The organism is Streptomyces sp. CB02400 (genome assembly GCF_001905725.1).
In the GTDB taxonomy this organism is placed as follows: domain Bacteria; phylum Actinomycetota; class Actinomycetes; order Streptomycetales; family Streptomycetaceae; genus Streptomyces; species Streptomyces atrovirens.
In genome coordinates this window covers 1-55,979 of the sequence record NZ_LIWB01000008.1, presented here as the reverse complement: position 1 = coordinate 55,979, position 55,979 = coordinate 1, and the positions used below count along the sequence as shown (strand labels likewise).

Below are 55,979 nucleotides of genomic sequence, written 5' to 3'. Positions count from 1 at the left end.
AGGCGGCCGAAGGACGCGGCCGAGGTGACCATGCGGGGCTTGCCCGCCGGGTCGGGGATGGTGCACACGTAGGCGTTGTGGGTGTGGCCGGTGACCAGCGCGTCCACCTGGGGCGTGATGTTCTTCGCGATGTCCGCGATCGGGCCGGAGATGCCGTCGCCGGCGCCCGGGGAGTCGCAGTCGTAGTTGTAGGAGGACGAGGCCGGGAAGCCGCCCTCGTGGATGAGCGCGACGATCGACTTCACGCCCTGGCGCTGGAGCACCTTGGCGTACTTGTTGATCGTCTCGACCTCGTCCTTGAAGGCGAGGCCCTTGACGCCCTCCGCCGAGACGATGTCCGGGGTGCCCTCCAGGGTCACGCCGATGAAGCCGACCTTGACGCCCCGCTGCTTCCACACCCAGTACGGCCTGAGGAGGGGCTTGCCGGTCTTCTCGTCCAGGACGTTCGCCGCCAGGTACGGGAAGTCGGCGCCCTTGAACTCCTTGTCGGTGTAACAGCCCTCGTCCGGGTGGCAGCCGCCGTTCTGGAGGCGGGCCAGCTCGGCCGCGCCCTCGTCGAACTCGTGGTTGCCGACGCTCGTCACGTCCAGATCGAGCTTGTTCAGCGCCTCGACGGTGGGCTCGTCGTGGAAGAGGCCCGAGATGAGCGGGGACGCGCCGACCATGTCGCCGCCGGCGGCGGTGATGGAGTAGCGGTTGCCCTTGCGCGCCTCGCGCAGATGGGTGGCGAGGTACTCCACACCGCCCGCGTCGACGGTCTTCGTCGTGCCGTCGGGCTGGAGTTCGGTGACCCGGCCCGAGGAGCCGGACGGCGGCTCCAGGTTGCCGTGCAGGTCGTTGAAGGACAGCAGCTGCACGTCCTGGTAGCGGCCGTGGTGGCCGTACGACGTGCCCTTGTCGCCGTGGCTGCCGTGGTTCTCGCCCGCGGTCGCCGACCCGGGCAGGGCGGCGGCGGCCAGCGCTCCGGCGGTGAGCACACCGGCGGCGGTCGCGAGGAGACGGTTGGTACGGCGTCTGCGGCGCTGGTGGTGCGCCGGGGATGTGGCTGGCATGCGCCCCCCTGAGGGTCCGAGTGGGTACCGGCGCAGCCTAGAGTCAACGCGCGTAGCGCGACAGGGTATTCAAGGTTACGGCCTGGTTTAGCTTTCGCCGACACCGTTGCCGTCCGTTTTGCGGCCGCCTCCCTTTAACCTCGTACGCATGACCAGCGACGACTTCGCACGGCCCGGCCGCCCCCGCTCGCTCCAGACGTATGCCGCGCTCGGCCCCGAACAGACCGAGACGGTGCTCGCCCTGCTCGCCGAGGCCGCCCGGACCGACGGACAGCAGGCGGTGTCCGAGCAGGGGCGGTTGCAGCTGCGCGGCGGGGAGCGGGACGGGGTCTCGCACCTGCTGCTCTCCGTCGACGACGAACTCGTCGGATACGCCCAGCTGGAGGACACCGATCCGGTGGAACCGCCCGCCGCCGAGCTGGTCGTGCACCCCTCCTACCGGGGCCACGGACACGGGCGGGCGCTCGGTTCGGCGCTGCTCGCCGCCTCCGGGAAGCGGCTGCGGGTGTGGGCGCACGGCGGCCACTCCGCCGCCCGGCACCTCGCGCAGGTCCTCGGGCTGACGCTGTTCCGGGAACTGCGGCAGATGCGGCGGCCGTTGGCCGGCCTCGACCTGCCCGACCCGGTGCTGCCGGAAGGCGTGACCGTGCGCACCTTCGTGCCGGGCCGGGACGACGCCGCCTGGCTCGCGGTGAACGCCGCCGCGTTCGCCCACCACCCCGAGCAGGGCGCCCTCACCCAGCGCGACCTCGACGACCGCAAGGCCGAGGCGTGGTTCGACCCCGAGGGGTTCTTCCTGGCGGAGAAGGACAGCCGGCTCGTCGGCTTCCACTGGACCAAGGTGCACGCGGCGGAGCGCCTCGGGGAGGTGTACGTCCTCGGGGTGAGCCCCGACGCCCAGGGCGGCGGCCTCGGCAAGTCCCTGACCACGATCGGGTTGCGGCACCTGGCGGCCCAAGGCCTGCCGACGGCCATGCTCTACGTCGACGCCGACAACAAGGCTGCGGTCTCCGTCTACGAGCGGCTGGGCTTCGTCACGCACGAGACGGACCTGATGTACCGGACGGAGACCTGAGCCCGCGGAGCCCGGCGCGCCGGGCCCGCTCCGTCGCGCACACCGCTCCCACGGCCAGCACCGCGCACAGCAGCAGCGTCCAGCGGTCGTGGGAGAGCGCCCACTTCGGGTCGTCGGGCGTCACGAACAGCGCCCAGCTCCCCGGACTGAACAGGGGCGCCAGGATCGCGGAGGCGAGCAGGAACCCGGCGACCGCCTGACCCGGCCGGGTGCCGTCCCCCCAACGGATCGCGAACGCCGACCCCGTCAGGGCGAGGGCGAGGACCGTGGCCGCCTCGACGGTGACGTCGGCGGCCGGGGGGCGCAGGGACCCGGGGACGAGGAGCAGGGCCGCCGTCCACCACAGGGCGGCGACCGGGGCGACGAGGGCGAGGCGCAGTCCGTGGCGGACTGCGCGCCGGGTGGGGACGACGGCCGTGGTGTGCCGGGCGGGGTCGTCCAGCAGGAAGGCCGCGCCCAGCGCGAAGGCCACCGCGGACGCCCTCAGGGCGGTCAGCGCGAGCCAGTCGGTCGCGCCGTCGCCCCACATCCTCGGGCCGGCGGCGAGCAGCAGGCCCAGGCCGCCCCCGACCGCGATCGTCCGCCAGGGCACGGTCCGTGCCACCGGCCGGACCAGCACCGCGCTCACCGCTCCCCCGCTCACAGGCACTCGTCCTCCCCCTCCGGGGCCTCCAGGCCCAGCACCCGGGCGACACGGTCCGTCGTCACCTTCGGGGCCGTCAGCTCGACCCAGTTGGCCCGCACCTTCGCGGCAGCCTCGTCCCGGGGCCGCTGGAGCAGCTCGCGCACCAGTTCCGTGTGTGCGGCGGTCATCCGGAGCGGCTCGGTCTGCGAGACGACGATCGCCGAGCCGGTGTCGCTGTCGTCGAGGCGGACACCCCGCAGGTCGGCCATCGGATCGGGGCGGTCGGCGAGGGCCAGCCACATCACGGTGACCATCCGGCCGTCGCACATGGCGCCGACCGTCTCCTCCTTCCCCGTGACCAGCACACCGGCCACGGCGGCGGCGAACTCCGGGACCCGGTTGCCGCCCCAGGACGTGCCGACGGTCACCTCGCCCGGGCGGGCGGAGGGGGCGAGCGCAGCGTCGCCGTCCAGACCGTAGCGCGCGTCGATCCGCTGCCGTACGACCAGCTGCCGGTCCTGCACGGCGGCGCCCACGAGGGACCGTACGTCGTCCACGACCTCGGCCCAGTCGTCGGTGCGCGGGCCCCATTCCGGGAAGGCGCAGTACGTCGTGCCGTCCCGTTCGGCGCACCGCTGCTCCTTCTCCGGGGTGACCGAGACCCGCGTACGCGCCTCGGTCGTCTCCTCCGGCACGCCCCGGGACTGGCCCACCACGCCCACCAGCGTCAGTGCCACCGCGCCGGCGACACCCACCCGGACGGTCCACAGCCGGGCGCCGCCGGAGAGCAGCACCGCCAACAGCGCCACGCTCAGCGCGAGGCCCGCGAGGTACAGGGCGTGCCAGGCGGCGGGGCGGCCGAGCAGGTCGGAGGGCAGGGTGAGGGAGCTGTTCTCACCGACCGACGGCATCAGCCACCGGGTCCAGCCGTCGCCTCCGGCCCCGGTGCTGAACATGGAGAAGAGAAGCAGGAAGACGATCAGCAGCGGGGCCGCGAGGGGCCCGGACACCAGCCGGGCCAGCAACACGCCGAACGCCCCGAGCAGCAGCACGGACATCGGCCCGACGAGGAGTTCGCCCGGCGATCCGTGCCCGACGGCGCCCGGCTTGAGCGCCTCCCAGGTGAACTGGCCGGCCACGCACACCGCAGCGAGGAGCGTCACCGGCACGACGGACAGCAGATGCGCGACCGTACGGCGCCAGGGCTGGACCACCAGCACGGCGAAGTGGCGGTCCGTATCGTGCCGGCGCGAACGCAGCACCGCGTGGTTGGCGCACAGCAGCACCGCGAGCCCGACGAGCAGCGGCCCGCCCTGGGTGGCCCGGTCGGCGTCCTGGAGCGCGGGGAAGCCGTCGAACGAGTCACGGGTGCGCCACACGATCCAGGCGAGGTACACCGCGAAGGCGATGAGGACGGGCACCCGCAGCAGCAGTCTGCGCGCCTCGAAACCGGCGAGGGCGAACACCGCCGACCGGGCCGCGCGGGGTGCGGCCGTCACGGCGGACGGGGCCGATGTCGTTCCGGTCATCGTGGTCATGCCGTCACCTCCGCGCCGGCGCCGTCGAGGGTGAGCAGGTAGCCGTCCTCCAGGGTGGGTTCGAGGAGGTCCGCGCCGGCGGGCGGGTCGCCCACGTTGCGGAAGGTGCCGAGTCCGGTGCGCCAGCCGGCCTTCGCGCCCGGGTCGCGTCCGTCGCTGCTCCACACCCGGCCGGCGGCCCGCGCGGTCAGCTCGGCGGGGGTGCCGTCGAAGCGGACGGTGCCGTCGGCCAGGACGACGACCCGGTGGCAGAGCATCGCCACGTCCTCGGTCTGGTGCGTGGACAGCAGCACCGTGCGGCCCTCACCGGCCCGTGCGATCAGCTCCCGGAACCGCATGCGCTGTTCCGGGTCGAGTCCGACGGTGGGCTCGTCGAGGACGAGGAACGCGGGATCGCCGACGAGCGCCGCCGCCAGCGCCACCCGCTGCCGCATCCCGCCGGACAGCTTGCGGATCCGCTTGCCGCGTACGTCGCCGAGGCCGGCCTCGTCGAGCACCCCGCGCACCTCGCGGTGGCGGGCGGCGCGGTCGGTGAGCTCCTTGAGGATCGCCACGTAGTCGACGAACTCGAAGGCGGTGAAGTCGGGGTGGAAGCCGGGCGTCTGCGGCAGATAGCCGAGCCGGCGCCGGACCTCCTGACGGCCGCGCGAGGTGCCCGGGTCGTGGCCGAGCACCGTGAAGGAGCCCCGGTCGGCCGGTACGGCGGTGGCGAGCACCCGCAGCAGCGTGGTCTTGCCCGCGCCGTTGGGCCCGAGCAGCCCGGTGACACCGGCGGACAACCGCAGCGACACGTCGTCGAGGGCGCGCGTACCGCCGTGACGGAGGCTCAGCCCGGAGGCGGAGACGGTGGGGGTCATACGTAACTCCCGTACAGGTGGAGGCGGTGGAGAGAGCCGGGGCGATCAAGCCGAACCCCCGGCAGAGAAGGCGCCGGAATGATCAGCCCGCCCTCCCGGCGGGGGAAGGGGAGCCGGGGTCGGCAGGCCCTGTTCGCCCCTTTCGGCGGAGAGCCGGGCGGCCGTCAGGGCGTGCTTCGGCTGTTGAGGTCGAAGCGGTCGCGGAGCAGGACGAGCAGGGCGGCGGCGAGTGCGGTGACCGCCGCCGACACGCCCTGCCCGGCCGCGGTGAACGGGGCGAGCGGGTCCTCCTCGCCTGCCCGGGCGGCGTCCGCCGTGAGCAGCAGCGCGATCCAGCCGCCGCCGACGAGGGACGGGGCGAGCACCGGGCCGAGTCTGGCGGTCAGCGCGAGGGCGGTCGCGGTGAGCGCGAGGGCGGGCAGCAGCCAGGTCAGGGCGCGCAGCCCGTACCCGGGCAGGGCGAGCGTGGCCAGCCCGTTGAGGCCGAGCCCGGCGCCGAGCGCCGCCACCGTGCGGATCATCAGCAGCCGGAAGCCGTGCGTCGGGGCGACGACCGCCATCTCGTACGTCGGGTCCAGCGCGGGCCCGTACGACAGGGCGACCCCGGCGAGCGGCAGCAGCGGTGCGAGGGCGAGGAAGAGGGTGGGCGAGCCGCCGGTGCCGTAGCCGGCGGTGACGGCCACCGTGAGCAGGAGGACGGCGGTGACCGCGCCCAGCCAGGAGCGGCGCAGCGCCGGGGTGGCGGCGAGCAGCCGCGCGGTGTGGTCGGCGATGCCGAGCCGCAGCAGCAGCGACTCCAGGAATCCGGGCCGGGGCGCGTCGAGTTCGGCGTCGAGCCGTTCCCATCCGCCGTCGAGGGCGACGGGGTCGCTCACGTCGGCGAGGACGGCCCGGCAGTGCGCGCAGGCGGTGAGGTGGGTGTCGGCCGACCACAGCAGGGGCGCCGGGAGGCCGCCGCGCGCGTAGGCCCGCAGGTCCTCCTCGGACACGTGCCAGCCGGTGCCGCCCCCGGACGTACCGCCCGTCGTTCCGTACGTCATGCCAGTGCCTCCCGGAGTTGCCTGCGGGCCCGCATCGCCCGCGTCTTGACCGTGCCCGGCGGGATGCCGAGCAGGACGGCGGCCTCACGGGTGGTCAGCCCGTCGACGACCGTCGCCTGGAGCACCGCGCGCAGTTCCGGCGACAGCCGGACCAGCGCACCGGCGAGGTCCCCGTGCTCCACCCCCGCGAGCACGCGGTCCTCCGCCGACGCCTCGTCCCGGTGCCGCAGCCGCGCCAGCGTCTGCCGCAGCCGGCCGCGCGCACCGGCGCCGCGCAGGGCGTCGACCAGCCGGCGGGAGGCGATCCGCCACAGCCAGCCGGCCGCGTCCCCGTCCTCCCGGTACCGCGCGCTCCCCCGCCACACCGCCAGGAACGTCTCCTGTACGACGTCGTCCACGATCCCCGCGTCGGCGCACCGGCCGCGCATCCGGGCGGTCAGCCACGGCGCGTACCGCCGGTACAGCTCCTCGAAGGCGCGCCGGTCCCCGTCCGCCGCGACGGCGCGCAGCAGCTCCCCGTCGCTTCTCGTTTCGCTCACGCCCCCTCATCGGACGACCCCCGCCGATCGGTTCACGGGATCGCGGTCGTCTTTCCCGGTTCTCCGGGGCCCTTCCGCGGCGGCGGACGCCGCGAGGCGGTGGGGTGCCCATGCACCCCACCGCCTCTTCGGGCCACCCCCCGACTCATGTGTTCAGGTTCATATCACCCCCCACAGGGCCGGGACGTTCGGCGGTTCCCAGCCCGGATAGGCGGTGTGGCCCTGGATGCACCGGTAGCGGACGCCGTCGTAGGTCACGATGTCGCCGGCCGCGTAGGTGGCGCCCAGTCGCCAGGTCGTCTCGCCGCCGCCGTCGCCGCTCACGGTGAGGGTGTAGGTGGTGGTGTGGGTGACCGAGCCCGTGCCCGTGAGGGTCAGGGTGTAGGTGCCGCTCACCGTGCCCGGCGCGACCTCGACGGTGGCGGTCGAGGACTGGCCCGAGGTCACCGAGCCCGGCGAGAAGGACACGCTCACCCCGGCCGGCGCGCCCGACGCCGACAGGCGCACGTTCTGCGGGTCGCCGCTGGTGGTGGCGGTGCGCACGGTGACCGTGGCGGAGGAGCCCGGGTCGACGGTGCCCGAGGCCGGGTCGGCGGAGATCGAGAAGTCGTCCGTCGGGGCGGGCGTGTCGCCGACGGCGGTCTTCCAGAGGGTGTACGCGACGCCGTCCGCGCTGCGGTTCAGGGCCGTGGCGCTGATGTTGGAGGTGGTGTCGCAGGCGGAGTGGTAGCACGGGTCGTAGGAAGCGCCCGCGGTGCCGCCCCACTTGGCGGCCTCGGCGGCGGACTTCCGCGCGGAGGCGCCGGTGGCGTAGCCGGAGGTGGGGATGCCGACCTGCTGGAAGGAGTAGTCGTCGGAGCGGCCCTGGCCCTCGACGTTCTCCTGGGGGGCGAGTCCGAGGGAGTCCCAGTACTCCTTCATCGGCCCGGAGGCCGCGGAGCCGAGGTTGTTGATGAAGTAGCCGCCGTTGACGGAGGCCACCATGTCGAAGTTGTAGTAGGCCTTGACGCGGGAGCGTTCGGTGGCGGAGAGCGTCCTGGCGTAGAAGTCGGAGCCGTTCAGGCCCTGCTCCTCGTCGGTCCACCAGGCGAAGCGGACCCGGTTCTTCATGGTGGGGTTCTGCTCGGCCAGGGTGAGCGCCGCCTCCAGGAGTACGGCGGATCCCGATCCGTTGTCGTTGATGCCGGGGCCCGCGGAGACGCCGTCGAGGTGGGCGCCGAACATGTAGACGCTGTTCGCGTCGCCCTCCGGCCACTCGGCGATCAGGTTGTCGCCCGCGCCGGCGGAGCAGCCGGAGGTGCAGGTCTGCTCGGTGACCGTGTAGCCGGCCGCCTGGAGCCTGCTCTTGACGTAGGCGAGGGAGGCGTCGTAACCGGTCCCGGTGGCGCGGCGGTTGCCGCCGTTCTGCGCGGCGATGCCCTGGAACTGCGTCAGGTGCGCCTGGACCCGGGCCACGTCCACGTCGGGCGGGGTGCCCGGTGTGGTGCCGCCGTCGACGGTGAGGACGTACTGGACGGTGTGGGACTTGCCGCCCGCGGTGCCCCGCACGGTGAGCGGGTAGGTTCCGGCGGCCGTGCCGGCCGTGGTGGAGACCCGCATGGTGGAGCTGTTGCCCGAGGTGACGGTGGCCGGGCTGAAGGTGACGTTCACACCCGGCGGGGCGCCGGTGGCGGTCAGCGAGATCTGCTGGGGGTCGCCGGAGACGGTGGTGGTGCCGACCGTGGCGGTGGCGGTGGCGCCGGCGTCGACGCTGCCGCTCGCCGGGCTGAGTGCCAGGGAGAAGTCGGTCTGCCGCGCGGTGCAGGTCGGGTCACCGCTCTGGGCGGGGACGTCGATGGCGGTCCAGGCGGCCTTCGTCGCGTCGAACAGGTCGCAGGACGCGTCCAGGTTCTTCGCCGCGGTGAGGGTTGCGGTGCGGTACCGCTTGTAGGTCATGCCGCTGGTCTTGAGCAGCATGCCGCCGTAGAAGATCCTTCCGGCGTTCTGGATGCCGATGCCGGTCACCTGGCTGCCGTCGCAGGTGGGGCTGGAGGGCTTGCCGCCACCGGGGCTGGAGCCCTCGGCCAGGAGGTAGAACCAGTGGTTCATGGGTCCGGCGGCCGCGTGCTCCTCGGTGTTGGGGATGGCGGCCGAGTAGCAGTCGGGGTCGTTGTTGACCAGCCGGGGGTTGTACATGTTGCGGATCGGGCCGCGGCCCTGGAGGTCGATCTCCTCACCGACGGTGTAGTCGGGGGTGTCGTACGGGGCCGGCTGGTTCGTGTACGCCTCGGTCAGGGCGCCCATGATGTCGCCGGTCGCCTCGCCGAGGCCGCTCTCGTGGCGGGCGCCGCCGGGGGTGTTGGAGTCCAGTCCGTGGCCGAACTCGTGGGCCACCACGTCCATTCCGGCGATCCACTTGCCGGCGCTGTTGTGGCCGATGGTGACAGTGGAGCCGTCCCAGTAGGCGTTGAGCTGGTTGAGGCCCACGCGCACCGGCCAGCTTCCGCCGTTGCCGTTGTGGCCGTTGCGGCCGAGCCAGTCGTCGAGCATGTTCCACTGCTGCTGCGCCGCGAACATGACGTCGACGCAGCCGGTCTCCTTGCTGGAGGCGTTGCCGGTGCCCCAGTCGTCGTCCGTGCCGGTGAAGAGGCCGCCGCTGTAGTCCGAGCACTGGAGTCCGGGGCGGGTGGCGTCACGCAGCGCGTAGCCGCTGCCCGAGCGGGAGGTGTCGATGGTCAGCGGATCGGGGCCGTTCCACTCGCTGTGGCCGGTGCCCGCCCGTACGTCGTCGTAGCTGTCGACGACCTTGCCGGTGCGGGCGTCCACGAAGACGTGGAGCCGGCTGGGCTCCTCGTCCTCGGTGGTGCCGAGGAGCACGGTCTCCCAGGCGAGGGTCTGGACGTCGTCCTTGACGTGGACCACGAGCCGTCGCGAGTCGGTCTTCTCGACCGAGGCGAGTTCGGCGCGGCTGGTCCGCTCCGCCTTCTCCGCCTTGATCCGGGCCTCGGTGGGGACCGCGATGGCGGTCTCGGTGGCGGACTGGACGGCGCGGACCCGGCCCTCGCCGTCGGCGAGGACGACGGCGTCGCCGCCCACCACCGGCAGCCCGTGGTAAGTGCGTTCGTAGGCGACGGAGTACAGGTCCTTGCCGCCCCACGGGGTGACCTGCCGGCGGTCGTACTGCTCTTCCTCGCCGCCGCTGGTCAGGGCGTCGAGGCCGCTGCGCACGGCCCGGTCGGCGGCGGCGACGGCCTTCTCGACGGGGGTGGGTTCGTCGGGGGCGGCGGCGGGTGCGGTTCCCGGCGCGGCGGACGCGAGGGAGGCCGGTACCGACACCCCCCCGATGGCCAGGGCCAGGGACACCCCGGCCATCGCGGTTCTTCTGAGCATCGTGGCTCCTTGTGAGAGGTGGGGAGGCTCACTGGGCCGCCCCGTCCCCTGGCACGCCTGTACGGGCGGCCCCGGGACGTGGCGGCACACCCGCTCGACCGGCTGACGCTTACATGTCATGTCGCGGGCTGGCGGAACCCTCACACCGCTCCGTGCCGGAATCAACGGCCGTACGGAGGTGGTCCAGACCTGTCAAAATCCGTCAAGTGGCGGCGGGGCGGGCCGCTTTACTTCCGCGCGGCCACTTCTGCCACCCCCGCGCGGCCACTTCTGCCACTTCCGCGCGGCCACTCCCGCCACCCCGCACGGTCACTCCCGCACGTCCAGCAGCCGCTCCCGGTACTCCCTGACCTCCGGAAGGTCGCGCCACCGCCCGTCGAGGCGGCTGTGCAGCCCGCGCAGCTCCGCGCCGACCATCGACTCCCGGGAACGCACGGCCTCCTCCAGCACCTCACCGGCCAGGTCGACGGCCGCCGCGGGGTCGCCGGCGCAGGCCCAGCAGTCCGCCAGGCGCAGGGTGAGCAGCAGGCGGGTGGCCCGCATCTGCGGCGGCACCTGGGCGCACGACCGCGCGGTGGCGGCGACCGCCCGCCGGGCCGCCGCGCGGTCACCGGTGGCCACGGCGAGGTCGCGCAGGGCCCCGCCGATCGCGGAGTCGACCCGCATCTCGCCCTCGGTCCCGGCCAGCCAGGGCGCTTCGAGGAGGTCCCGTCCGTCGAGGCGGGCGAACTTCCGCCGGGCCGACGCGACATGGCGGCGGCACTCCGCGGCGTCGCCGGCGAGGGCATGAGCGCGGGCCTGGTAGAGGCCGGACAGGGTGGCCGTCCACCGCCGCCGGGCGTCCACCGCGCCGATGCCCGCCGCGTACGCGAGCATCGACCCGGCGTCCCCGTCGAGCCGGACCAGGGTGCACATGTCGCTGAGCAGGGTGGCCCGGGCCGGGACGTCCCGGACGGCGTCCGCCCAGCGCAGTCCGTGACCGAACCAGGCCATGGCGACGCCGCTCTGCCCGCGCTCCATCCGCAGCCGCCCGGCGACCTGCGCGTACTGCGCGGCCAGCCGCAACTGCCCGTAGGGCAGCCGGCCGGCGGCGCCGATCTCGGCGGCCCACCGCGCCACGACCCGCGCCAGCCCCTCGACGGCGGCCACCCGGCCGCCGGTGGCCCGCTGGAACGCCTCCCTGATCAGGCAGGCCAGCACGGCGGTGAGCCCGTGCAGCAGCTCCGGCTCCGCGTACGCCGTGCCGGTGTGCGGCACCGCGCTGTCCAGCAGCGCCGGTAACTCACCCCGGTCGGGCACCGCGCACCCCGCGTTGCCGTGCAGCGGGCACGCGAGCCCCTCGGCTGGCAGCCGCGACGGCCACAGCCCGGGGTCCGGCGCCTCAGGACCGGCCGTGAGGTCCGCGCCGGGCAGCGGGGCGAACAGCGTGGGGTCCGCCGGGAAGCCCGGCCGGTACGGCACCGCGCGCGGCGCCGCGACGGCGGCGGCCAGTTCGCCGTCGGTCTCCAGGACGGCGTCGAGCCGGCGCACCAGCCCGACGGGCGGCTCGCGCAGACCGGCCTCCAACTTGCTGACGAGGGAATGGTGGTAGCCCACCCGCAGACCGAGCTGGAGCTGGGTCAGCCCGGCCGCCCTGCGCAGGGAGCGCAACAGCCGCCCGAACTCCGCCCACCGCGCTTCGTCCGCTCCGCCCGTCATGACCTCTCCCCCAGTCGCGGCTTCCGCCTCCCGACAGGACAGAGGGGGACGGCGCGCCGCGTCAATGAAGTGGCGCGTTTGACTTTTCCGGATCACTTGCACCACCCTTTCACTACTCAATTAGTGAAAGGGTGGTTGTCGAGTGGTCGACTACCGGATCGACCGGCGCAGCGGCGTGGCCACCTACGTCCAGATCGTGCAGCAGACCAAACAGGCCCTGCGCCTGGGCCTGCTGGAGCCCGGCGACAAGCTGCCCACGGCCCGCGAGGTCGTCGAGGCCACCGCCGTGAACCCCAACACCGTGCTGAAGGCCTACCGCGAGCTGGAACGCGAGGGCCTGGTGGAGGCCCGGCGCGGCCTCGGCACCTTCGTACGGCGCTCCCTGGGCGCCGCCCCCGCCGACTCCCCGCTGCGCGCGGAGCTGGAGGACTGGGCGGCGCGGGCCCGTGCGGCCGGCCTGGAGCGGGAGGACGTGGCCGCGCTCTTCACCGCAGTACTCGAAACCCACTACCCGGCGCGAACGCCGGACCCCGCACATCCGAAGACCTCTCAGGGAGACCCGTCATGACCGTCCCGGCCATCGAGGCGGACGCGCTCGGCAAGCGCTTCGGCCGGCGTGCCGCGTGGGCGCTGCGCGACTGTTCCTTCCGGCTGCCCACCGGCCGCGTCTGCGCCGTCGTCGGCCCCAACGGCGCGGGCAAGTCCACGCTGCTCGCGATCGCCGCCGGGCTGCTCGCCCCCACCGACGGCACGATCACCGTCCTCGGCACCGACCCGGCGTCGGCCCGCCCCCGGGTGGGCTTCGTCGACCAGGACAAGCCGCTGTACCCGCAGCTCACGGTCGACGAGACGCTGCGCATGGGCGCCGATCTGAACCCCGGCCGCTGGGACGCGGACACCGCGCGGCGGATCGTGGCCGGCGGCGACCTGGACCCGGGCAAGCGGATCCGCGCCCTCTCCGGTGGCCAGCGCACCCGCGTGGCCCTCGCGCTCGCCCTCGCCAAGCGGCCCGAACTGCTGCTCCTGGACGAGCCGATGGCCGACCTCGACCCGCTGGCCCGGCACGAGCTGATGGGCGTACTGATGGGGCAGGCCGCCGCGCACGGCACGACGATCGTGATGTCCTCGCACGTCGTCGCCGAGCTGGAGGACTCCTGTGACCACCTGCTGCTGGTCGGCGGCGGCCGGGTCCGCCTGGCCGGCGAGATCGACGACCTGCTGGCCGCCCACACCCGCGTCTCCGCCCCGGCGGCGACCGACCTGGCCCCGCACGACGTCGTGGAGTCCCGCACCACCGGCCGCCAGGTCAGCGCGCTGATCCGCCCGTCCGGCCCGCTGCCCGGCGACTGGAGCACCGGTGCGCCGTCCCTGGAGGAGCTCGTCCTGTCCTACCTGCGCAACCCCGAGGCCCTCACCCCGGCCGACACCCTGGAGGCCGCCGTATGACCGCCACCCTGACCGCCCCGGCCACCACCGACCGCCCCGCACCCTCGCCCCGGCAGCTGCGCTGGCTGTACCGGTTGCACCGCCCGGCCCTCCTCACCGGCGCGGCGATCACGCTGCTGCTCGGCGCGGCCCTGCTGTGGCTCGGCGGCCCGCTCACCGACGCCTCGGCGGCGGCCTGGAAGGAGTACAACGCCTGCGGCTTCAGCCCGACCTGCGCCTACGACCAGAGCTCGATCCTGCTCTACAAGGACGTCTACAACTACACGACCTTCGCCGTGCTCGCCGTGCCGTTCCTGGTCGCCGCCTGGGCCGGCGGCTCGCTGACCGGCCGTGAGATGGAGTCCGGCACGGCCCGCCTCGCCTGGACCCAGAGTGTCTCCCCGGCCCGCTGGCTGGCCTCCCGGCTCGCCTTCCCGGCCGTGCTGACCGCCGCCGCGACCGGTCTGCTGGTCTGGCTGCACCGCCTGGCCTGGACGGCGGCCGACGGCCGCGTCGACACCGCCCTGTCGTGGGACCACTTCCCCACGTTCTACGCCAACGGCACCGTCCCGGTGGCCCTGGCCCTTGCCGGACTGGCCGTGGGCGTCCTCACGGGGCTGCTGCTGCGCCGTGCGATGGCCGCGCTCGCCACGGCCGCCGTCGTGCTCGGGGCGCTGTGGGCGGCCGTCCACGCCGCCCTGCCGCATCTGTGGCCCGCGGTCACCGAGGTCAGCAGGCTGGGGGAGGGCCCGCTCGGGTCGGGCATCTGGGTCGGCGAGGGCATCCTGACCGCCGACGGCGACCGGCTGGCCGCTCCCTGCCTCAGCGGCGGGATACCCGGGTGCGGCTCGACCCTGGCCGACCTGGGCGCCGTCAGCTTCTACCGCGACTTCCACCCCGCCGCCCACTACTGGCCGCTCCAGCTGGTCGCCTCCGGCGCCCTGCTCCTCGTCGCCGTCCTGGCGGCCCTGACCGCCTTCCGGCTGCTGCGCCACCGCACCGGAAAGACCACCGGATGAACGGCACGCCCACGCCGGCCCGACCCCGGCCGGCACCGCACGCACACCGCACGGTGCCGCACACACACCGCACGGCCTGACCCGCACGCCCGTACGTCCCTCCCGGTGAAGGACGCCGCCGGCGAATCCGTCAGACCGCTCCCGGACGCGGGCCCCGAGGCCACACCGGAAGCGAACCCGCTGGCGGCGGGCCGCTCCGACTGGCCGCTCCGGCAGGCCGCCCCGGTGGGACACCCCGGCCCACCCGGCGGGGCATCCGCTCCCGTCGGCGTCCCGCCGCTGGGTCCGCCGCGCGGCGTCCGGCGGCGGGAGGGGGCGTACGGGGCTCCCCGTACCGGGGGCCGTACGTCTCCCGTGAGCCGCCGCCCGATATCCCGGACGTCATGTCTCCGTAACCATCGATTCAGACAGGCTTGCGACGCTCGGCCAATGAATCCCGCCGTGCCAGAGGCTTCGCCGCCCCGAAGGGTGAACGGGGGGAACGGGAACGCCTCAGGGCCACCACCGCTCCCACCCGCGTTTTCCGACGCGCCCGTGACGCCGGTGGCGCGGAACAATGGGGCCATGAGCCAGCCCAGCACCCAGGCACAGGTACAGCACCCGCAGCCCTCCGTGGGCTCCATCGCCGCCCACCGCCCGCACACCGTGGCCGGATCCGTCTCCGACCTGGATCCCGACATCGACGCGGACCTCGACGGTTACGAGGAATCGCCGGCCGACGGCGCCACCCCGCTCCCGCAGGGCCGTTTCCTCGACCGGGAACGAAGCTGGCTCGCGTTCAACGAGCGCGTCCTCGAACTCGCCGAGGATCCCGACACCCCGCTGCTGGAGCGCGCCAACTTCCTCGCGATCTTCGCCAGCAACCTGGACGAGTTCTTCATGGTCCGCGTGGCCGGACTGAAGCGCCGTATCGCCACCGGTGTCGCCACCCGCTCCGCCTCCGGTCTCCAGCCGCGCGAGGTGCTGGAGATGATCTGGGCCCGCTCCCGCGAGCTGATGGCCCGGCACGCCGCCTGCTACCACGAGGACGTCGCCCCCGCGCTCGCGGAGCAGGGCATCCACCTGGTCCGCTGGAACGAGCTGGCGGAGAAGGAGCAGGCCCGCCTGTTCACCCTCTTCCGGCACCAGATCTTCCCGGTCCTCACCCCGCTCGCGGTCGACCCCGCGCATCCCTTCCCGTACATCTCGGGCCTGTCGCTGAACCTGGCCGTGGTCGTACGCAACCCGGTCACCGGCCACAAGCACTTCGCGCGGGTCAAGGTGCCGCCGCTGCTGTCCCGCTTCCTGGAGAGCTCCCCCGGCCGGTACGTCCCCATCGAGGACGTCATCGCCGCGCACCTGGAGGAGCTGTTCCCGGGCATGGAGGTGCTGGAGCACCACGCCTTCCGGCTCACCCGCAACGAGGACCTGGAGGTCGAGGAGGACGACGCGGAGAACCTGCTCCAGGCGCTGGAGAAGGAGCTCATGCGGCGCCGCTTCGGGCCGCCGGTGCGCCTCGAGGTCGAGGAGTCCATCGACCGTGACGTGCTGGACCTGCTGGTGCGCGAACTGAAGGTCGGCGAGGCGGAGGTGTACCCGCTGCCGGGCCCGCTCGACCTCACCGGTCTCTTCCGCATCCACGGCCTGGACCGGCCCGAGCTGAAGTACCCGAAGTTCATCGCCGGCACGCACCGCGACCTGGCGGAGGTCGAATCGGCGTCCCAGCCCGACGTCTTCGCCGCCCTGCGCAGCCGGGACGTGCTGCTGCACCATCCGTACGACTCGTTCTCCACGTCGGTGCAGGCGTTCCTGCAGCAGGCCGCCGAGGACCCCGACGTGCTGGCCATCAAGCAGACGCTGTACCGCACTTCGGGCGACTCCCCCATAGTCGACGCGCTGATCGACGCCGCCGAGGCCGGCAAGCAGGTGCTGGTCCTGGTCGAGATCAAGGCGCGTTTCGACGAGCACGCGAACATCAAGTGGGCGCGCAAGCTGGAGGAGGCCGGCTGCCACGTCGTGTACGGCCTGGTCGGTCTGAAGACCCACTGCAAGCTGTCCCTGGTGGTCCGTCAGGAGGGCGAGACGCTACGGCGTTACAGCCATGTCGGCACCGGCAACTACCACCCGAAGACGGCCCGCCTCTACGAGGACCTCGGGCTGCTCACCGCCGACCCGCAGGTCGGAGCGGACCTCTCCGACCTGTTCAACCGGCTCTCCGGCTACTCCCGCCGCGAGACCTACCGGCGCCTCCTCGTCGCCCCCAAGTCCCTGCGGGACGGCCTGGTCTCCCGCATCGACAAGGAGGCCCAGCACCACCGCGCCGGGCGGCCCGCCTACGTCCGCATCAAGGTCAACTCGATGGTCGACGAGGCCGTCATCGACGCCTGCTACCGGGCGTCGCAGGCGGGCGTCCCGGTGGACATCTGGGTGCGCGGCATCTGCGCGATCCGGCCGGGCGTGGCGGGCCTGTCGGAGAACGTGCGGGTACGGTCCGTCCTCGGCCGCTTCCTCGAACACTCCCGGGTCTTCGCCTTCGGCAACGGCGGCGAGCCCGAGGTGTGGTTCGGCAGCGCGGACATGATGCACCGCAACCTCGACCGCCGTATAGAGGCGCTGGTACGGGTCACCGACCCCGCTCACCGGGCGGCTCTGAACCGGCTGCTGGAGACCGGCATGTCGGACACCACCCAGTCCTGGCACCTCGCCGCGGACGGCGAGTGGACCCGGCACGCGACGGACGCGGACGGCCAGCCCCTGCGCAACGTCCAGGAGATGCTCATAGACGCCCGGAGGCGCCGGCGTGGCACAGCTACACCCTGACCCGACGGACCCCACGGCCCTGGCCGGCTATCTGCGGGCCCAGGCGACCGAGTTCCTCCGCGCGCTGCGCCTCCACCGGGAGACCGGTGCGGGCGCGGCGGCGTCGGAGGGTTCCGTCGAGGCGGCCCGCGCGCTGCGCCGCGCGGCCCGCCGCGTCAGCTCGAGCCTGCACACCTTCCAGCCGGTCCTGGACCCCGACTGGTCGGAGGCGATGCGCCCCGAACTGGCCTGGGTCTCCGCCACCCTGGCCCTGGAGCACACCTACACCTCCCGCCTGAACCAACTCCTCCAGGCCCTCCACCGCCTGTCGGGCGCTCTGCCCGTTCCCCAGCCTGCGGACACCACACGTCCGCAGCCTGCGGGCAGTCGTGCCGCCGGGGCGGCACGGGTGGGCGCTGGGGGTACCCCCTCTGGGGGAGGCACCTCGTCGGCGCCGAGCAGCGCAACCCCGCCCCCCGCCCCCCTGGCACCGGAAGCGACCCACACCGACCCCGGTCGTCACAGCAGCAAGGGTGCAACCGGCGTCCTCTCCAAATCAGCCAACGGCACCGTCATCCCCGCCCCCGACCGAGGCAACCTCACCGTAGGCGCCGCCAAGGCCGGCGCCTTGCTGGACCGCCAACTGACCCTGGCCCGCACCCGAGCCCACTCCACCGCCCTCCAGGCACTGGGTTCCTCCCGCTTCCACGCGATCGCCGACAAGGTGGCCGTACTCGCCAGCGAGGTCCCCCTGTCCCCGGCGGCAGCCGGCGCCGACCTCCGCCCGCTCGCCGACGCCGCGCGCGAGCGGCTCGCCGACGCCGTCGCCGCGCTGCCCCTGCTCACCGCGGGCAGCCCGTACAACGCCGAGGCGCTGATCCACGGGCTCTCCCCGGACCCCGCCCCGCACCCGCAGGACGCCCCCTGGCACCAGGTCCGCCTCCTCCTGCGCCTGCACCGCTACGCCCTGGAGGTCCTCCACGCCGGCCCGGACCCGGCCCTCCTCGCCGCCGGCGAGGCACTGGACCGGCACCGCGACGCCTCCGAGGCCGCGGCAGCCGCCGCGCAGGCGGCTCGCACCCCGCGGATCGCCCCGGCCACGGCGTACGCGCTGGGCGTGCTCCACGCCGACCAGCGGCATGAGGTGGAGGCGGCGCGGTACGCGTTCCAGCGGGCCTGGCGGAAGGAAGCCGCCGGCACGTTATAGACAGGGAGGCACCCGGTGAGCACCCCGCGCTCCGCGCACGGACACGCGCACGCGCCGCACCGCACCCTCACCGTCCAGGCCGCCGGCTGCGTCCTGTGGCGCCGTTCCCCCGTGACCGGCGAGCTCGAGCTCTGTCTCGTACACCGGCCGAAGTACGACGACTGGTCCTGGCCCAAGGGCAAGCTCAAGCGCGGCGAGGACCCGCTGGCCGGCGCCCTGCGCGAGGTCGCCGAGGAGACGGGCCACACCGCCGTCCCGGCCGCCGAGCTCCCCAGCGCGCACTACCTGGCCAGAGGCCGCCCGAAGCGGGTCCGCTACTGGGCGGCCGAAGCCGTCTCCGGCGCGTTCGCCCCGAACGACGAGGTCGACCGCGTCCTCTGGCTCCCCCCGGACGCCGCCCGCGCCCGCCTCACCGAGCCCGGGGACGCCGACCTGGTGGACGCCCTCCTCGCCACCCTCCGCCCGGAACGGTGAGTGTCCCGTTCCCGCCCGGTATCCCCCCGTGTCCTCGACGTAAGCGTTCCGTGACCTCACCGCACCGTCCCCAGGGGTTCACCGCACGTTCATGTACGCCAATCGGCTGCTTCACCTGTTCTGCCTAATTTCGGCCTTACGCGATGCGGATCGCCCGAAGAGATGGATGGGTGACCGTGTCACCCACACTTCGCACGCCGCCGAATTCAGGACGGCGGCACTGGAAGGGACTCAAGTGAAGCTTCAGCGCAAGAACCGGCGGGCCCTCGCTCTCGGCGCTCTCGCCGTCTCCGGCGCCCTGGCCCTCACGGCGTGCGGCTCCGACGACACCGGCAACAGCAACGGCGGCGACGCCTCCGCCACCGCGCAGGCCGGCAACATCGACTGCGGCGACGCCAAGGGCCAGCTCCAGGCCTCCGGCTCTTCCGCCCAGAAGAACGCCATCGACGCCTGGGTCAAGCAGTACGCCGCGGCGTGCAAGGGCGTGCAGGTCAACTACAACCCGACCGGTTCGGGCGCCGGCATCACGGCCTTCACCCAGGGCCAGACCGCGTTCGCCGGTTCGGACTCCGCGCTGAAGCCCGAGGAGATCGAGGCCTCGAAGAAGATCTGCTCCGGCGGCCAGGGCATCGACCTGCCGATGGTCGGCGGCCCGATCGCCGTCGGCTTCAACGTTCCGGGTGTCGACAGCCTCGTCCTGGACGCGTCGACCCTCGCCAAGATCTTCGACAGCAAGATCACCAACTGGAACGACGAGGCGATCGCGAAGCTCAACCCCGACGCCGAGCTCCCCGACCTGAAGATCCAGGCCTTCCACCGCTCCGACGAGTCCGGCACCACGGACAACTTCACCAAGTACCTGAAGGCCGCCGCGCCCGACGACTGGAAGTACGAGGGCGGCAAGGCCTGGCAGGCGAAGGGCGGCCAGTCCGCTCCGCAGTCCGCCGGTGTCGCCCAGCAGGTGAAGCAGACCTCGGGCGCGATCTCCTACATGGAGCTGTCCTACGCCAAGGACGGCATGAAGACCGTCTCCCTCAAGACCGAAGCCGCCGAGCCGGTCGAGGCCACCATCGAGAACGCCACCGCCGCCATCGGCGCCGCCAAGGTCGTCGGCACCGGCAAGGACCTCGCGCTGGAGCTGGACTACACCCCGGAGGCCGACGGCGCCTACCCGCTCGTCCTCGTGACGTACGAGATCGTCTGCGACAAGGGCAACAAGGCGGAGACCCTCCCCACCACCAAGTCCTTCCTGAACTACATGGCTTCCGAGGACGGCCAGGCCCTGCTGGCCGACGCGGGCTACGCCCCGATGCCCGAGGAGATCATCACCAAGGTCCGCGAGACCATCTCGAGCCTCGCCTGACCCGAGTGTGCGGACCGGCCCCGATCACGGTGCCGGTCCGCACCGTCCGGTGCACCGCCAACAGGAGCCCCCGGAGCACGGCGGCTCCGACCGAGCCGCCCGACCCGGCGGCTCCGCAGACCGGAGAACCCGATGGACATCACCACACAGAAACCCGCCGCTCCCCCCGCACCCGGACCGGCCGCGCCCGAGGACAAGCGCGCCACGCGCGGCGCCACCCGCCCCGGTGACCGGATATTCCTCGGGTTCTCCCGCGGATCCGGCATCTTCGTCCTGGTCCTGATGGCCGCCATCGCGGCCTTCCTCACCTACCGCGCCTCGCTGGCCATCAGCAAGGACGAAGCCAACTTCTTCACGTCCTTCGAGTGGAACCCCACCGGCGTCCCGCCGGAGTTCGGCATCGCCGTCCTGGCCTTCGGCACCATCGTGTCGTCGATCATCGCCATGGCCATCGCCGTCCCGATCTCGGTCGGCATCGCCCTGTTCATCACGCACTACGCCCCCCGCCGGCTCGGCGGCACCGTCGCGTACGTGATCGACCTGCTCGCCGCCGTCCCGTCCATCGTCTACGGCCTGTGGGGCGCCATCGTCCTGGTGCCGCACATGGACGGCCTCTACGGCTGGCTCGACGACTACCTCGGCTGGACCGGCCTCTTCGCGTGGGAGGGCGGCCCCGCGCGGTCGCTGCTCACCGTCGGCATCCTGCTCGCCCTGATGATCCTGCCGATCATCACCAACGTCAGCCGCGAGGTCTTCCGCCAGGTCCCGCGCATGCACGAGGAGGCGGCCCTGGCCCTCGGCGCCACGCGCTGGGAGGTCATCCGCATGTCGGTGCTGCCCTTCGGCCGCTCCGGCGTCATCTCCGCCTCGATGCTGGGTCTCGGCCGCGCGCTCGGCGAGACGATGGCCGTGGCCATGGTGCTCTCGCCGTCCTTCGACATCAGCGCCAGCCTGCTCGACGCGGGCGGCGGCACCTTCGCCCAGAACATCGCCAGCAAGTTCAACGAGGCCACCGTGATGGGCCAGGACGCGCTGATCGCCTCCGGCATGGTGCTCTTCGTCATCACCCTGCTGGTCAACGGCGCGGCCCGCCTGATCATCGCCCGCCGCAAGGAGTACTCGGGGGCCAACGCATGAGCAACGCGACTCTTTCCGCCAAGCGCAGCTCCCTGCGCGGCGCGACCCTGCCCAAGTGGTTCCCCTGGGCGGTCGCCGCCGGCTCCCTCGCCCTGGGCTACGGCATCAGTGCCGCGGCCGGCCTGGACAGCGACATCCAGTGGGCCCTGATCGCCGCGGTCCTCTTCGTCGTCGGCTCCTACGCCGTCTCCGCGAAGATCGAGGGCAGCCGCCAGGCCAAGGACCGCACCGCGACCAGCCTGGTCTGGGTCGCCTTCCTGCTGGCCGTGACCCCGCTGGCCTCCCTCCTGTGGGAGACGGTCGAGCGCGGCGTGAAGGTCCTCGACGTCTTCTTCCTCACCCATTCGATGGGCGTGGTCGCCGACGCCGAGCCCGGCGGCGGCATCTACCACGCCATGCTCGGCACCCTGGAACAGGTCGGCCTCGCCGCCCTGATCTCCGTGCCGGTCGGTGTGCTCACCGCGATCTACCTGGTCGAGTACGGGCGCGGCAGGCTCGCCAAGGCCGTCACCTTCTTCGTCGACGTCATGACGGGCATCCCGTCGATCGTCGCGGGTCTGTTCATCCTGAGCCTGTGGGTCCTCATCCTGAAGATGGGCCCGTCCGGCTTCGCCGGCTCGCTGGCCCTGTCGATCCTGATGATCCCGGTCGTCGTCCGCTCCACCGAGGAGATGCTCAAGCTCGTCCCGAACGAGCTGCGCGAGGCGTCCCTGGCTCTCGGCGTGCCGAAGTGGCGCACGATCCTGAAGGTGGTCCTGCCGACGTCGATCGGCGGCATCATCACGGGCGTGATGCTCGCGATCGCCCGCATCACCGGCGAGACGGCCCCCGTGCTGCTGCTGGTCTGGGGCACGGACTTCATCAACGCCAACCCGTTCCAGGACCCGCAGGAATCGCTGCCGATGTACATCTACCTGCAGTTCGGCGCCGGTTCCGACGCCTCGCACGACCGTGCCTGGGCGGCGGCCCTGACGCTCATCGCGTTCATCATGATCCTCAACCTCGTGGCCCGCGGCATCGCCCGCTGGAAGGCCCCGAAGACCGGTCGCTAAGGCCCTCCCGGACCCGAAAGAAGAAGTGATACCCATGGCCAAGCGCATCGACGTCAGCGGCCTCAACGCCTACTACGGCTCCTTCCTGGCCATCGAGGACATCTCGATGACCGTCGAACCCCGCTCGGTGACCGCCTTCATCGGCCCGTCCGGCTGCGGCAAGTCCACCTTCCTGCGCACGCTCAACCGCATGCACGAGGTGACGCCCGGCGGCCGGGTCGACGGCAAGGTCATGCTCGACGACGAGAACCTGTACGGCGCCGGCATCGACCCGGTGGCGGTACGGCGTGAGGTCGGCATGGTCTTCCAGCGCCCGAACCCGTTCCCCACGATGTCGGTGTACGACAACGTGGCGGCGGGCCTGCGCCTGAACGGCAAGTACAAGAAGTCCCAGCTCGACGACATCGTCGAGAAGTCCCTCAAGGGCGCGAACCTCTGGAACGAGGTCAAGGACCGCCTGAACAAGCCGGGCTCGGGCCTCTCCGGCGGTCAGCAGCAGCGCCTGTGCATCGCGCGGGCGATCGCGGTGGAGCCGAACGTCCTCCTCATGGACGAGCCCTGCTCCGCCCTGGACCCGATCTCCACCCTCGCCATCGAGGACCTGATCGGCGAGCTGAAGGAGCAGTTCACGATCGTCATCGTGACGCACAACATGCAGCAGGCGGCCCGCGTCTCCGACCGCACCGCCTTCTTCAACCTGGCGGCCGTCGGCCAGCCCGGCAAGCTGATCGAGATCGACGACACGGAACGCATCTTCTCCAACCCGTCGGTCCAGGCCACGGAGGACTACATCTCCGGCCGCTTCGGCTGACCACTGCCCCTCGCGGTGCTGCATGGCGGTGCCACCGCGAGGCACAAAAGGGCCCGCCCCCGGCTCCCGGGGGCGGGCCCTTCCACGTACCTGCACACCTGCGGGCATCACTGCCACGTCACTGCGGGCACCCTCGCCGCCCAACTGCGGGCAGTCGTGCCGCTGGGGCGGCACGGGTGGGCACGGCGGCACCCCGCAAACGCCGGGCTGCGAAACGACCTCCGCCCGGCACCAACACCGAGCACCGGCCGGCCCGGCTACAGCACAGCCAGATTCACCAGCCCGAACGACAACGCAGCCACAACAGCCGCCGCCGGCATGGTGATGAACCACCCGAGAACAATGTTCTTGGCCACCCCCCACCGCACGGCATTGACCCGCTTCGTCGCCCCCACACCCATGATCGCCGAAGTGATCACATGCGTAGTGGAGATCGGCGCGTGAAACAGGAACGCCGACCCGAACATGATCGACGCACCAGTCGTCTCCGCGGCGAACCCCTGAGGCGGATCAAGCTCAATGATCTTCCGCCCCAACGTCCGCATGATGCGCCACCCACCCGCGTACGTCCCCGCGGACAACATCACCGCACAAGCGATCTTCACCCACACCGGAATCGGATCGCCGTAATCCTCGACATCCGCGATGACCAGCGCCATCACCACGATGCCCATCGTCTTCTGCGCGTCCTGCAGACCGTGCCCGAGGGCCATCCCCGCCGCGGAAACCGTCTGCGCGATCCGGAACCCCCGCTTGGCCTTGTGCGGATTGGCCCGCCGGAAGATCCACAGGATCACGGTCATCACCAGATAACCGGCGAGCAGACCGACGACCGGCGACACGAACATCGGGATGACGATCTTGTCGAGCACCCCGTGCCAGTAGACGGTCGTCCCCCCGGCCAGCGCGGCCCCGACCATGCCCCCGAACAACGCGTGCGACGACGACGACGGCAGCCCGAAGTACCAGGTGATCAGGTTCCAGACGATCGCCCCCACCAGCGCGGCGAAGAGGATCCCCATCCCCTTGGACCCTTCGGGTGTCTGGATCACACCCTCACTGACGGTCTTGGCGACCCCGGACCCCATGAACGCGCCGGCGAGGTTCATCACGGCCGCCATCGCCAGCGCCACCCGGGGCGTCAGCGCCCGCGTCGACACGGACGTGGCGATCGCGTTCGCCGAGTCGTGGAAGCCGTTCGTATACGTGAAGAAGAGCGCGACGCCGATGGTCACGACCAGAGCGAAGGTGTCCATGAAGGGCTCAGGACTCCTTGACGGCGATGGTCTCCACCGTGTTCGCCACGTGCTCGAAGGCGTCGGCCGCCTCCTCCAGTACGTCCACGATCTGCTTGAGCTTCAGCACCTCGATCGCGTCGTACTTGCCGTTGAAGAGGTGGGCCAGCAGCTTGCGGTGGATCTGGTCGGCCTGGTTCTCCAGCCGGTTGACCTCGATCCAGTACTCGGTGAGGTTCTCCATGGTGCGCAGGTGCGGCATGGCCTCCGCGGTCAGCTCCGCCGCCCGTGCCAGGACCTCGATCTGCTGCTCGACGCCCTTGGGCAGTTCCTCGATGTTGTAGAGGACGACCAGGTCGACGGCCTCCTCCATGAAGTCCATGATGTCGTCGAGGGAGGACGCCAGGGCGTAGATGTCCTCGCGGTCGAACGGCGTGATGAACGAGGAGTTCAGCTGGTGGAAGATCGCATGCGTGGCGTCGTCACCTGCGTGTTCCGCGGCCCGCATACGCTCTGCGATCTCGGCCCGGGCGGAGGGGTCCGCCCCGAGCAGTTCCATCAGGAGCTTCGAGCCCGTGACGATGTTGTCCGCGGACGCGGCGAACATGTCGTAGAAGCTCGTCTCCCTGGGGGTCAGACGAAAGCGCACGTGGGGTCCTCGGTGAGCATCGGTTTCGGTCAGGCTGATGCTAGGCGCATCATCCGGCCACGACGAACGGGCCGCCCCCCAGTGTCGCCCATCGGGCAGAGTGATGAGTACGGGGGCGGTCCGTGGTCCGTTTCCGGCCGCTGCGCATGTCATCGGCCAAGAGGCCTATACCCAGCAAAGTTCGCTACCATATACCCACCAGGGGTATGTGTCGCCCGTCAGTGCACCAGGAGGACGCGATGACGACCACCGAGACCGGCGCGGACGCGCCCTTCGCCCCGGACGCGACGGACATCGTGACCGATCACGACCGCGGCGTCCACGGCTACCACAAGCAGAAGCAGGAGCACCTCAAACGCCTGCGCCGCATCGAGGGCCAGATCCGCGGCCTGCAGCGCATGGTCGACGAGGACGTCTACTGCATCGACATACTCACCCAGGTGTCCGCCTCCACCAAGGCGCTGCAGTCGTTCGCGCTGCAACTGCTGGAGGAGCACCTGCGCCACTGCGTCGCGGACGCGGCCGTCAAGGGCGGCGACGAGATCGACGCGAAGGTCAAGGAGGCGACGCAGGCCATCGCCCGCATGCTCCGGACCTGACCGGCCGTGTCAGGGACGGTCCGGCTCCGCCCGCGCCTCGGCCACCCTCAGCACCTCGTCGATGCTCTCCAGACTGAGCCGCTCCTCGGCGTTGGATGCGGCGATGATCAGCTCCCCGCAGAGTTCGATCTCGGCGAGCGCCACGTGGTCCTGAACCGGAACCGTCCCACCGCCGAGCGGTGCCACGCGCCTCACCTCACCTCTGTCGTCACCGACTTCCTAGAGTAGGGAGCGCCCTACACACCGCGCATGGCACGGAAGGGCTAGTTCAGGCCGGTCACTCCCGGCCTTTCCCCGGCCTTCCCGGCCTCACTCCGCGGCGATCCGGCCCGCGTAGATGTCCTCGCCCTCGGGAAGCCGTACGTCGGCCGGGATCCCGAAGTCGTACAGCAGCGTGGTCGAGGCGACCGCGACGGGCTCGTCCTGCCGGCCGTTGACGAAGCTGAACCGGTGCCGGAGCTTGCGGATCCGCCCCTCGTCGTCGAGGTAGGCGTCGAACGGCACCCGCGCGGTGGCGAACCCTTTCGCCGCCGCGCCCAGCGCCTCCCGGTTCGCGCCCGTGGCGTCCCGTGAGGCGTGCCGCAGGTCGGCGGTCCCCCGGTAGTGGCGCACCTTCGCCCCCGCGACCTCGGTCCGCCCCACGAACGTCGCCGACCGCGTCCCGCGCAGCACCTCGGCGGCGGCGAACGGATCGGTCGCCCCGCCGGTGACGAGGTTCCCGTCGGACAGTGTCCCGGTGTCCACCCGCACCCACTTGTCGTCGGGCACCCCGGCTCCCCGGTTCTTCATGAACAGTGCGCCCGGGGCGAGCAGTTCGGTGATGGGCCGCCGGACGACCTTCCCGGCCGGATCCCGCGGCAGCACCACCTTCAGCCGCCCGAGCCGCTTGCGGTAGTCGTACACGCCCTCGCCCCGGATGGTGACCCGGGTCCCGCCGGTCGCCATCTCCAGGGAGGTGGTCGCCTTGGAACTCCCGGCATCCACAAGCGCGTCGGCGGCCCCCCTCAACACCCGCACCGGATCCCCGCCGGGCGCCCCTCCGGTCACGGCACCACTGTCCGCACAGCCCACGCCCCCGAGCCCCAGGCAGCACACCGCCCCGATCCCAGCCACCACGCCGCGCATCCGAGCCATGCCCGGTTAACGACCGATAAATGACCCCGTCACGCCGACGAGCAGGGCGCTACCGTGGTCGACGTGCCGCACCAGGACGACGCCCCGCCCCCCGCCTCCCACACCACGACCACCACCGAACAGGGCCCCTTCTGCACAGCCCACTGCACCTGCGGCTGGCGGGGCCCAGCCAGAAGAGCCAGAAGCCAAGCCAGAAAAGACGCCCAGAACCACACCGGCGAGTGACCCGCGCCCTGTCCCCGTACCGGCAGCCGCGCGTGGGCCGCACCCGGATGTGAGGTCAGCCCCGGCCCTTCGCCCGCAGGGGTGCCGTGCCCTCCTTCCAGGCCCGGGCGAACCGTTCGTGCGCGGGCGACGGAAGGGCCGCCGGCTCACCGCGCACGGGGCGGGGCGCCTTCACGGCGGTGAGTTCCCCGCGGACGGCACGGTGGTGGTCCGGGGGTCCAGCCGTTCCAGCGGCGTACGGTGCGGTCGGCCGGGCGGTCCAGGGCGTACGGTGCGGTCGGCCGGGCGGTCCAGGGCGTACGGCTGGAGGTGGAGGGCCGCCGCGTCCCGGCCGACGCCGAGGGCCGACGCCACCTCGTCCACCAGGTCCGGGACGCTGAAGAGGGGATTGGCCTCGTACTGGCCCGGCGGAACCGGGGTGGTGAGGGACCGGTCCGCCAAGGCGCGCAGGGCGGTGCGCAGTTCGGCGGGGGCGCCGGTGAGGAGGTCGATCAGCGCGCGTGCGCCCTCGGCGGCCGGGTCGCCGACCGGCCGTTCGGCGAGCGCCCAGGTGACGGCAGTGGCGGCGGCCCGGGTCCCGTCGGCGTCGAGCGGTTCCGCCGGGCAGCCGGTGAGCAGGGCGGTGGCCCAACTCCCGGGCAGGCCGTGGTCCTCGGCCAGCGCGGCGGCATGGCTGCCGTCGTCGGCGTACGGGGTGACACCGAGCAGGTCCGACCACGCGGTGGCCATCCGTTCCGCGACGGCGGTCGTGCCACCGGGGGCCCACAGGTCGGCGGGATCCTCCGGCAGAGCGGCGGAGAGCACCGCCAGTCGGCCGGTGGGGCCGAGCCTCCGCAGCAGGTCGAGGTACAGGGGCGCGGTGAAACGGTCCGCCCTGTACGGCTTCGCGCGGCACAGCTTGAGGTCGGCGGCCTGGCCGCCACTGCCCACGATGCCGTCGAGGACCAGCGCCGCGACCGGTCGCGGCACACCCGTGCGCCAGCGGAACAGGTCCACCGCCGCGTCGGTCACCGGGAGCGGGCCGTGCTCGCCGAGCAGGGCCAGCAGGCGGGGTATCCGGGTGGTGTCGTCGCCGACGACGGTGTCCCAGAACCACGGCAGATGGGCGCCGGGCAGCCCTCGCGCCATGCGCTCCGCCTCGTCCACGAACCGTCCGGGCTTGTCCCAGGCCGTCGCCTTGCTCCGTCTGACCCGTCCGAGCAGGACGCGCGCGTCGGCCTCGACGCCGGGTCCCTGCGTACGCGCCCGGTCGGCGTACGTCTCGGAGGCCCGGGGATCGGCAGGAATCGGAACGGGAGCTCCCATGCTGCTGGTCACGCGGGCGAGTCCGGCAGGGGGGACCGACAACGAGCCGTCGAGTCCGCGCCCGGCGCCTCTTCCGGCTCCGGTCGACGCGGGCTCAGGCCGCCAGATCCCGCGCCTCGGGGCCGCCCGGTGCCCCGTTCCTGGCCCCCGGCGCGACCCGCCCCGCCTCGACATGATGCCGTCCGCGCGCCGTGACCAGCCAACCCGCCCTCGGCGACCGCTCGATCGCCCGCATCAGCGGCGTCAGCAACGCCATGGCGACCGGCGAGAGCAACAACGCGACAGCCGTACCGAGCGCGAGCCCGCCCACGACGTCCGTCGGATAGTGCACGCCCATGTAGACCCGGATGAACCCGCCCAGCAGCCCCAGCACCAGCCCGACGATCCCGAGCCGCCGGTTGACCAGGAACAGCCCCACCGCCAGCGCCATGCAGAGCGTCGCGTGGTCGCTGACGAACGAGTAGTCGTTCTTCCCGTCGACCAGGACCTCGAGCCCCTCATGGTCGAGGAAGGGCCGCCGCCTCTCCACGAACCCACGTATCGGCACGTTCACCAGAACCGCGACGCCCGCCGCGAGCGGAGCCCACACCAGGCCCGCCACGGCCGGAGCCGCATCCTCGCCGCCCCGCCGCCTGACACCCCACCAGCACCACACCAGCAGCCCCAGCAGGGCGAACAGCAGGCCGAACTCGCCCACGAACTCCATGACGTGGTCGAACCACGTCGGTGCGGCCTTCGCCAGGCCATTGATGTCATAGAGCAGGTCGACGTCGGGGTTCGACCCGGAATCGGCGAGTCCAGCCATGGTGCTGCGGCCCCTTCGTCATGTCTTCCGGCGCACCGTTCGCACGCCGTTCCTGCCACCCCCGTGGTTTGTAGATCCGCTCGTCCGATCGGCTACGACAACAGGAACGCACGGCCCCCGTTGATACGTTCCACACTCCACTGAATGATCACGCAGACGTTATCGAAGAGAGATACGTCTCCGCAGTTCAGGGGGTGGGTTGACACTCCGCTCACACCGTGGTGGGGAGTGCTTTCGCGCCATCTTCGGTGACACGGGTGGCACCAAAGTAGTCAGGAGTGTCGATCGGGTCGAATCGGATCACGGCCCCGGTCCGGGGCGCGTCGATCATGTACCCGCCGCCGACATAAATGCCCACATGCCGGATGGCCCGGGAATTGGTGAGGTCGTCCGAGAAGAACACCAGATCGCCCGGCAGCAGTTCGTCCCGTGCGGGATGCGGCCCCGCGTTGTACTGGTCGTTGGCCACCCGCGGCAGCGTGATCCCCACGCTCTCGTACGCCGCCTTGGTCAGTCCCGAGCAGTCGAACCGTCCTCCCTGCTCAGGCGTACCGTTACCGCCCCACAGATACAGCGTCCCGAGCTTCTTCTGCGCGTACGCGATGGCCCCGGCGGCCTGCTCCGACGGATCGACCCGACCCACCGGCGCGGCGAAGCTCTTCTCCAGCGCCCGGATCCGCTTGACGTAGTTCTGCGTCTCCTTGTACGGCGGAACACCCCCGTACTTGATCACCGCGTACGCCCCCGCGTTGTACGAGGCGAGCATGTTTTCGGTCAGATCCCCGCCGACGTCCTTCACATAGGACGCGAGCGCGCAGTCGTACGCCGCCGCCGACGGGATCGCGTCCTTCGGGTCCCACACGTCACGGTCCCCGTCCCCGTCCCCGTCGATCCCGTGCGTGGCCCACGTACCGGGGATGAACTGGGCGATGCCCTGCGCCGCCGCATGGCTCTGTGCCTTCGGGTTGAATCCGCTCTCCTGGTAGAGCTGGGCGGCGAGCAGGGCCGGGTTGATGGCGGGGCAGTGGTTGCCCCACTTCTGCACGAGCGCCTGGTACGCGGCCGGCACGCTCCCCTTGGCGAGGGTCTTGGTCGCCCCGCCACCCACTCCGTTGACGAGGTTCCCGGCGACGACGTAGACCCCGACGACGAGCAGCATCACGAAGGCGAGCGCGGAACTGACGGCGATCCCCGCCGCGACCCATGCCTTACGCACCGTCAACCGCCCCTCGCCGTCCGGCAGTCCATCACCGCACGTCAGTTTAAGGGCGGCATCCGCCGTGTGGGGTGATCACGTGGACAAAGTCGCACGCGGTCGGCTCCCGAGGACCGTTGCCCTCGGGAGCCGACCGGGTGACCGCATCCGCCCGTCAGGGGCACTCGCCGCCCCATGTGGCCGCGGTGACGTACGCGTAGTCGTGGAAGTTGCCCTTGTAGGTGTCCGGCGGGTAGTGCACGCAGGTGTTGTTGTGGGTGAACTTGGTGCCGTCGATGTAGTGGTACCAGTCGATGTAGATGTGGTCCGCGCCGGGATACTCCGTCCCCAGGTTCTTGTACGAGCGGGCGCCGGAGACCTTGTGGTCCAGGTTCCCGGCCCCGCTCCACAGGAGCGTGCCGGTCTGGTTGGTGCCGGAGTAGAGGCAGAACTCCCCGCTGACGCAGGTGTCCGCGGCGCCGGCGGACGACGCGGGCGCCGTCGCCAAAGAGGCCACCACCGCGGTGGCCGCCGCTCCGAGGAGCAGACTGATCCTTCGCATCGGGATCTCCCTTCGTTCGTGTGGTCCGTTGTTCCGGCACTCACCGTCGCCGAAGGGCCGCGGGCGCGGTACCTCGTACATCAGAGGGCACAGGACGTGGCCCAGGTGTGGGAACCGACCGGGGACCCGGGATCGAGGTCGCGCCGTTCTCCCCGCTTCACACAGCCGGCCCGGTCCCGCAGGCCCCGTTCCTCGAAGTAGACGACGTGGACGTAGCCCCGGGGGTCGCGCATCCCGTTGTTGAACACCGACGCGGGTTCCTGCTTCCGCGCCCACGGGCAGTCGTTCAGGCCGCTCACCCAATCGGGGTCGTCGCCTTCCCATCCGCACATCTCGCCCTGGCCCTGCTCCTCGGAGAAGAAGCAGACGTGGCCGGACGGGCAGCGGCCCCAGCCCTTCCCGACGAGGGACCCCATACCGGTGGTACCGGGCAGGAGGCCCACGCCCGCCGCGCCGAGCGATGTGCCGGCCGGAGAGGCCGGGGAGGACAGAGACGACGGAGAGGCCGAAGCATCCGAAGAGCGCCCGGCTTCCGTCCCCGGCCCACCGTTCGCCAGACCGTCGAGACCGAGCCCGGCCGCCGCGAGCACGATCGCGCATCCCGCCCCGACCAGGGCGTGCCGCCGCCCGCGCGGAGCACTCCGGCGCGGAGCACTCCGGCCGGTGCCCCGCGCCTCTCCCGCGCGGGCCACCCTGCGCCGCAGAGACGCCGCGTCATGCCGTGCGCGCTCCTTGTGCGTGGGTGCCAGGCAGTCCTCGAGGATCTCCCGCCATGGAGCGGTCAGTTCCGGGGAGAGACGCAACCCCTCGTCGCCGCGGGCGTAGTGCACCGCCGCGTCCCTGCGCGCGGCGGGAGTGCCGCCGGGCAGGGGGAAGGAACCGGTCAGGACGACATGCGCGAGCACGCCGAACGCCCACACGTCCGCGGTCTGCCTGATCTGCATGCCCTTCTCGCTCACCTCGGACCACAGCAGCTCCGGCGGTGTGTAGTCGGCGGTCGCGAAGGCCGGTGAGTAGGCGTGCGTTCCCTCGAGTTCGGCCGCCAGGTTGAAGTCGCCCAGCCGGACCGTGCCGTCCGCCATCAGCAGGACGTTGCCCGGCTTGAGGTCGCCGTGCACCCAGCCGGCCTCGTGCAGCTGCTGGAGCCCCTCGCAGATCTGCGCCAGCAGGGCGGGCCCGTTCCCGGGCGGCTCCGGGCCGGTGAGCAGACCGTCGAGCGAACCCCGCGCCTCCTCCAGTACGAGCACGGTCGCGCCGTCCAGTTGCGGGTGCTCCGGGTCGTCCACCGTCAGCACGTCGTACATCCGGACCAGGCGCGGGGAACGCACCCTGCGCAGCAGCGACACCTCTCGCTCGGCCAGCTCGCGCAGATGGCGCAGCTGGCGCGGGGTGCGCGTGCCGGTCGGCAGGAACTTCAGGGCCGCGCGGGCCGGTTCGGCACCGGGGTCCTCGTGCCGGGCCGCGTACACATTGCCGAAGGCCCCCGCGCCGAGCGGCTTCTCGACGATCCACGGGCCGACGCGGTGGCCGGGCGGCACGGAGGCGACGGTGTACGGCTGCCGCCGGGTCACCGGATCGCGTCGATCGCCGGGGCGGTGAGTGCCGCCAGGTCGTCCTCGCGTACGAGGTCGAAGCGCAGGGCGAGGGAGACGATCGTCTCCTTCTTGCCGTTGAGTCTCGGTCCCGGCTCACAGGAGTCGGGGCCGGGCTTGAGCCGCAGCTTCACCGCCAGGTAGTCGATGTTCCACTGCACGGCGGCCCGGTTCGCCGTCGGCCACTGCGGGCGCAGCCGTTCCACGACCTGCTCGACGGTGGGCAGCGGCGCGTGCGGTGTGCCGCGCAGGCGGGGCTCGCACAGCGCGGACAGGACCTGGAAGTACCGCTTGGTCCGGTCGAGCGGGAAGGCGAGCGCGGTCGAGTCCCCGCCGTCGCCGTCGTACCCCGCGGGCTCCGGCCGGCTCGGCACGTCCGCCGGATCGACGTAGTCGTGCCGTGGCGCCCATACGTCGAAGCTGAGCAGCTCGCTGCCCGCGGGCAGCACCACCCGGGAGAACTCGAACGGCACGGGCGCGCCCAGCCGCCCCGGCGCGACCTTGATGTGTTCCCCCGCGCCCTCCGGGTTGTCGACGGCATACGTCGCCGTGCGGCTGAAGTTGCTGAGTGACCAGTACGTGCCGGTCGCGGTGACCTCGCCCGCGGTACGCGAGACGCCCTCGTGCGCGATGGTCAGCAGGTGCGGGGTGGCGGCGGACACCGCCCGGCCGAAACGAAGGCTCTCCCCGGGCGCGAGCCGGAGTTTCTCGCACGGGGCCATCCCGGGCCCCGGCACCACGATGATGGTGTGCATCGGCTGTTCCCTTCCCCCAAGGTCCCGCCGTGAGGATAGGAAACGTGGATAAACGTCCGCATGACGCGCGGCCGGGTGCGGCGCCACGCCGGACCGCGTGGCACCGCACCGGACGGCCGCGTCAGGTCCTCAGCACTCGCCGCGCCAGTGGAAGCGGTCGATCGTCCTGCCGCCGTCGGGCAGGTTCCCGCGTCCCTCGTCCCAGCCGTGGTGGAGGCACTTGCTTCCGCCCTCCTTGAAGTACACCTGTACGTGGTCGTAGCCGGGCTGCGGGTTTCCGTTGTTGTAGAACGACCTGCGGAAGCCGCAGGTGCTGTTCGGCTCGTCGGCGGCGGACCTGCAGACCGAGCCGGTGCCGTCGGCGCCCGAGTAGAAGCAGACGTATCCCGCCGGGCAGTTCTGCCAGGACGGTGTGCCCGAGCAGTTCCGGCTGGTCACGCTCGGCCACTCCTCGTTGGTGCCCGTGTACTGGACACCGTCGAAGTGCACGGGCACGCGGTGTCGTTCGTCGGTGAAGCCACCCGACGCCAGATAACGCTGCTCGTAGTGCAGGTGTGCCCAACCGGAGGCGCCCGTCGTACCGATGCGCCCGATCTGTGTGGACGGCCGGACCGTCTGTCCCTCGCGGACGTAGGTGGTGGGCGCGTCCTTGAGGTGGTAGTACGCCGTGAACCAGCCGTCGCCGTGACTGATCTGGATGGTGTTGCCGGACCCGTTGTCCCAGTAGGTGGCGGACACGGTGCCGGCGGCGGAGGCGAGGACCGGTTTGCCGTCCGAGCCGGTGTTGTTCCGCACCACGATGTCCAGAGCCGGGTCGTGGTCGGACCCGTAGGTGTTGAGCTGCCACTGCGTGCCGCACGGGAACGGCATCTGGAACGACGGTCCGGCGGCCGCGACCGCCGTGTCCGTGGCCCCGGCCGGGTCCTCGTCGGCCGTGGCGGACACGGTTCCGCTCGCGAGCCCGAGAACCGCGACCCCGGCGAGCAGGACGGCTCGCAGCCGGCCCGGTCGGCCGAGGCTCTTCCGCTTGTGCGAATACAGCATGCTCGTCCCCTGTCGTCCGCCTCGGCGCCGCCTCCCCGGACAGCCGCCGGCACACATGCTGGGGGACGAGAGGCGGCCCGGACACCTCGTAGGTACGAGGGTGGACGGACCGCCGTGCTCCCTGCCGCTCCGTCAGCGGCGCAGCGCCTCCACCGGAGGGATGCGGGACGCCTTCCAAGCGGGGTGGATGCCTGCCAGCAGTCCCGTGGCCAGGCCGATGACGGGGGCGGCGACGACGGTCAGGGGGTGGATGACGGCAGTCCAGTCCCGCAGGACGGCCACGCCCACGACCACCAGGGTGCCGATGCTCGTTCCGACCAGCCCGCCGAGCAGCCCCAACGCCGCCGACTCGGTCAGGAACTGGGCGGTGATGTGGCGGGCGCGCGCCCCCAGGGCCCGCCTCAGTCCTATCTCGCCCGTTCGTTCCAGCACCGCCACGAGGGTGGTGTTGGCGATGCCGACGGTGCCGATCACCAGGCAGATGCCCGCGAGCAGCAGGAACAGCTGGTCGAGGTCACCACTGACACCGCCTCGCAGCATCTGGGGATCAGGGGGCGGTATCACCTTGAAGCGTTCGGGATGGGCGGGGTCGAGGGCGGTCGCGGCGTTCCGGGCGACCTGTGTGGCGGCTCCCAGCCGTGTGGAGATGAGCATCCTCGCCCTCTCCCCCCTCACGGGGCCGCCCCAGTGGGCCATGGCCGTACTGCTGGGGACGGTGACGGAGAGCAGGAGTTCCTCCTTGCGGTCCACGTCGTCCACGATCCCTATGACGGTGAACGGCCGGCCCCCGATGAAGACGGCCGGGCGTGTCTCCAAGGTGAGGATGCCCAGCCGTTCGGCGAGTCCCGCCCCGATCACCGCGACGTCCGCGGCGTTCCGCTGGTGGTAGGCGTCGTAGATCCGTCCCTGCGCCAGTCCGGGGCCTGCCGCCTGCAACACCCCCGGAGTGGCGGCGACCACCTGTACGTCCTCGCCCGCCGCCAGATCGCCGACGGGGGAGGAGGTGACGGTACCGGCTCCGGGCGATCCGCTCGCGGCCTCCGGCGAGGCGATCCAGTAGACCCCGGCGTGCTCGACCCCGTGCAACCGGCCGACGCGGGCCGGCGCATCGGCGGGGAACGAGTTCGTGATGTGGTCCGCGTCGTCGCCTCCGGTGTCCTCGACCGTCACCTCGGTCGCCGACAGAGCGTTGAAGCGCGCGTCGATCTGCGAGGAGGCCGTGGCCGTCAGGCCGAGGATCGCCACGAACGTGCCGACCCCCAGCACCGTTCCGAGAGCGGTGAGGGCCGAGCGCCCCGGACGCTGCAGCAGTCCCGCGAGCGCTTCGCGGACCAGGTCCCCCGCGCGGAGCCGGCTGCGCCGTCCGCCCCGTCCCGCCCTGCCCCTCATGCCCCTCATCCGAGGACCTCGGGCAGCCGCCGTGCTTCCGTCGGCGTGCCCGCCGTCACGGCCTCGGACAGCACCCCGTCCCGGATGGTGATCGTCCGCGCCGCCCTCGCCGCCACCACCGGGTCATGCGTGATGACGACCAGGGTCATACCGCTCGCGTGCAGGTCGTCCAGCAGGTCCAGGACGGACGCCGCGGTCGCGGAATCGAGGTTGCCGGTGAGCTCGTCGCACAGGAGCAGCCTCGGCCGGCCGACGATCGCCCGGGCGATGGCCGCCCTCTGGCGCTCCCCGCCGGACATACGGCTGGGCAGCGAGTCGGCGCGGTGGGCCAGCCCCACCTGCTCGAGCGCGGTCCGGGCCCGCTGGACGCGCTCCCGTGCGGGAACCGCGGAGTACAGCATGGCGAGAGCGACGTTCTCCAGGGCGGTGCGGTGGGGGATCAGATGGAACGCCTGGAAGACGAAACCGATCAGGCTGCCCCGCAGCGCGGTCAGCTCCGCTTCCGGGAGGGCCGTGGTGTCGGCGCCGTCGAGGACGTAGGTGCCCTCGGTCGGCCGGTCCAGGAGACCCACGATGTTGAGGAAGGTCGACTTGCCCGAGCCGGAGGGGCCGACGACCGCGACGTACTCCCCCTCGCGTACGGTCAGCGAGCAGGGGCGGAGCGCGGCGACCGGAGGGGGCCCGGGGTAGGTCAGACCCACGCCGTCGAACTCGACCACGGTCGCGGGACGGCTTCCGCCCGCCTCGGCGGGCCCGTCGGCCGCACAGGAGGGTGCGGTGTTCGGTGTCACCTGGTGGGTTCCCCGTTCCCGAGCTGGACCGAGGCGTCGGAGGAACCGCTCCCCGCCCCGTCGGTGGATCCCGCCGGCGCGACGCCCACGACGACCCGGTCGCCGGGGTCGAGGGCACCGTCGGTGAGCGGTGCGACGGCGACGTACCCGTCGCCCGAGATGCCGGGACGCACATCGACGCGTTCCCTGCGCCCGGCGTCACGCAGCACCGTGACCGTGGTCCGCACATCCGCTCCGGCGGACACCGCCCCGACCGGGACGACGAGCACCTTCCCCTCGGACGCCGCCGCCTTGATGGTGAGCCGTACACCCTGGTGGACGAGGTCGCCGGGCAGCGGGCGGTCCGGGGTCACCACGACCGTGTAGCCGGCCGCGCCCGTTCCCGCGACGGCCGGTTGCTCCGCCGCGCCGGCACCCTCACCCTTCGAGGCCGTGTCCGGGGTGCTGAGCCGGTCGGCCACGGAGGTGACCTTCCCGGTCGCCGTGGTCCCGGTCAGTTCGGAGAAGATGTCGACCTTCTGCCCCTTGCGCACCAGTCCCTTGTCGGCTGCCGTCAGGGCTCCCCGGACGACGAGTTCGCCCACCGAGACGGAGAGCAGTGTGCCGCCCGGCGCCGCGCCGACGGCGGCCTCCACGGCATCGACCCTGGCGGGCAGCTCGGGCAGGAAGACGATCTCCGACGCGGGAACCATCGGCCCGTCCACGGCCTTCGCGTCGGCCAGCTCCTCCCTGGCGTCGGCCAGATCCTCCGCCGCACGTTCACGGTCCGTGCCCGACTCGGCGTCCTGCCAGGCGCGTTCCATGTCACGGACCGCGCGTTCGGCCTCCTTCAGCCGCTGGGCACCCTCCGGATCGGCGGGCACGGGGTCGTAGCCGAGGGCGGCGTACAGCTTCCGCACCGCCTCCTTGGTCCCCGCGCCGAAGGTGCCGAGCCGGTCCCCTCCGACGGGGAAACCCTTTTCCTCCAGAGCCTTCTGCAGCTGCCGGACATCGTCCCCGTGTGCGCCGGGCCGCAGGTCCCGGTAGACGGGAAGCGCCCCCTTGAGGGCGAAGAGCGGGCGGCCGGATATCTCGACGAGTGAGGCGGCGGGTTTGACGGAGTCCCCCTGGCCGACCATCACCTTGGTCACGACCGGAGAGGCGGACTCCTTGCCGGACGGCCCCGTCGAGGAGACGGCGATCGTACGGCCGGCCTCCACCGTGCCCCTGATCACCACGGTGTCCGTGAGGACCCGGTGCTCCACGGGTGCGGTCAGCACGTCCGGGGCGGGCGGACCCGCCTCGGACGCCACCTGCTGCGGTGACTTGACGTAGGCCGTGGACGCCAGGCCCACCACGGTCAGCACCACGGCCGACGCGCAGACCCCCACGGTGGCGCGGACGCGGTTACGCAGCATCCGCCACCGTGTTCCCGAACGCGTCGGCCGCGGACCGGCCGGCCCCGGTACCGTGTACATCGATCCAGCCCAGCTCCTGCGCGCGGGCTCCCAGCGCGAACCGTCCGTTGACGTTCAGCCGTACCATCAGGCTCCGCACCCTCCGTTGCACCGTACGGTGCGCCATGCCCAACTCGCGGCCCACGCGTGCGTCGTCATAGCCCTCGTAGAGCAACTGAAGTATGCGCCGTTCCAACTCGTCCGCTTGCGATAGGGAATCCATGGGCGCCCCCCTATTGGCACACTTGGCAGGTCCAGACCACCATACGTGCGACACCCCGGCCAAGCACCCAGGTCAAGCGGCCTGAAGTCAACCCAAACCGGGCCAACCAGCCTGTCGTAATTACGTCAACGGCCCGTGATCGCTGGCCGTCGGCCGAGCCGTCACGTTACCTTCTGTCCCGATCAATCCCCGCAAAAAACAGGAGGAATAGGATGTTCACCCTCGGGCGGCGGCACCGGGAAAGCGCGGCGATAGGGGCGCTGGCCCTCCTCGGTTCCTTGTTCATGGCGCAGCCGGCTCAGGCCGCGACGTCGTACGAAGACGACGCTTGCAGCTCCACCAGCAATAAATACTGTTTCGAGATCTACTACAACAGCCACGGCGCGACGACGGGTTACTCGTACAGTGCGTGCTTCATCGCCAATCAGAGCATTTCCGACCACTACGGATACTCCCCCAACGGCGTCACGCTCGTGCGCTACATCTTCCGGGGCGGGATCGACAAGCTGCCGAACCCCGGCTGCACGGGGGCTGAAGGAAGCGGGCAGGCCCTCAAGAACAACGCCGCCTCGGTCGCCAACAACGAGTGCTCCGTGAGCAACCGCGTGTATTACAACTCCGGGTACCAGGGCACCTCGCAGACCTTCTCGCCCGGGTGCGGATCGTACTGGCCGGCCACGAACCTGAAGGCCGAACTCAAGAACGAGAACGCATCGCACAAGAGAATCTGACATGCCCAGGAGTTTCTCCGGAATTTCGCGCGTCAGCCGGCTCGCCGTGTTCGCTGTCGTGGTGCTGACCACCACGACAGCGTGCTCGGCGCAGGAATCGGCGTCCACCACCCCGGACGACGGATACCCGGGGGCGGCCTCGCCACCCCCCGAACGGCCCGTGAGCGGCCTCGCCAAGGGACTGGCGCTGCCCATCGAGGGCTATCTGATCTCCTACCCGGAGCGGATCACCTGGCAGCGCGCACAGCAGAACCTGTGGAAGAGCTGCATGAAGCGGTTCGGCTTCAAGGAGTTCGACCCCCCGCCGCCCGGAATTGTCCCCGACCCCAGTTTCAACGACGCCAACATGATGCGCAGGTACGGCATATCCGACGCGGAGGAGGCGTCGCAATACGGCTACCACCTCCCCGGCGGGAACGTGGAACCTCCGGTGTGGGAACCGGCACCGGGGGCAGAGGGAGCCGTCTTCGCCGGATCCGGCGCGGAACTGGAGTCCGGGTCCTACCAAGGGGAGAAGGTCCCCGAGGGGGGATGTCGCGGAGAAACGCAGCGGAAGCTCGGAGAAATCCGGTACACGCTTGCCGGGAAGGTGGAGTTCGCTTCCCTCGACGAATCCAAGAAGGACCCTGCCGTCCGCAGGGCCGTGGCCGCCTGGTCGTCCTGCATGAAGAAGCAGGGATATGTGACGGACCATCCCTACAAGGCTCCCGATCTGGTCACCTCGCTCGGATCACCCGCGCCCTCGCCGGAGGAGATCAGTCTCGCCACCACGGACATCGACTGCAAGAAGAAGACCGACCTGATCGGAATCTGGTACGCCGCCGAGAAGAAGATCCAGCTCCGCCGCATCGAGGAGAACCAGCTCGCCCTCGACGAGGAGCACAAGAAGAACGAGGCCGTCCTGAAAACCGCCGCAAGCGTCAATGGCTGAGGAGAAGCCGTCACCCGGCATCTCAGCAGGCCGCCAAGGTCTTCGACGTCCGCCCCCATTCTCCGCCCGCGTAATTCCGACGCCAATGATCCGCTCAGTCCGCAGCCAGGACTGGGCGGATTTGTTCGTTCAACCCGAGGAAGAACGTGCAGAGACGAATACGCCGCTCGCGCGTGCCTGTCATCCTCATGGTGGCCACCGCGCTGGCGATACCCCTGAGCCTGCCGGCGCAGGCCGCTGACCCCGCTCCGCCGAAGGACGCGGCACAGGGCCGGAGCAGCCGGCCGGAGAAGAACCCCGCCATGCCGTCCGAGGTCCCGGCGGAGGACCGTGCCGAAACCCCGGGCGCACGGTACGAGACGTCCGAGGACACCGCCTTCACCACCAGCGGGGACGGCACCGGTTTCCATCTGCTCGTCGCCGACGAGGCGAAGGGCTACGGGTGGAAGACGGCCGCCACGCTGCGGGAGGACGGCTTCGACGCCGACACCTGGATCGGCAGCGCCTGCCTGACCGCGTCCGGAGACCACGCGGCGGTCGCGTACGCCCCCCGTACGTTCACCAACCGCCCGGAGTTGATGGTGCGCGGCGCGTTCACCGCCGTGGTGAACCTCCACTCCGGGACGGCATGACGCTCGAGTCCGCTCCCGAGGAGCAGGAAAGCGGTGCCTCCGCGCGTGCGCTCGCCTCAGCGGGTGACACGGGGACCTGCTCGATCTCGACGATCTCCATGACGTACACGCGGACCCGGGCCTGCATCGTGGAGGAGGTCCACGTCAACAGGGTGGACCCGGTGAAGAGCGCGGGATTCACCTACCGGCACGAGATCGACACCGACCCGCGCACGGACACCATCACCCAGACCCTGGCCATCGGGCCGAAGAGCCTCAGCGGTGCCACCACCGCGAGCCTGGACGTGGACTTCCACTGCCGCGGCTACTGCCAGACGGAGAACCCCTCCCAGTCCGGCTCCACCACGTTCCGCCTCGGTGACCTGCACAAAGCGGTCATCACCCAGAAGACCGAGTGGACCAAGGGCGTCGACTCGTCCGTGATCACACCCCACTGGAGCTTCACCGGAAAGCTGGACGGTGTGAAGGTCGCCGACGTCACGGCGGAGAAGAGTGAGCTGGACGTGCGCTGCGACGTGGACGTCATGACCACACCGGGCTGTGTGTTCTCCCACTGCAGGCCCACCTGCACCATGAACCACAAGAAGTACCCGGCCGCCGCCGCGCACGCCTGGCTGGTCCAGAACAAGCTGCCCGGCCACTACGGTCTGCGAGGCCATGAGCCGCTGGCCTTCCTCGCGGACGACGTGCTGGTTCCCGTGCCGTCGGATTCCAAGAAGACGCTGGTGGACCACAACCGTGACACCATCTGCCCGACGGCGTGGAAGCGCAGCCCGCTGGCGACCATGTCCCCGGAACTGGGTGCCAACGATGTGCCGGCCTGTGACGAGTTCCCCTTCGCCGCGAGCTGGCAGAGCGCGGCGATCCCGAAGGGCTGGGGGGCAAGAACGCCTCCTCGGTCACCTCGGGTGAAGGCTGCGTGAACACCATCGCGCGGAAGGGGACGGACGGCCTGTGGAGGCTCATACCGGACCCCCGCTCGCACGTGCCGACCTGGACCGAGCCGTGCGGTCGGTCCAGCATGTCCAACAACCAGAACACCCAGTCGATGAGCGGTTTCCCCGCCTGGCGCAAGAACAACCGCGTCCTCGAAGGGGACGACTACTGGCTGGAGGCGCAGAAGCCGTAACCCGTCACACACGCGGTGCCCTGGTGCGTTTCGTCCCGCACCAGGGCACCGTTCCTTTTGTCACCAGGTCAGCACGCCGTCCACCACATGACCGGGACCCTGTGTGCGCATCTCGTCGGCAAGTTCGTGGAAGAACTCCGCGAGGGAACCGTGCGTGTCGAACTGGTTCGTACCACCATCGCTCCACCGGCCCAGCGTCCCGGCACGCGTATCGATGAACCTTCCGTACAACCAGTCGCTCTCGGCCGCGAACGGAACCCAGTCCCTGTGCCACGTCACGCAGTCGAGATCACCGTCAGGAGTCGGCTCACGCTCCTCGCACCCCATCCGGAACTCATACACCCGAACCATCTGGTCCACCGACAGAAGATGCCACGAGGACGGGAGGAAACCGCCCCCTTCGGCAGGGAACCTGTTGTACTCCTGATCGTCGGTCCGTACCCCGTCGTTGATCAGCAGCCAAGTCCACACTTCCTGCGGAAACTTCACCCCCAGACGCTCCTCCGCGTCACTGATGGTCTTCGGCCCGACCGGGGGACTCAGCGCAGCGGCGCTCCCTGGCGCGTTCTGTTCCAGCCACCGCACCACACGCCCCCACGCACGGCGCATCTCATCAGCCTCCGTCATGACAAAAACTCCTGTCGCACCAGGCAAGAGGCCCGGTTCACCCTCCCCTACGTCACCGAGAGCGTAGAGGCGACACTCCTCCACCCGGGATGCCCCAGCTCACCTGGCAGAAGTCGTCGCACTGCGGCGAGGGCGACTCCTGCGTGCACGTCGCCGCGACCCCCACCGGCATCCACATAACCGAGTCCGCCGATCCCGGCGGAGCGATCCTCACCCTCAGCCCCGACGCCTTCCGTACCCTTCTCCACTCCCTCAAGGAAGAACCGCATCGGGACCCCCAGGCTCCCGCCCTCGAAGTGACCACCTCCGGCGACGACGGTCGCACCGTCCTTCTCCACGCCCCCGGCACCCCACCGTCACCACCGACCGCCGTCGCTGGGAGACCTTCGTGCGCGGCGTCCGGGCCGGCGAGTTCGACCACTTCGTGGCGTAGGACCGCCGGGCCGGAGAAGACACCCCCTTGCTGAAAAAGCGTGAACAACAACCAGGACAACGTCATCCAGGCACTCAAATGAGCAGCACAAGGACAGCAAGGGCCGAACTGCTCGTGCTTTCCAAGTGAGTAGGCCGGCGCGAGCTCAGGAATCCGCCCCCATGACCAGAGGAAACCGTACGGCCGTCAGTTCCTCCGAGACCTCCCACAGGCGGCGTGCCACGTCCGGGTCGCTCGCCGCAGGTGAACGGCCCACGAGCGTGGGCGCCCCCCGCATCTCGCGCGGACCGTCGGGGCCGACGTAGCTCGCACCGGGGATGTCCTCGACGGCGGCATACAGGGTCGGCAGCGCACCGGCCCTGTCGTCCTGCCCCACGACTCTGTGGCCGAGACCCACGAGGAGGCGCGCGACCCCGCCCATGTGACCCACGAGGTTGGTGGCCGCGAAGCCGGGGTGGGCGGCCAGGGCCCTCACCGGTGAGCCGGCTTCGGCGAGGACGCGCTGCAGCTCCAGGGTGAACAGGAGATTCGCCAGCTTGGACTGGGCGTAGGCACGCCGGGGGGTGTAGGAGCCGGTCAGGTCCAGATCGTCGAACTCGATGGTCGCGCCGCCCCAGCGGTGGGCGTTGGACGAGACGGTCACGACGCGGTGGGTGATGTGCGGCAGCAGCAGGTTCGTCAGGGCGAAGTGGCCGAGGTGGTTCGTGCCGAACTGCCTCTCGAAACCGTCCTCGGTGCGCTGCCGCGGGAGCATCATCACTCCCGCGTTGTTGATGAGCGTGTGCAGCGGCTCGCTCCAGGCGGCGGCGAACTCCCGCACCGAGGACAGGTCGGCCAGATCCAGTCGGCGCACCTCGGTGCTGCCCGGCACGGTCGCGGCGGCGGCGTGGCCCCGCTCCAGGTCCCGTACGGCGAAGACGACGTGCGCCCCCGCGCGGGCGAGCGCGTCCGCGGTCACGAGCCCGAGACCGCTGTTGGCGCCCGTGACGACGACGGTCCGGCCGGTGAGATCGGGAAGACGGGACGCGTTCCACGTGTGCTTGCTCTTCTCAGCCATACCAACGAAAGTAGACGCCGACTACAATGATGTCAATGACAACAAAGCTGTCGGTGTCCACATCGAGCTACGATGGGCCCCATGCCCGAGAGCCGCCCTTATCACCACGGAGATCTGCGCTCCACCCTCCTCGCCGGAGCCGAGCGCACCCTGCGCGACAAGGGGGCCGGCGCACTCTCCCTGCGGGAACTGGCCCGCGAGGCCGGCGTGAGCCACGCCGCCCCCGGCCGCCACTTCAAGGACAAGCAGGCCCTGCTCAACGCGCTGGCCCTGAACGGCTACGACCGGCTGGCCCGGGCCCTGGAGGAGGCCGACGACCCCGCACTCCCGCTCCAGCCCCGGCTCACCACCCTCGCCAGGGCCTACCTGCTCTTCGCGATCGACAACGCCGAACTGCTGGAGCTGATGTACGCCCGCAAGCACGACCCCGAGTCCGCCGAGCAGATGGCAGTCGGCGTCGACCGCACCGTGGGCCTCCTCGGCCGGGTCCTCTCCGGGGCGCAACAGCGCGGCGAGATCATCGAGGCCGACCCGCACCACCTCACCCTCACGGTGGGCGCGACCCTCCACGGCACCGCCACCTTCACCTGCGGCGGCATGCTCGGCCACGAGGAAGCCCTGGCCGGCGTGGACCACGTCGTCCATCTGCTCCTGCACGGCCTGAAACCCCGCTGAGCGACCCGACCGACCGTCAGAAACCCCGCGTTCGAACATTGTTGCCCGGCGTTACGCACCGTGATACACAGAGTGACGATACGACTCTTCACCCATCGGAACGCGCCCCTACCGGAGTACGGCGCGCGCCGGTGGCAAGCTATTCGTACGAAACCCGCCAACAGATGACGCCAAGTCGACATGCGACAGCCTCATCGTCGGCGACAATAAGGTCTGACCTCTGCACCACCGCAGGGGGTGCAGAACTACCCATACAGGGGCGGTGACTTACATGTTCTTCGCGGCCGACGAGGGAGACATCAACACCATTATCGGCGGGATCGCTCCGGATTGGGGCCCCTTCGGCAGCCTGGGCAACGAGGCCAAAATCATGATCGAGGTGGTCATGGCGGTCGCCATCCTCCTCTGCCTGGGCATCGCCATCTGGGGGGCGGCCAAACAGCGCATCGGCGCCACCGCGTTGAGGGACACGTTCAGTGCCGAACAGGGCAAGGGCCTCATCATCGCGGGGCTCACGGGCGTCTTCATCATCGGCTCGCTCGGCACGCTGTTCACCATCGTGTACGGAATGGCCGTGTAGCCCCGCCCCATCGCTCCCGGCCGGGCACGCCCGGCACCCCCTCCATCCCACCCGCCCGTCGTGCCCACCGGCTGAGGTTGCGTTTCCCTGATGTCCAGTCACCACACCGCGTCCGCGCGGGGACCAGCACGGCTACCGTCGTACATGGAGTACGCGGAGTACGAGGTGTTTCCGCACGACGCTGAGGGGGCGTACGCGGTATGAGTCTCGGAGACGACACGGGCCAGACCCGCACCCGCATGCCGGAGCGGGGCGGCGATCCGTACGGCGGCGCGCGCAGAGGCGGCCGTTCGTCGTCGCGCAGCCTGGTGACGGTGGTCGGCGTGGTGGTCCTCCTGATCGCGGCGATCGCCTTCGCGAACCGTGGAGGCGGCGATTCCGCCGCGGAGGAGGGCGACGGCTCCGGCGACTCCCCCAAGTCGGCGGCGACGGCCCCGTCGGGCGAGAAGCCGGTGGACACGAAGGCGGCCGGCATCCCGTCTGGCTTCGCCCATGACCGGCAGGGGGCGGAGAGTGCGGCGGCCAATTACGCCGTGGTGCTGGTCTCCGCCGACATCCTCAAGCCCGCGCGGCGGACGGAGATCGTCCGGCAGGTCTTCGTCGCCGACAAGCAGGCGTCCCTCGAAGACCGTTTCAACCAGGCGTACACCAAGGAATTCCTGAGCAACCTCGGTCTCGACGAGAACGGCAACGCGGCGGCGGACAGCCCTTACATCTCGCGCACCATGCCGGTCGGCACCAAGGTCACGAGCTACTCGGACACCGCAGCCACCGTCGAGGTCTGGTGCACGGGGGTATTCGGTACAGCCGGCGAGAAGACGATCAGCCCGGTCACCAGCGACTGGTTCACCATGTCGCTCAAGCTGCACTGGGCGGACGACGACTGGAAGGTCGACAGTTTCTCGCAGAAGGACGGCCCCGCGCCCGTCCCCGGAGACGAGAAGGCGTCCACCGCCGAGGAGATGGCCAAGGCCGTCCAGGAGTACGGAGGCTTCACCTATGCCCGGTAGCCCGCGCCGCGTACTCAGGATCGCCGCCGCTCTCACAGCCGTACAGGCCTCTGTCCTGCTGCTGGCGACCCGTGCCACGGCAGCACCCACGCCATCGCCCACCCCGTCGCCCACGCCGTCGGACGACAACTGCGACCTCATCGTCGGCCCCGCCAAGGACTACTGCGAACGAGGCGAAAGCGGCGGCACCTCAAACGGCCGCTCCTCCACCCTCAACGACCCCACCACCGCCCTCGACCCCCTCGCCTCCCTCGCCCAGGGCTGCGCCGACGCCGCCTCCTGGACCATCGACAAGCTCAGCGACGCCGTCAACGAGACGGCGAACGTCGACTTCACGAACGACACGTTCCTCCAGCAGTACGCCGTCGTCTTCGCCGCGTCGACGATCCTGACGCTCCTCCTCTGGTTGCTCGCGGTCGCCAAGCGCGCGGTGCGAGGTGTCCCCCTCACCACCGCCCTCTCCGAGGCGATCGGCTTCCTCTGGCTGACCGTCCTCGCCTCCGCCTTCACCCCGCTGATCCTCTACACGGTCGTGTCGGCGACCGACGGCGTCACCGAGGTGCTCGCGAAGGCGACCGGCGACCAGACGGACACGTTCTTCGGCACGTTCTCCGGCGCTCTCGAAAAGGGCGACGACATCGGCGGCGGCCCGATCATGCTGATCGTCGTCTCCCTCGTGTCGATCCTCGCCGCCGGCGTCCTGTGGCTGGAGCTCGTCATCCGCGCCGCCCTGCTCTACGTCGGCGCCCTCCTCGGCACCGTCGTCTACGCCGGTCTCGTCGACAAGAACCTGTGGGGCCACGTCCGCCGCTGGGCGGGCATCATGATCGCCGTGATCCTCGTGAAGCCCGTCATCGTGATCGTGCTCGGCCTCGCCGGGGCACTGTCCGCCGAGGACGGGCCCGGCGCCTTCTCCGCCGTGGTCTCCGGACTGGCGATCATCCTGCTCGCCATCTTCGCCTCCGCGATGATCTACCGCTTCGTCCCCGGCTTCGGCGACGAACTCGCCAACGGCCGCAACAACCGCCTCATGCAGGGCGCCGAAGGCAAGGCCGCCGCCGTCATGAGCTCCCCGGCGACCCTGGTCGCACAGGGCATCAAGACCCACAGCAGCCGCGCCGACAACAACGGCGGAGGCGGCAGCCAGTCCACCGGCCCCCGCCCCTCCAACCCCGCCTCCGGCGGAGTCGCCGCGCACAGCTCACGCACGTCGAACGGCGGCGGAGCCGCCGCCCCCGCACCCCGCTCGAGCAGCCCGGTGAACACCCCCCACGCCAGCAACACCCGCAACAGCAGTACCAACAGCACGGGAGGTGAAGGGCGTTGACGACCGAGTCCCACTTGTCCCATCCGGTCACGCCCCGCCGTACGTATCTGATCGGCCGCGCCCGGCCGAACGCGATCGTCGGCCGTAATCGCGAGACCGGCGAGATCGCGCTGATCGTCCTGGGCGCGTTCCTCGGCATGATGTGCGGGCTTCTCGTCCCCGTCCTGTCCGCGCGGATCGTGCTGCTCGCGGGCCTCCCGATGCTGGCGCTGGCCGCGGTGTACGTGCCCTACAGGGGCCGCACCTTCTACAAATGGTTCGAGATCAACCGCAGCTACAAGCGCACCGTGCGCCGCGGCACCACCTACCGCTCCGGCGCCGTCGAGGCGGGCACCCGCCTGGACGGCCGTGAGGTGGAGATCGGGTCGCCGCCCGGAATCGGCAGGATCACCTGGCTCGCCGCGCCCTTCGGCCCGGACGAGATCGCCGTACTGCTGCACGCGGACCGCAAGACCGTCACCGCCGCCATCGAGATCGAGGGACCGGGCGTCGGCCTGCGCGACTCCGAGGACCAGGAAGCCCTCGTCGACCGCTTCGGCACCCTGCTCAAGCACGTCGCCAACGGCGACGGCTTCGTGACCCGCATCCAGATGCTGGCCCGCACCCTGCCCGCCGACCCCGACGCCCACGCCAAGGACGTCGCCGTCCGCGGGGACGCCACGTCACCGCCGTGGCTGCAGCAGTCGTACGACCAGCTCCAGTCGATGGTGTCGACCAGCAGCGAGCAGCACCGCGCCTACCTCGTCGCCTGCATGCACTACACGCGCGAACTGGCCGCCGAGGCCAACGCCATGGCGCGGGCGATGCGCAGCCAGGGCGGCGGCAAGGTGGACCGGGACGCGGGGCTCGCCGTCGTCATGGCCCGTGAGCTGACCGACATCTGCTCCCGGCTCCAGGAGGCCGACATCCGCGTACGGCAGCCGCTCGGCCAGAGCAGGCTGTCCTCGCTGATCCACGGCATGTACGACCCGGACCATCCGATCGACCACATCCAGGCGATGTCGCAGCGCAACGCCTGGCCGGCCGAGCTGGACGCCATGGAGCCCACCTACCTCCAGGCCAAGACCCGCGAGTCCGCCACCCGCGCCCCCTGGTGCCACGCCACGGCCTGGATCAAGGAGTGGCCGATGACCCCGGTGGGCGTCAACTTCCTGGCCCCGCTGCTCGTCCACACCCCGGACGTGATCCGCACGGTCGCCGTCACCATGGACCTCGAACCCACCGAGGTCGCCATCGAGCGGATGCTGACCGAGAAGACCAACGACGTGGCGGAGGCGTCCCGCGCCGCCAAGATGAACCGCACCGTCGACCCGCGCGACATGGCCGCCCACAGCCGCCTGGACCAGCGCGGCGAGGACCTCGCCAGCGGCGCGGCCGGCGTCAACCTGGTCGGCTACATCACCGTCTCCTCCCGCAACCCCGAGGCCCTGGCCCGCGACAAGCGGACCATACGGGCGTCGGCCGGAAAGTCGTACCTGAAGCTGGAGTGGTGCGACCGCGAGCACCACCGCGCCTTCGTGAACACACTCCCGTTCGCCACCGGCATTCGAAGGTAGGGGCTGAGCCGCTATGCGGGATCCGCTGTCCGTCGTCACCGACGCCTTCACGTCCTTCCTGTTCGGGAAGGTCGAGACGACACGGCTGCCGGTACGCACGTCCACCGGCCAGGCGCAGGCGGTCTACCTCCCGACCGCCGCCCCCGGCCTCGGCGACTCCGGCGTCATCATCGGCCGCGAGGTCTACTCCGGCAAGGGCTACATCTACGACCCCTTCCAGCTCTACGGCCAGCAGCTCCCCGCCCCGCACTGGCTGGTCCTCGGCGAGTCCGGCAACGGCAAGTCGGCCCTGGAGAAGACGTACGTCCTGCGGCAACTGCGCTTCCGCGACCGCCAGGTCGTCGTCCTGGACGCCCAGGGCGAGGACGGCGCCGGCGAGTGGAACCTCATCGCGCAGGAGCTGGGGATAACGCCGATCCGCCTGGACCCGATGGCCGCGCTCGACAAGGGCATCCGGCTCAACCCGCTGGACCCGGCGATCACGACCACCGGGCAGCTCGCGCTGCTGCGGACCATCATCGAGGTCGCGATGGGGCACGGCCTGGACGAGCGTTCCGGCTTCGCCCTCAAGGTCGCGCACGCCTACGTCAACGAGTCCATCGTCGAACGCCAGCCGGTCCTCTCCGACATCGTGGAGCGGCTGCGCCACCCGGAACCGGAGTCCGCGGAGGCGATGAACGTCCCCATAGACGACGTACGGGCGTGGGGCCTGGACGTCGCCCTGGTCCTGGACCGCCTGGTCGACGGTGACCTGCGCGGCATGTTCGACGGCCCGACGACCGTCGGCATCGACCTCGACGCGCCGCTCATCGTCTTCGACCTGTCCCACATCGACCGCAACTCCATCGCCATGCCGATCCTGATGGCGATCGTCGGCGTGTGGCTGGAACACACCTGGATCCGCCCCGACCGGAAGAAGCGCATCTTCCTGGTCGAGGAGGCCTGGCACATCATCAACAGCCCGTTCGTCGCCCAGTTGTTCCAGCGGCTGCTGAAGTTCGGACGGCGGCTCGGTCTGTCGTTCGTCGCGGTCGTCCACCATCTGTCCGACGTGGTGGACGGGGCGGCGGCGAAGGAGGCGGCGGCCATCCTGAAGATGGCGTCGACCCGGACCATCTACGCCCAGAAGGCGGACGAGGCGAGGGCGACGGGCCGCGTGCTCGGCCTGCCCAGGTGGGCGGTGGAGATCATTCCGACGCTGACGCCCGGTATCGCGGTGTGGGACGTCAACGGCAACGTCCAGGTGGTCAAACACCTGGTCACCGAGACCGAACGCCCGCTGGTCTTCACCGACCGCGCGATGACCGAGTCCTCCGCCGACCTCTCCGACGACGCCCTGCGCGCCGCCGAACTGGAGGCGGAGGAACGGGCGGCGGCCTTCGTGGAACAGCACGTCGGGGACTCCGAATCGACGGTGGCGTAGGGCGCAGGGGGAGAACGCGTGAGACCGGACGATCACCGTGAGCACGGCCGGACCGGCGGCCGGGGCGGCATCCCCGACGGGCTGCTGATCGGCATCCTCGCGTTCCTCATCGGCGTGACCGCCATGGTGTGGACGGCCACGGGCCTCGCGGGCCTCTTCGCCCACGGCCACTGGCCGTCCGGCGTCACCTTCACCCGCGCCCCGGTGGCCATGCGCCACCTCGTCGCCGACCCGCAGAACCTCCCCGCCGCCTGGCCGGACACCCCGGAGACCGACCTCTCGGGGTACGGCCTCTTCTGGGGCCTGCTCATCGGCCAGCTGATGATCCTGACCGTCCTGACGGTGTTCGCCGTGGGCACGGTGGCCCGCTGGAGAGCGGTACGGGCGCGACGCCGGGCGGAACGGGCGACGAGGGGCGCGCAGCGGCGGCCGGAGCCGGAACACCTGCCCGAACGGGAGGCGCAGCCGACGCCGAAGCAGCTGCACGAGGTGCCGACCCCGAGGGGGCCCGAGCAGGAGACGCCGGCACCGGAGCCGGTGCAGACACCGGCGCCTCGGCAGTCACCCGCGCCGCAGGAAGCGGCGTTCACCTCCCTGTCCGAGGGTGAACAGGCGGGCCGGTGGGAAACACCCCGCACCGAAGGCGCGGGGCTGCTCTACGGCCCTCCGGCCACCCGCCACACCACCGCGACCCAGGCCGTACGCGACGCGGAGGGCCCCGCCCTCGTCCTCACCTCCAACCCCACCCTCTGGCACGACACCAAGGACGCCCGCGCCAAACTCGGCCCCACCCACCTCTACGACCCCACCCACCTCTGCGACACCCCGGCCCGCCTCCACTGGTCCCCCACCACCGGCTGCGAGGACAAACAAACAGCCGCCGCCCGCGCGGCAGCCCTCCTCGCCCCCGTCCGCCCCACCTCCCGCCTCGACCAGGCGGTCGGCGACACCGCGGAGACCCTGCTCCGCAGCTACGTACACGCCGCCGCCGTGGACGGCCGTACGATCCGCCACGTCCACCGCTGGTCCCAGGGCCTCCAGGTGCACGACGCCGTACGCATCCTCCGTACCAACCCCAAGGCCGCCCCCGGTGCCGCCGGCGAACTCGAGGCGGCCCTCACGGCGCACCCCGAGCGCCGGGACATGGCCCAGCAGCTGACCACCCGCGCCCTGGCCGCGCTCTCCACGGTCAATGTCCGCGAGGCCTGCACTCCCAACCGAACTGATGCCCTCGCCTTGGATTCCTTTGTCCACGAAGGGGGCACGCTTTATGTCGTGGGTGAATCCATCGAGGACCCCCGTACCAGTCCGGGCGCGATGCCCCTGCTGACGGCCCTCGCCTCACACGTGGTCGAGCACGGCCGGCGCATGGCCGAACGGTCATCCTCCGGTCGGCTCGACCCACCACTCACCCTCGTCCTGGACGACGTGGCGGCCGTGGCCCCGCTCCCCCAGCTCCCAGACCTGCTCGCCACCGGCACGGACCACGGCATGCCCACCCTGGCCCTGCTCCGCTCCCGCGAACAGGCCAGATCCCGCTGGCCCCACACCGAACTACCGGTCTGACCTACCGGTCCGGCACCGGCCGCTCCACGGCCAGCTCCAGTTCCAGATCGTCCGGCTCGTCCCCCAGCGACATGGTCACTCCGGTCTCGACGAAACCCGCCTTGCGGTAGGACCCCAGAGCCCGCGCGTTGTCCGAGTGCACGAGGAGCCGCACGCGCTCCGCCCCGCGCCCCCACGCCCACTCCAGCACGGTCTCGAACAGCGCCTTCGCCAGCCCGCTCCCCCGATACCCGGGAGCCACGTACACACCCACCAGGTGCCCCTGCCGCCGCGCGACGACGGACCCGGTCCAGTCCGTCGTACCGGCCTCCTCGATCAACACGGCCGCATTGGCGACCCAGCTCCCGTCCGCCATCTCGGCGATGAACTGCCGCGCCCCGTTCGCCGTACGCTCCTGCCACCAGGAGTCCGGCCGGGCCACGGCCTCCTCGTAGGTGTCCATGTAGGCGATACGCGCGACCGGGTCCCGCAGCGCGGTGAGCCGCAGCTCCCTCGACGCGGCCCACTCCTCCGCGCGCACCGGCCGGATCACACAGTCATCGATGGATATGGCACTCATGGCCGCCACCGTAGTACCGGGGTACCACCGCCCTCACCCTGAATACGGCCCGCGGTCCGACGCCCGCCGCCCCCGCGCGGACGAGCATCGAAGCATGATTACGGCACAGGACCTCACCAAACGCTACGGCGACCGGACCGTCGTCACCGACCTGTCCTTCACCGTCCGCTCCGGCACCGTCACCGGCTTCCTCGGCCCGAACGGCGCCGGCAAGTCCACCACCATGCGGATGATCCTCGGCCTGGACGCCCCCACCCGCGGCCGTGCCACCGTCGGCGACCGCTCCTACGCCGCCCACCCCGCGCCCCTCACCGAGGTCGGCGCCCTGCTGGAGGCCCGCTCCGTCCACCCCGGCCGCACCGCCCACCACCACCTGCGCGCCCTCGCCCTCACCCACGGCATCCCGAAGAGCCGCGTCGAGCACGTCCTGGGCCTCACCGGCCTCACCGAGGCGGCGGACCGCCGGGTCAAGGGCTTCTCCCTCGGCATGGGCCAGCGCCTCGGCATCGCCGCCGCGCTGCTCGGCGACCCGGCCACCGTCATTCTCGACGAGCCGGTCAACGGCCTCGACCCCGAGGGCGTCCTGTGGATCCGCAACCTCCTCAAGTCCCTGGCCGCCGAGGGCCGTACGGTCCTGGTCTCCTCCCACCTGATGAGCGAGATGGCCCTCACCGCCGACCACCTGGTCATCATCGGCCGCGGCCGGCTCCTCGCCGACACCACGGTCACCGACTTCGTACGCCACTCCGGCGCGGGCACCGTCAAGGTCGTCACCCCGGACGCCGCCGACCTCGTACGCCACCTCACCGCGCCCGGTGTCACCGTCACCACCGCCGACGCCCCCGGCCACCTCACCGTGCACGGCACCGACGCCGAGCACATCGGCCGCACGGCCGCCGCCCACGGCATCCCCCTCTTCGAACTCACCCCGAACACCGCCTCCCTGGAGGAGGCGTTCATGGACCTCACCCACGACGCGGTCGAGTACCCCGCCGCCCTGGAAGGAGCAGCCGCATGACCACCGCCGTCCAGCCCTACCGGGTGACCCCGGCCCGCGTCCTGCGCTCCGAATGGCACAAGCTGCGGACGCTCCGCTCCACCTGGGTCAACCTCGCCGCCACCGGCGTCCTCACCCTCGCCATGGGCATCGGCATCAGCGCGGCCTACGACGGCACCGGGGAGGGCGGCCTCGACCCGGTCGTCTTCGTCCTCCTCGGCACCCAGTTCGCCACCATCACCCTGGCCGTCCTGGGCATCCTCGCCACCGCCGGCGAGTACTCCACCGGTCAGATCCGCGCCACCATGACGGCCGTACCGAGCCGCCTGCCCGTCCTGTGGTCCAAGGCCGCCGTCCTCGCCGCGGTCGCCTTCCCCCTGTGCCTGTGGACCAACCTGCTCACCTTCCCCCTGGCCCAGGCCTTCCTCACCGACACCGACCAGGCCGCCGCCCTCGGCGACCCGGGCGTCCTGCGCGGCCTCGTCGGCAACGCCGCCGCCCTCACCCTCCTCGCCGTCATGGCCCTCGGCCTCGGCGCCGTCACCCGCTCGATCCCCCTCGCCGTCGGCGCGTACATCGGCCTCGTCATGATCGTGCCGGAGGTCCTGACGATGCTCCCGTACGACATCGTCGACGACGCCGTACGCTACTTCCCCTCCCAGGCCCTCCAGTCCCTCACCGCGGCCCAGCCCTCGCCCGGCGAGGCGACGCCCGGTGCGGCACTGCTCGCCCTGGCCCTGTGGACGGCGGCCGCCCTGGCCGCGGCGGCGGCATCGCTGAAGCGACGGGACGTATGAGGCACGCACCCGTCACCATGGACGCCGTGACCGAAGACCGCACGGCCGAGCCCCTCACCGAGTACACACAGCGGATCGCCCAGCGGGTGCGCGCCTTCGACCGGCGCCACCCGCTGCTGTGGGACCTGCACCTCACCGGCTTCTGGCTGACGGCCGCCCTCATCGACTACGCCGGCGGGGGCTGGCGCAACATCGCCCACAACCTGGACGTCCCCGGCTGGCTGCTGCTGACCCTGAGCCTGGGCTTCACGGTCCCGCTCCTGTGGCGCCGCGGTCACCCGGGTGCGGTCCTGCTCACGATGGCCCCGTTCGCCCTCGTCAACGCCTGGACCGGCGCCATACTCCAGGCGACCATGCTCCAGTTGCTCGTCGTCTTCCACATCGCCCTGCGCCTGCCCCTGCGCGCCCTGTACTGGTCGACCCCCCTGGTGCTCGCACCGGTCCTCGTCTCGTCCCTCCGCTACGGCGGACAGCCCTGGAACCAGCAGCTCGGCGCCCAGCTGATGTCCATCGCGGTGGCGGCCCTCATCGGCGTCACGGTGCGCACCCGCAGGAACTACACCGCCGCCCTGGAGGACCGTGCCCGCCGCCTGGAGATCGAACGCGACCAGCAGGCCCGTATCGCCACCGCCGCCGAACGCGCCCGTATCGCCCGCGAGATGCACGACATCATCGGCCACAACCTGTCCGTCATCACGGGCCTCGCCGACGGCGGCAGATACGCGGCCGGCAAGTCCCCGGAACGCGCCGCCCAGGCCCTGGACGCCATCGGCACCACCAGCCGCCAGGCCCTCGGCGAACTCCGCCGCCTCCTGGACGTCCTCCGCGACGACGACACCACGCACCCCGCCGAACGAACCCCCCAGCCCGGCCTCACCGACCTGGACCAGCTCATCGACGGTGTCCGCAGCGCGGGTCTGCCCGTCCACACCCGTGTCGAGGGCCGGGCGACCCTCCCCCCGGGCCGCCAGCTCACCGTGTTCCGGGTCGTCCAGGAAGCCCTCACCAACACCCTCAAGCACGCCGGCCCCGAAACGACCTCCGAGATCTCCATCGCCCACGGAGACAAGGGCGCCGTCACGGTCACCATCACCGACACCGGAAAGGGCACACCGCCCTCCGCCCCGTCCGACGGCCGTGGCATCCCCGGAATGCGCGAGCGAACAGCCCTGTACGGCGGCACACTTGAAGCCGGCCCACGCCCGCGCCCCGAGCAGGGCTGGCGCGTCCGTCTCCACCTTCCGGAGGAAACCCCGCAGTGACCACCGTCCTCATCGCCGACGACCAGCCCCTCCAGCGTTTCGGCTTCCGCATGCTCCTGGAGAGCCAGGACGATCTCACCGTCCTGGGCGAGGCGGCGAACGGCAGCGAAGCGATCCGTATGACGGCGGAACTGCACCCCGACGTGGTCCTGATGGACATCCGCATGCCCGGCCTGGACGGCATCGAGGCGACCCGCCGCATCGCCGCCACCGGCGACCGCACCCGCGTCCTCATCCTGACGACGTTCGACCTGGACGAGTACGCCTACGCCGGCCTCCGCGCGGGCGCCTCCGGTTTCCTCGTCAAGGACGCCCAGCCGGAGGAACTCCTCTCCGGCATCCGCTCCGTGGCGTCCGGGGACGCGGTCGTCGCCCCCAGTCTGACCCGCCGTCTCCTCGACGCCTACGCCCAGCATCTGCCGGCCGGCGACGGCACCGTGGACGTCTCCCCCGACGACGCACGTCTGGCCGCCCTCACGGAGCGGGAACGGGAGATCCTCACGGTCATCGGAAAGGGCTGGACGAACACCGAGATCGCCGCCCGCCTCCACCTGGCCGAGTCCACGGTGAAAACCCACGTGGGCCGGATACTCGCGAAGACCGGCTCCCGGGACCGCATCCAGGCGGTGATCCTGGCGTACGACACGAAACTGGTGGAGCCGTCCTGAAACGCAGAAAACCCCGCACCG

Annotated in this window: 54 protein-coding genes (1 of these 54 running past the window's edge); 28 read left to right on the top strand and 26 right to left on the bottom strand. The window is 71.3% G+C overall.

Going from position 1 to position 55,979, the window contains the following annotated elements; genetic code table 11:
- Positions 1 to 1,052, bottom strand: the 5' portion of a protein-coding gene (locus AMK33_RS20155) for a bifunctional metallophosphatase/5'-nucleotidase (protein WP_073934269.1). Its footprint begins 784 nt before the window's first position; only the first 1,052 of its 1,836 coding nucleotides appear in the window; it begins with the start codon at positions 1,050 to 1,052; its stop codon lies off the left edge, out of view.
- 148 nt (positions 1,053 to 1,200) lie between these two features.
- Here AMK33_RS20155 and mshD point away from each other — a divergent pair, with 148 nt between their 5' ends.
- A complete protein-coding gene (gene mshD / locus AMK33_RS20150) occupies positions 1,201 to 2,127 on the top strand; it encodes a mycothiol synthase (RefSeq protein ID WP_073934268.1) in 927 nt (308 codons plus the stop codon).
- Here mshD and AMK33_RS20145 read toward each other — a convergent pair.
- The 7 genes from AMK33_RS20145 to AMK33_RS20115 all read right to left on the bottom strand — a co-directional run bounded on the left by AMK33_RS20145 (position 2,087) and on the right by AMK33_RS20115 (position 11,793).
- Positions 2,087 to 2,770: an ABC transporter gene (locus tag AMK33_RS20145; RefSeq protein WP_235618145.1), complete on the bottom strand. Its 684-nt coding sequence runs from the start codon at positions 2,768 to 2,770 to the stop codon at positions 2,087 to 2,089. The two genes, mshD and AMK33_RS20145, sit on opposite strands and share 41 nt — an antisense overlap.
- On the bottom strand, positions 2,767 to 4,290 hold the full coding sequence (locus AMK33_RS20140) for an ABC transporter permease (protein WP_073934266.1): 1,524 nt from the start codon (positions 4,288 to 4,290) through the stop codon (positions 2,767 to 2,769). Before AMK33_RS20140 ends, AMK33_RS20145 begins: the two co-directional genes overlap by 4 nt.
- Complete coding sequence (locus AMK33_RS20135) at positions 4,287 to 5,147, bottom strand: ABC transporter ATP-binding protein (protein ID WP_073934265.1); 861 nt, start codon at positions 5,145 to 5,147, stop codon at positions 4,287 to 4,289. The genes AMK33_RS20140 and AMK33_RS20135 overlap by 4 nt, the downstream gene beginning before the upstream one ends.
- Before the next feature lie 164 nt (positions 5,148 to 5,311).
- Positions 5,312 to 6,187, bottom strand: coding sequence for a hypothetical protein (locus tag AMK33_RS20130; RefSeq protein WP_073934264.1), 876 nt, complete (start codon positions 6,185 to 6,187; stop codon positions 5,312 to 5,314).
- Positions 6,184 to 6,726 (bottom strand): RNA polymerase sigma factor, encoded by a 543-nt coding sequence (locus AMK33_RS20125; protein ID WP_073934263.1) that lies wholly within the window; start codon positions 6,724 to 6,726, stop codon positions 6,184 to 6,186. The genes AMK33_RS20130 and AMK33_RS20125 overlap by 4 nt, the downstream gene beginning before the upstream one ends.
- Before the next feature lie 159 nt (positions 6,727 to 6,885).
- On the bottom strand, positions 6,886 to 10,095 hold the full coding sequence (locus AMK33_RS20120) for a M20/M25/M40 family metallo-hydrolase (RefSeq protein ID WP_073934261.1): 3,210 nt from the start codon (positions 10,093 to 10,095) through the stop codon (positions 6,886 to 6,888).
- A gap of 309 nt (positions 10,096 to 10,404) precedes the next feature.
- The gene (locus AMK33_RS20115; protein WP_073934260.1) at positions 10,405 to 11,793 is read right to left on the bottom strand and encodes a helix-turn-helix domain-containing protein; all 1,389 of its coding nucleotides are present in this window, start codon (positions 11,791 to 11,793) and stop codon (positions 10,405 to 10,407) included.
- Between the two features lie 142 nt (positions 11,794 to 11,935).
- Here AMK33_RS20115 and AMK33_RS20110 point away from each other — a divergent pair, with 142 nt between their 5' ends.
- The 10 genes from AMK33_RS20110 (at position 11,936) to pstB (ending at position 23,059) form a co-directional block, all read left to right on the top strand.
- Positions 11,936 to 12,361 carry a GntR family transcriptional regulator gene (locus tag AMK33_RS20110; RefSeq protein WP_073934259.1) on the top strand — a complete coding sequence of 142 codons (426 nt, stop codon included), beginning with the start codon at positions 11,936 to 11,938 and terminating at the stop codon, positions 12,359 to 12,361.
- Positions 12,358 to 13,239, top strand: coding sequence for an ABC transporter ATP-binding protein (locus tag AMK33_RS20105; RefSeq protein WP_073934258.1), 882 nt, complete (start codon positions 12,358 to 12,360; stop codon positions 13,237 to 13,239). Before AMK33_RS20110 ends, AMK33_RS20105 begins: the two co-directional genes overlap by 4 nt.
- Positions 13,236 to 14,237: an ABC transporter permease gene (locus tag AMK33_RS20100; RefSeq protein ID WP_073934257.1), complete on the top strand. Its 1,002-nt coding sequence runs from the start codon at positions 13,236 to 13,238 to the stop codon at positions 14,235 to 14,237. Before AMK33_RS20105 ends, AMK33_RS20100 begins: the two co-directional genes overlap by 4 nt.
- A gap of 564 nt (positions 14,238 to 14,801) precedes the next feature.
- Positions 14,802 to 17,036, top strand: a complete 2,235-nt coding sequence (locus AMK33_RS20095; protein ID WP_073934256.1) for an RNA degradosome polyphosphate kinase — start codon at positions 14,802 to 14,804, stop codon at positions 17,034 to 17,036.
- Entirely contained in the window at positions 17,017 to 18,222 is a 1,206-nt protein-coding gene (locus AMK33_RS20090; RefSeq protein WP_073934255.1) for a CHAD domain-containing protein, read from the top strand. Before AMK33_RS20095 ends, AMK33_RS20090 begins: the two co-directional genes overlap by 20 nt.
- Positions 18,223 to 18,237: 15 nt before the next feature.
- Entirely contained in the window at positions 18,238 to 18,696 is a 459-nt protein-coding gene (locus AMK33_RS20085; RefSeq protein WP_073934254.1) for an NUDIX hydrolase, read from the top strand.
- Positions 18,697 to 18,931: 235 nt separating this feature from the next.
- Positions 18,932 to 20,059 carry a phosphate ABC transporter substrate-binding protein PstS gene (pstS, locus tag AMK33_RS20080; RefSeq protein WP_073934253.1) on the top strand — a complete coding sequence of 376 codons (1,128 nt, stop codon included), beginning with the start codon at positions 18,932 to 18,934 and terminating at the stop codon, positions 20,057 to 20,059.
- 132 nt (positions 20,060 to 20,191) lie between these two features.
- Complete coding sequence (gene pstC / locus AMK33_RS20075; protein ID WP_073934252.1) at positions 20,192 to 21,196, top strand: phosphate ABC transporter permease subunit PstC; 1,005 nt, start codon at positions 20,192 to 20,194, stop codon at positions 21,194 to 21,196.
- Positions 21,193 to 22,248, top strand: coding sequence for a phosphate ABC transporter permease PstA (gene pstA, locus AMK33_RS20070; protein ID WP_073934251.1), 1,056 nt, complete (start codon positions 21,193 to 21,195; stop codon positions 22,246 to 22,248). Before pstC ends, pstA begins: the two co-directional genes overlap by 4 nt.
- Before the next feature lie 34 nt (positions 22,249 to 22,282).
- Positions 22,283 to 23,059 carry a phosphate ABC transporter ATP-binding protein PstB gene (gene pstB / locus AMK33_RS20065; protein ID WP_073934250.1) on the top strand — a complete coding sequence of 259 codons (777 nt, stop codon included), beginning with the start codon at positions 22,283 to 22,285 and terminating at the stop codon, positions 23,057 to 23,059.
- 257 nt (positions 23,060 to 23,316) lie between these two features.
- On the opposite strand, the gene pitH is transcribed toward pstB, so the two are convergent.
- Together pitH and AMK33_RS20055 are read right to left on the bottom strand one after the other, a co-directional pair.
- Positions 23,317 to 24,315 carry a low-affinity phosphate transporter PitH gene (gene pitH / locus AMK33_RS20060; protein WP_073934249.1) on the bottom strand — a complete coding sequence of 333 codons (999 nt, stop codon included), beginning with the start codon at positions 24,313 to 24,315 and terminating at the stop codon, positions 23,317 to 23,319.
- A 7-nt stretch (positions 24,316 to 24,322) separates the two neighbouring features.
- A complete protein-coding gene (locus AMK33_RS20055; protein ID WP_030864104.1) occupies positions 24,323 to 24,943 on the bottom strand; it encodes a DUF47 domain-containing protein in 621 nt (206 codons plus the stop codon).
- Between the two features lie 239 nt (positions 24,944 to 25,182).
- On the opposite strand from AMK33_RS20055, the gene AMK33_RS20050 reads away from it, so the two are divergent.
- Entirely contained in the window at positions 25,183 to 25,542 is a 360-nt protein-coding gene (locus tag AMK33_RS20050) for a metal-sensitive transcriptional regulator (protein ID WP_073934248.1), read from the top strand.
- A gap of 9 nt (positions 25,543 to 25,551) precedes the next feature.
- On the opposite strand, the gene AMK33_RS20045 is transcribed toward AMK33_RS20050, so the two are convergent.
- The 13 genes from AMK33_RS20045 to AMK33_RS19985 all read right to left on the bottom strand — a co-directional run bounded on the left by AMK33_RS20045 (position 25,552) and on the right by AMK33_RS19985 (position 37,998).
- Positions 25,552 to 25,737 carry a hypothetical protein gene (locus AMK33_RS20045; RefSeq protein WP_073934247.1) on the bottom strand — a complete coding sequence of 62 codons (186 nt, stop codon included), beginning with the start codon at positions 25,735 to 25,737 and terminating at the stop codon, positions 25,552 to 25,554.
- Between the two features lie 114 nt (positions 25,738 to 25,851).
- Positions 25,852 to 26,676: a hypothetical protein gene (locus AMK33_RS20040; RefSeq protein ID WP_073934245.1), complete on the bottom strand. Its 825-nt coding sequence runs from the start codon at positions 26,674 to 26,676 to the stop codon at positions 25,852 to 25,854.
- Positions 26,677 to 27,072: 396 nt separating this feature from the next.
- The gene (locus AMK33_RS20035) at positions 27,073 to 28,218 is read right to left on the bottom strand and encodes a hypothetical protein (protein WP_073934244.1); all 1,146 of its coding nucleotides are present in this window, start codon (positions 28,216 to 28,218) and stop codon (positions 27,073 to 27,075) included.
- An 82-nt stretch (positions 28,219 to 28,300) separates the two neighbouring features.
- Positions 28,301 to 29,011 (bottom strand): phosphatase PAP2 family protein, encoded by a 711-nt coding sequence (locus AMK33_RS20030; RefSeq protein ID WP_073934243.1) that lies wholly within the window; start codon positions 29,009 to 29,011, stop codon positions 28,301 to 28,303.
- Positions 29,012 to 29,222: 211 nt separating this feature from the next.
- Positions 29,223 to 30,170 (bottom strand): bifunctional lytic transglycosylase/C40 family peptidase, encoded by a 948-nt coding sequence (locus AMK33_RS20025; RefSeq protein WP_383454731.1) that lies wholly within the window; start codon positions 30,168 to 30,170, stop codon positions 29,223 to 29,225.
- 211 nt (positions 30,171 to 30,381) lie between these two features.
- Positions 30,382 to 30,768: a peptidase inhibitor family I36 protein gene (locus AMK33_RS20020; protein ID WP_073934537.1), complete on the bottom strand. Its 387-nt coding sequence runs from the start codon at positions 30,766 to 30,768 to the stop codon at positions 30,382 to 30,384.
- Positions 30,769 to 30,848: 80 nt separating this feature from the next.
- On the bottom strand, positions 30,849 to 32,339 hold the full coding sequence (locus AMK33_RS20015; protein ID WP_073934242.1) for a protein kinase domain-containing protein: 1,491 nt from the start codon (positions 32,337 to 32,339) through the stop codon (positions 30,849 to 30,851).
- Positions 32,336 to 33,115 (bottom strand): hypothetical protein, encoded by a 780-nt coding sequence (locus tag AMK33_RS20010; RefSeq protein ID WP_073934241.1) that lies wholly within the window; start codon positions 33,113 to 33,115, stop codon positions 32,336 to 32,338. Before AMK33_RS20010 ends, AMK33_RS20015 begins: the two co-directional genes overlap by 4 nt.
- Positions 33,116 to 33,244: 129 nt before the next feature.
- Complete coding sequence (locus tag AMK33_RS20005; RefSeq protein ID WP_073934240.1) at positions 33,245 to 34,159, bottom strand: peptidoglycan DD-metalloendopeptidase family protein; 915 nt, start codon at positions 34,157 to 34,159, stop codon at positions 33,245 to 33,247.
- 132 nt (positions 34,160 to 34,291) lie between these two features.
- Entirely contained in the window at positions 34,292 to 35,557 is a 1,266-nt protein-coding gene (locus AMK33_RS20000; RefSeq protein WP_073934239.1) for an ABC transporter permease, read from the bottom strand.
- Complete coding sequence (locus AMK33_RS19995; protein ID WP_235618157.1) at positions 35,554 to 36,267, bottom strand: ABC transporter ATP-binding protein; 714 nt, start codon at positions 36,265 to 36,267, stop codon at positions 35,554 to 35,556. The genes AMK33_RS20000 and AMK33_RS19995 overlap by 4 nt, the downstream gene beginning before the upstream one ends.
- 68 nt (positions 36,268 to 36,335) lie before the next feature.
- Positions 36,336 to 37,736: a peptidoglycan-binding protein gene (locus AMK33_RS19990; protein ID WP_073934237.1), complete on the bottom strand. Its 1,401-nt coding sequence runs from the start codon at positions 37,734 to 37,736 to the stop codon at positions 36,336 to 36,338.
- The gene (locus AMK33_RS19985) at positions 37,726 to 37,998 is read right to left on the bottom strand and encodes a LuxR C-terminal-related transcriptional regulator (protein ID WP_073934236.1); all 273 of its coding nucleotides are present in this window, start codon (positions 37,996 to 37,998) and stop codon (positions 37,726 to 37,728) included. The genes AMK33_RS19990 and AMK33_RS19985 overlap by 11 nt, the downstream gene beginning before the upstream one ends.
- Positions 37,999 to 38,210: 212 nt before the next feature.
- Between AMK33_RS19985 and AMK33_RS19980 the strand changes: the two genes are divergently transcribed.
- The 4 genes from AMK33_RS19980 (at position 38,211) to AMK33_RS19965 (ending at position 41,215) form a co-directional block, all read left to right on the top strand.
- On the top strand, positions 38,211 to 38,729 hold the full coding sequence (locus tag AMK33_RS19980; RefSeq protein WP_073934234.1) for a hypothetical protein: 519 nt from the start codon (positions 38,211 to 38,213) through the stop codon (positions 38,727 to 38,729).
- Between the two features lies 1 nt (position 38,730).
- The gene (locus AMK33_RS19975) at positions 38,731 to 39,660 is read left to right on the top strand and encodes a hypothetical protein (RefSeq protein ID WP_143203845.1); all 930 of its coding nucleotides are present in this window, start codon (positions 38,731 to 38,733) and stop codon (positions 39,658 to 39,660) included.
- A 173-nt stretch (positions 39,661 to 39,833) separates the two neighbouring features.
- Positions 39,834 to 40,292 (top strand): hypothetical protein, encoded by a 459-nt coding sequence (locus tag AMK33_RS19970; RefSeq protein ID WP_073934233.1) that lies wholly within the window; start codon positions 39,834 to 39,836, stop codon positions 40,290 to 40,292.
- Entirely contained in the window at positions 40,289 to 41,215 is a 927-nt protein-coding gene (locus AMK33_RS19965) for a hypothetical protein (RefSeq protein WP_073934232.1), read from the top strand. Before AMK33_RS19970 ends, AMK33_RS19965 begins: the two co-directional genes overlap by 4 nt.
- Before the next feature lie 266 nt (positions 41,216 to 41,481).
- On the opposite strand, the gene AMK33_RS19955 is transcribed toward AMK33_RS19965, so the two are convergent.
- Positions 41,482 to 42,048 (bottom strand): SMI1/KNR4 family protein, encoded by a 567-nt coding sequence (locus AMK33_RS19955; protein ID WP_073934229.1) that lies wholly within the window; start codon positions 42,046 to 42,048, stop codon positions 41,482 to 41,484.
- An 89-nt stretch (positions 42,049 to 42,137) separates the two neighbouring features.
- Here AMK33_RS19955 and AMK33_RS19950 point away from each other — a divergent pair, with 89 nt between their 5' ends.
- Positions 42,138 to 42,515: a DUF397 domain-containing protein gene (locus AMK33_RS19950; protein WP_079194910.1), complete on the top strand. Its 378-nt coding sequence runs from the start codon at positions 42,138 to 42,140 to the stop codon at positions 42,513 to 42,515.
- Between the two features lie 111 nt (positions 42,516 to 42,626).
- Here the strand turns inward: AMK33_RS19950 and AMK33_RS19945 are convergent, their stop codons facing one another.
- Positions 42,627 to 43,538, bottom strand: a complete 912-nt coding sequence (locus AMK33_RS19945; protein WP_073934228.1) for an oxidoreductase — start codon at positions 43,536 to 43,538, stop codon at positions 42,627 to 42,629.
- Positions 43,539 to 43,610: 72 nt separating this feature from the next.
- On the opposite strand from AMK33_RS19945, the gene AMK33_RS19940 reads away from it, so the two are divergent.
- From AMK33_RS19940 to AMK33_RS19910, 7 genes are all read left to right on the top strand, one after another.
- Positions 43,611 to 44,213 (top strand): TetR/AcrR family transcriptional regulator, encoded by a 603-nt coding sequence (locus tag AMK33_RS19940; RefSeq protein WP_073934226.1) that lies wholly within the window; start codon positions 43,611 to 43,613, stop codon positions 44,211 to 44,213.
- Positions 44,214 to 44,484: 271 nt separating this feature from the next.
- On the top strand, positions 44,485 to 44,793 hold the full coding sequence (locus tag AMK33_RS19935; protein WP_004929725.1) for a hypothetical protein: 309 nt from the start codon (positions 44,485 to 44,487) through the stop codon (positions 44,791 to 44,793).
- 200 nt (positions 44,794 to 44,993) lie between these two features.
- Positions 44,994 to 45,803 (top strand): hypothetical protein, encoded by an 810-nt coding sequence (locus AMK33_RS19930; RefSeq protein WP_073934225.1) that lies wholly within the window; start codon positions 44,994 to 44,996, stop codon positions 45,801 to 45,803.
- Complete coding sequence (locus tag AMK33_RS19925; protein WP_073934224.1) at positions 45,793 to 47,130, top strand: hypothetical protein; 1,338 nt, start codon at positions 45,793 to 45,795, stop codon at positions 47,128 to 47,130. The genes AMK33_RS19930 and AMK33_RS19925 overlap by 11 nt, the downstream gene beginning before the upstream one ends.
- On the top strand, positions 47,127 to 48,686 hold the full coding sequence (locus AMK33_RS19920; RefSeq protein WP_073934223.1) for an SCO6880 family protein: 1,560 nt from the start codon (positions 47,127 to 47,129) through the stop codon (positions 48,684 to 48,686). Before AMK33_RS19925 ends, AMK33_RS19920 begins: the two co-directional genes overlap by 4 nt.
- 13 nt (positions 48,687 to 48,699) lie before the next feature.
- A complete protein-coding gene (locus AMK33_RS19915) occupies positions 48,700 to 50,109 on the top strand; it encodes an ATP-binding protein (protein ID WP_073934222.1) in 1,410 nt (469 codons plus the stop codon).
- A gap of 18 nt (positions 50,110 to 50,127) precedes the next feature.
- Positions 50,128 to 51,675, top strand: coding sequence for a type IV secretory system conjugative DNA transfer family protein (locus AMK33_RS19910; RefSeq protein WP_073934221.1), 1,548 nt, complete (start codon positions 50,128 to 50,130; stop codon positions 51,673 to 51,675).
- Between the two features lies 1 nt (position 51,676).
- Here the strand turns inward: AMK33_RS19910 and AMK33_RS19905 are convergent, their stop codons facing one another.
- Positions 51,677 to 52,234: a GNAT family N-acetyltransferase gene (locus tag AMK33_RS19905; RefSeq protein WP_073934220.1), complete on the bottom strand. Its 558-nt coding sequence runs from the start codon at positions 52,232 to 52,234 to the stop codon at positions 51,677 to 51,679.
- A gap of 94 nt (positions 52,235 to 52,328) precedes the next feature.
- Between AMK33_RS19905 and AMK33_RS19900 the strand changes: the two genes are divergently transcribed.
- From AMK33_RS19900 to AMK33_RS19885, 4 genes are read left to right on the top strand one after another with little or no spacing between them, the layout of a single operon-like run.
- The gene (locus AMK33_RS19900; protein WP_073934219.1) at positions 52,329 to 53,252 is read left to right on the top strand and encodes an ABC transporter ATP-binding protein; all 924 of its coding nucleotides are present in this window, start codon (positions 52,329 to 52,331) and stop codon (positions 53,250 to 53,252) included.
- Complete coding sequence (locus tag AMK33_RS19895) at positions 53,249 to 54,028, top strand: ABC transporter permease (RefSeq protein WP_073934218.1); 780 nt, start codon at positions 53,249 to 53,251, stop codon at positions 54,026 to 54,028. The genes AMK33_RS19900 and AMK33_RS19895 overlap by 4 nt, the downstream gene beginning before the upstream one ends.
- Positions 54,029 to 54,045: 17 nt before the next feature.
- A complete protein-coding gene (locus AMK33_RS19890) occupies positions 54,046 to 55,290 on the top strand; it encodes a sensor histidine kinase (RefSeq protein ID WP_079194909.1) in 1,245 nt (414 codons plus the stop codon).
- Positions 55,287 to 55,958, top strand: coding sequence for a response regulator (locus tag AMK33_RS19885; protein ID WP_073934214.1), 672 nt, complete (start codon positions 55,287 to 55,289; stop codon positions 55,956 to 55,958). The genes AMK33_RS19890 and AMK33_RS19885 overlap by 4 nt, the downstream gene beginning before the upstream one ends.
- Positions 55,959 to 55,979: the final 21 nt, after the last annotated feature.

What these genes read in the sequence shown, in the direction of transcription:
- pstB (WP_073934250.1), top strand. Translation starts at nt 22,283, where the DNA reads ATGGCCAAGCGCATCGACGTCAGCGGCCTCAACGCCTACTACGGCTCC.
- AMK33_RS20100 (WP_073934257.1), top strand. Translation starts at nt 13,236, where the DNA reads ATGACCGCCACCCTGACCGCCCCGGCCACCACCGACCGCCCCGCACCC.
- pstC (WP_073934252.1), top strand. Translation starts at nt 20,192, where the DNA reads ATGGACATCACCACACAGAAACCCGCCGCTCCCCCCGCACCCGGACCG.
- AMK33_RS20120 (WP_073934261.1), bottom strand. Translation starts at nt 10,095, where the DNA reads ATGCTCAGAAGAACCGCGATGGCCGGGGTGTCCCTGGCCCTGGCCATC.
- AMK33_RS20020 (WP_073934537.1), bottom strand. Translation starts at nt 30,768, where the DNA reads ATGCGAAGGATCAGTCTGCTCCTCGGAGCGGCGGCCACCGCGGTGGTG.
- AMK33_RS20130 (WP_073934264.1), bottom strand. Translation starts at nt 6,187, where the DNA reads ATGACGTACGGAACGACGGGCGGTACGTCCGGGGGCGGCACCGGCTGG.
- AMK33_RS19930 (WP_073934225.1), top strand. Translation starts at nt 44,994, where the DNA reads ATGAGTCTCGGAGACGACACGGGCCAGACCCGCACCCGCATGCCGGAG.
- pitH (WP_073934249.1), bottom strand. Translation starts at nt 24,315, where the DNA reads ATGGACACCTTCGCTCTGGTCGTGACCATCGGCGTCGCGCTCTTCTTC.
- AMK33_RS20140 (WP_073934266.1), bottom strand. Translation starts at nt 4,290, where the DNA reads ATGACCACGATGACCGGAACGACATCGGCCCCGTCCGCCGTGACGGCC.
- AMK33_RS20050 (WP_073934248.1), top strand. Translation starts at nt 25,183, where the DNA reads ATGACGACCACCGAGACCGGCGCGGACGCGCCCTTCGCCCCGGACGCG.
- pstA (WP_073934251.1), top strand. Translation starts at nt 21,193, where the DNA reads ATGAGCAACGCGACTCTTTCCGCCAAGCGCAGCTCCCTGCGCGGCGCG.
- AMK33_RS19985 (WP_073934236.1), bottom strand. Translation starts at nt 37,998, where the DNA reads ATGGATTCCCTATCGCAAGCGGACGAGTTGGAACGGCGCATACTTCAG.
- AMK33_RS19945 (WP_073934228.1), bottom strand. Translation starts at nt 43,538, where the DNA reads ATGGCTGAGAAGAGCAAGCACACGTGGAACGCGTCCCGTCTTCCCGAT.
- AMK33_RS19980 (WP_073934234.1), top strand. Translation starts at nt 38,211, where the DNA reads ATGTTCACCCTCGGGCGGCGGCACCGGGAAAGCGCGGCGATAGGGGCG.
- AMK33_RS20000 (WP_073934239.1), bottom strand. Translation starts at nt 35,557, where the DNA reads ATGAGGGGCATGAGGGGCAGGGCGGGACGGGGCGGACGGCGCAGCCGG.
- AMK33_RS19915 (WP_073934222.1), top strand. Translation starts at nt 48,700, where the DNA reads ATGCGGGATCCGCTGTCCGTCGTCACCGACGCCTTCACGTCCTTCCTG.
- AMK33_RS19990 (WP_073934237.1), bottom strand. Translation starts at nt 37,736, where the DNA reads ATGCTGCGTAACCGCGTCCGCGCCACCGTGGGGGTCTGCGCGTCGGCC.
- AMK33_RS19965 (WP_073934232.1), top strand. Translation starts at nt 40,289, where the DNA reads ATGACGCTCGAGTCCGCTCCCGAGGAGCAGGAAAGCGGTGCCTCCGCG.
- AMK33_RS19950 (WP_079194910.1), top strand. Translation starts at nt 42,138, where the DNA reads ATGCCCCAGCTCACCTGGCAGAAGTCGTCGCACTGCGGCGAGGGCGAC.
- AMK33_RS20025 (WP_383454731.1), bottom strand. Translation starts at nt 30,170, where the DNA reads ATGCTGCTCGTCGTCGGGGTCTACGTCGTCGCCGGGAACCTCGTCAAC.
- AMK33_RS19905 (WP_073934220.1), bottom strand. Translation starts at nt 52,234, where the DNA reads ATGAGTGCCATATCCATCGATGACTGTGTGATCCGGCCGGTGCGCGCG.
- AMK33_RS20115 (WP_073934260.1), bottom strand. Translation starts at nt 11,793, where the DNA reads ATGACGGGCGGAGCGGACGAAGCGCGGTGGGCGGAGTTCGGGCGGCTG.
- AMK33_RS20105 (WP_073934258.1), top strand. Translation starts at nt 12,358, where the DNA reads ATGACCGTCCCGGCCATCGAGGCGGACGCGCTCGGCAAGCGCTTCGGC.
- AMK33_RS20095 (WP_073934256.1), top strand. Translation starts at nt 14,802, where the DNA reads ATGAGCCAGCCCAGCACCCAGGCACAGGTACAGCACCCGCAGCCCTCC.
- AMK33_RS19975 (WP_143203845.1), top strand. Translation starts at nt 38,731, where the DNA reads ATGCCCAGGAGTTTCTCCGGAATTTCGCGCGTCAGCCGGCTCGCCGTG.
- AMK33_RS20030 (WP_073934243.1), bottom strand. Translation starts at nt 29,011, where the DNA reads ATGGCTGGACTCGCCGATTCCGGGTCGAACCCCGACGTCGACCTGCTC.
- mshD (WP_073934268.1), top strand. Translation starts at nt 1,201, where the DNA reads ATGACCAGCGACGACTTCGCACGGCCCGGCCGCCCCCGCTCGCTCCAG.
- AMK33_RS19890 (WP_079194909.1), top strand. Translation starts at nt 54,046, where the DNA reads ATGGACGCCGTGACCGAAGACCGCACGGCCGAGCCCCTCACCGAGTAC.
- AMK33_RS19895 (WP_073934218.1), top strand. Translation starts at nt 53,249, where the DNA reads ATGACCACCGCCGTCCAGCCCTACCGGGTGACCCCGGCCCGCGTCCTG.
- AMK33_RS20135 (WP_073934265.1), bottom strand. Translation starts at nt 5,147, where the DNA reads ATGACCCCCACCGTCTCCGCCTCCGGGCTGAGCCTCCGTCACGGCGGT.
- AMK33_RS20005 (WP_073934240.1), bottom strand. Translation starts at nt 34,159, where the DNA reads ATGCTGTATTCGCACAAGCGGAAGAGCCTCGGCCGACCGGGCCGGCTG.
- AMK33_RS20040 (WP_073934245.1), bottom strand. Translation starts at nt 26,676, where the DNA reads ATGGCTCGGATGCGCGGCGTGGTGGCTGGGATCGGGGCGGTGTGCTGC.
- AMK33_RS19900 (WP_073934219.1), top strand. Translation starts at nt 52,329, where the DNA reads ATGATTACGGCACAGGACCTCACCAAACGCTACGGCGACCGGACCGTC.
- AMK33_RS19935 (WP_004929725.1), top strand. Translation starts at nt 44,485, where the DNA reads ATGTTCTTCGCGGCCGACGAGGGAGACATCAACACCATTATCGGCGGG.
- AMK33_RS19955 (WP_073934229.1), bottom strand. Translation starts at nt 42,048, where the DNA reads ATGACGGAGGCTGATGAGATGCGCCGTGCGTGGGGGCGTGTGGTGCGG.
- AMK33_RS20010 (WP_073934241.1), bottom strand. Translation starts at nt 33,115, where the DNA reads ATGCACACCATCATCGTGGTGCCGGGGCCCGGGATGGCCCCGTGCGAG.
- AMK33_RS19925 (WP_073934224.1), top strand. Translation starts at nt 45,793, where the DNA reads ATGCCCGGTAGCCCGCGCCGCGTACTCAGGATCGCCGCCGCTCTCACA.
- AMK33_RS19940 (WP_073934226.1), top strand. Translation starts at nt 43,611, where the DNA reads ATGGGCCCCATGCCCGAGAGCCGCCCTTATCACCACGGAGATCTGCGC.